Here is a 50,348-nt window from a genome sequence, read left to right on the forward strand (position 1 = left end):
CGGCCGAGGCGGGCCCGGCCAGGACGACCGCGGCCACCGTCGCGAGCAGCACCAGCAGGAGGAGCACGGCGGCGCGGCGACCCGTCCGCGGGCTCCCCCCACGCGGCAGTGCCCGCAGCGAGGCGGTCATGACCGGCGCACCGTCCGCTCGCGCAGCTCGTCCACGAGCGTGCCCCAGCCGTTCCGGTCCAGGACCGAACCGGCCAGCACACCCTCGGAGGAGCGGGCGACCTGGACCGGAGCTGCCTCGTCCTCGTCCTCGGCCGCTGCCAGGCGGGTCCGGGACGGACGGCGCTGGTCCAGTGCGGCGTCCACGGCCTCGCCGTCCACCTCGGCGAGCAGGGTGACCTGCTCCTCGGTGGCGCCGATGACGAGCACGACGTCGGCGATGCGGACGACGTTGACCGAGCTGGCCCGGCCCATGCGCTGGCGGGCGACGACCTCGATGAGGCCGTTGCCCTGCCCGAGCCCGCGCTTCTTGGCCAGCTTGGCGGCGAACCAGAGCACGCCGCCGATCAGGGCGAGGGAGAGGAAGAGCCGGATGATCATCCAGGTCATGACGCCTGCCCGAGCTCGGCGGCGTCGGTCACGATCTCGCTGATCCGCAGCCCGAAGTCCTCGTCGACGACGACGACCTCGCCGCGGGCGATGAGCGTGCCGTTGACCAGCAGGTCGGCCGGGGCGCTGGCGGCGCGGTCGAGCTCGACCACCTCGCCCGGGTGCAGGGAGAGCAGCTCCTGGACCGTCATCCGGGTGCGGCCGATCTCCACGGTGACCTCCATGGCCACGTGGCGGAGCAGCTCGAGGCTGCCGCGCTGCTCGCGGGCGGCCGGGAGGGTGACCTGCAGGGCGAAGGTGGCCTGGTGCTCGCCGTCGGCCATGAGCGGCACGGCGACGAACATGCCCTTGTCGCGCAGCCCGTCCAGCGCGGCGACCGGCTCCTCGGCGCGCTCGGAGGCGACCCGGACGCGGCCGAGGGTCGCGGCGGCGGCCTCGAGCGCCGGGCGCAGCGCGGCGGAGACGTCCATCTGGCCGACCGGGGAGTTCTCCAGGGCGTCGACGACCTCGCCGGAGATCACCAGCACCACGTCGCCGGAGACCTCGCCGGACAGGCCGGCGGTGACCGCGACGGCCGCGGCCGGGGGCAGCGGGACCGAGTCGGGGTCGTTGACCGGTGCTCCGGGGACGAGCCCGGAGGTCGAGGGGACGAGGGCGGCCGCTGCCTGGGCAGCGGCGGCGACCACCGCCGTGACGGTCTGGGAGTCCTGCGAGTCGGAGCGGGGCGCGGTCATGCGGAGTCCTTCACGGCGTGCGGAGCGTGCGGGGTGGGGACGATCGAGGCGGCCAGACGGCGCCGGTGGTTGCTGGCGATCGCGTAGGCGAACGTCACGTCGTTGGTGGTGACCTCCAGCGGGCTGTCCCGCGGGTGGCGGAGCAGCAGCACGTCGTCGACGGCGAGCGAGAGCAGGTCGGAGGAGGAGACCGTCAGCGGGGCGAACCGGACGCTGACGTCGACCGGGACGAGGTTCAGCCGGTCGGTCAGGGCCTCACGGGCGCGCTGGCGCTTGAGCAGCGCCTGCTCCGACAGCTGCGGCGAGGCCGCGTTGTTGAGGGCCTGGGCGAACGAGGAGAACGGCAGCACCACGGTCGCCTCGCCCTCGCGCGGGCCCACGGCCATGTCGAAGGTGGCCACCATGACCGTGTCGGAACCGGCGGCCGCCTGCGCCAGCTGCGGGTTGTACTCGCGGCCGACCAGGACCGGCTGGATCTCGGTGATGGGCTCCAGGGAGCGGGCGAACTCGTCGAGCAACCGCTCCAGCAGGTGGTTGGTGATGCTGGTCTCCATCGCGGTCATCGGCCGCTTCGGCTGCGCGGCGTTGCCGGAGCCGCCCAGCATGTGATCGACCATCGCCATCGCGATGTCCAGCGGGAAGGCGAGCAGGCCCTTGCCGGCGATCGGCTCCATCGTGAACGTGGAGATGAAGCTCGGGTCGGGCAGCGTCCCGATGTAGTCGTCGTAGCTGAACTGCTCGATGCCGAGGAGCTCGACGCGGGCGCCGGCGCGCAGGAACGTCGTCAGGATCGTCGTCGCCTGCCGGGCGAAGCCCTCCTGGGCGATCTGCATGACCCGGACGTGCTCGCGGGAGAGCTTCGTCGGACGGCGGAAGTCGTAGGTGCGGGGCGCCCCGCGCCGGCTGCGGCCGGTCGGTGACACGGTCGGCGGCGTGGGAGCGGGGGAGACGGTGGGGGCCTGCGCGTTCTCGGCCGCCGCGGCCGGCGCGGCCTCTGCGGGCGCGGCCGCCTCGGGAGCCGGTGCCGCGTCGGGCGCTGCCGCCTCGGGGGCTGCCGGCGGAGCGGCCTCGGGAGCCGCGTCCGGGGCCGGCGCGGCGTCCGGAGCCGGTCCGGTCTCGGGGGTGGTCACGCAAGACCTCATCGGCGGATCGCGGGACCACTCTGACCGGGCGGCTGCGCCCGCCGGGAGTGGTGTGACCGATGGGGTCCCTGGTGCGCCGCAGGGGTCGGACCCAGGGTTACTGGGTCACGTACTCCGTGTAGTAGATCGCCATGATCGCCTTCACCCCGTCGTGGTCGGTGTAGGCCTCGATGATCTTCTTCTCCAGCGCCTCCTTGAGCGCTTCGCGGGCGCCCACGACGTCGGCCGGCTGGGCCTGCGAGAAGGTGGAGATGACCAGGTCGGTGGCCTTGGAGCCGTCCACACCGCCACCGCCGTGCCCGCCGCTGGCGGCCGCGCCCTCCTCGGTGATCTCCAGGGAGACACCGACCTTGAGGTAGCCCCCGCCGGCGAGGTTCACCGCCACCGGCTCCAGCGCGAGGAAGGTGCCGCTGGACACCGGCTCGGCCTCGGTGGCCTCGGCCTCCCCGGAACTGCTGAAGAGGAAGAAGTAGGCCGCGCCGGCCCCGGCCAGCAGCACGACGGCGAGGATGATGAAGAGCTTCTTCTTGCCGCCCTTCGACTCGGTCTCCTCGCCCTCGGCCGGGGCGTTCTTGTCCTTCTTGCTCATGGGTTCCCTCCCTGGTGGGCGGCGTCGAGGCCCGGCAGCAGCGCGTTGGCCTCTGCCGAGGCGTTGGACAGGACGACGACGTCGACCCGTCGGTTGACGGTGAGTGCGGTGGGGTCGGACTCGGGCACCAGTGGCCGGGTCGAGGAGTAGCCGACGGCGGACAGCCGCTTCTCCGGGACGCCCTGACCGGCGAGGTAGCGCACCACCGTGGTGGCGCGGGTCGCCGAGAGCTCCCAGTTCGACGGCCACGGGCCGCCGCGGGTGACGGGCAGGTGGTTCGCGTGCCCCTCGACGCCGAGGTCGTTGGGCAGCCCGGTGAGGGTGGGCGCGACCGCGGCGAGGATCTCCCGACCCTCGGGCCGCAGCACGGCGGCCTCGGCGTCGAAGAGCACCTGGTCGGCCACGATGTGCACCACCAGGCCGCGCTCGTTGATCTCGAAGCGCGCGGCGCCGGTGTAGCCGGCATCCTCCAGGGCGGCCTCGATCTTCTCGCGGGCCGCGGCCAGGTCGTCGTAGGCCTGCTTGGCCTCGGCGGCGATGTTCTCCGCGCGCTGGGCCGCCGCGGCGGCCGCAGCCTTGTCGATCTGCGCCTGCTGGACCGACGGGTCCGGGGGGATCGCCGAGGCGATGTCGATCGCGCCGGGCAGCCCGTCGAGGACCGAGCCCTCCGGCGTCGCGCCGGGCTGGACGGTGATGGGGCCGCCGAAGGCGGAGGCCATGCCCTTGGCCAGGGCGGCGAACTTCTGCTCGTCGACCTTGCTCATCGCGAACAGCACCACGAACAGCACGAACAGCAGCGTCATCATGTCGAAGGCCGACACCAGCCACCGTTCGTGGTTCTCGTGCTCCTCGTGCTCCTCGTGCTTCTTCCGGCGGCGACCGTGCCCGGTGCTCACGAAGCGCCCCGGGCGGTCGCGGGCCTGATCACGCCGCCTCCTTGGCGACGGCGCCCGGCGGCACGAGCGAGGTCAGCTTCAGGCGGACCGCACGCGGGCTGGTGCCGGCCTGGATCTCGGTGATGCCCTCGACGAGCAGCTCCATCTGGGCGGCCTGCAGCTCGCTGACCCGGAGGATCTTGGCGCCCATCGGCAGGAACCAGAAGTTGGCCGCCATGACGCCCCAGAGCGTGGCGATGAACGCCGCGGAGACCATCGGGCCGAGCGTCTCGGGCTTGTCCAGGTTGGCCATCACGTTCATCAGGCCGACGATGCAGCCCAGGATGCCGATGGTCGGCGCGTAGCCGCCCATGCTGTTCATGAACTTGGCGGCGACCTTGTCCTCGGCCTTCTTCGCCGAGATCTCGCTCTCCAGCACCGCCCGCAGCTCCTCGGGGTCGGTGCCGTCGATGCCCATCTGCAGTCCCTTGCGCAGGAACTCGTCCTCGATCTGCTTGACCTGGGCCTCGAGCGCGAGCAGACCCTCCTTGCGGGCCTTCTCGGCGAGGCTGACCAGGGTCTGGATCTGCTCGGTGGGCGGCGGCACCTTCGCCGGGAGGACGGCCATCTTGAACCAGCCGCCGACCTTCTTCAGGTCGTCCATCGTCTGGCTGGCCGCCGCCGCGCCGAACGTGGCGATGATGACCAGGACGATCGCCGGCAGGAAGATCAGCGCCGTCGGGGCCACGCCCTCGAGGGTCATGAAGACGAACAGGGCGACGATGGAGACGCCGAATCCGATCAGGGTGGCGGGATCCATGGGTCAGCGCTCCTCACGGATCGGGAAGGGCACGACCGAGGAGTCGGCCGCCGCGGGCTCGGCGAGGGTGGACCGGTACGTGCCACGGTCCATCTCGTAGGAGATGGCGAGGATGCCGGCGCGGTACTCGCGGATCTCCTGGAGGACCTCGTCCACGCTCTCCTTGACGACGTACTTCGTGCCGTCCACGAGGAAGGCGACCGTGTCCGGGTGCCCCTCGACCTTCTCGATGAGGTCGGGGTTCAGCGCGAACTGGTCGCCGTTCAGGCGCGTCACTCGGATCACGGGGCGGTCCTCTTGCTCGGTGGGGCCCGGGATCGGGCGGGAACGGCACTGGTGTTTTCGGCCTCGCGGGCGGCTTCCTTGAGCCGAACGCGCTGGCCGGGGACCTGTGAGGGCCCTGTGACGGACGGCCCGGTCACCCCCGCGCGGGAGTGACCGGGCCGTCCGTGGAACGTGCTGGAACGGCCCCGGAGGAGGGCCTTCCGCTAGCGCTTGAGGTTGACCAGGTCCTGGAGGATCTCGTCGGAGGCGGTGATCACGCGGCTGTTGGCCTGGAACCCGCGCTGGGCGACGATGAGGCCGGTGAACTCCTCGCTGAGGTCCACGTTGGACATCTCCAGCGCGCCGGCGTTCAGCACGCCGCGGCCGCCCTGGCCGGCCAGGCCGATCGTGGCCGTGCCCGAGTTGTCGCCGACCCGGAACGTCGAGTTGCCGGCCTTGGCCAGGCCGCTCGGGTTGTTGAACGACGCGAGGGCGAGCTGGCCCAGCGGCTGCCGCAGACCGTTGGAGTAGACGCCCATGATCGTGCCGTCGTTGCCGAGGGTGAACGACTGCAGGGCGCCCAGGGCGTAACCGTCGGGACGCGGGGCCGCGAGGGTGTTCGACCCACCGAACTGGGTCAGCCCCTGCAGGCTCATCGTGACCGTGTTGGTCCAGCTCGGGTAGCCGGCCGGCGTGAAGGGGGCCAGCTCGAAGTCCGGCCCGGCGGGGGTGGTCAGGTTGCCGGCCGTGTCGAACACCAGGCCGGTCGGCGCCATCAGCTCGGTGCCGTCGGAGTGCACGACGCTGACGTCCCAGGTGTTGGCCCCGGTCTTGACGAAGTTGTAGGCGACCTTCTGCAGCACGCCCTGGCTGTCGTACATGTCGGCACCGAGCTGGAAGGAGGTGCCGTCGACGACGTCGGAGGGCAGGTTGCCCTTGATCGAGCCCGCCGTCGTGGGGGTCGGGTTGACCATCTGGCCGTAGGGCACCGACAGGTTCCCCACCGGGCCGTTGGCGTTGACGACACCCTGTCCGTCGGCCATCCAGCCCTGGAGGATCGACCCGTCCGGGGTGACCAGGTTGCCGTTGGCGTCGAAGTCGAACGAGCCGGCGCGGGTGAACAGCTGCTCGCCGCCGGCCCCCTGGACGACGAAGAAGCCGTCGCCCTCGATCATGAAGTCCGTCGACCGGCCGGTGGACTGGGTGGCGCCCTGGGTCCAGTTGGTCGTGATGCCGGCGAGCTTGACGCCGAGGCCGACCTGGGCCGGGTTCGTGCCGCCACGGTCCGCGGCCGGCTGGCCACCGCTGCGCAGCACCTGCGACAGCGTGTCCTGGAAGACGGTCTGGCTGCTCTTGAAGCCGACGGTGTTGACGTTGGCGATGTTGTTGCTGGTGACGTCCATCTTCGTCTGGTGGGCACGCAGGCCGGAGATGGCGGAGAACATCGAGCGGAGCATGGGGTTCCCTCCGGGTGGGAGTGGCGGGTCGGGGGCGCGGTCGGCGCGAGGTCAGCTGGTGGTCGTCGTCTTGCCGATGTCGGTGATCCGGCCGACGGGGACCTGCACACCGCCGACGGTGGCCACGGCGTCGACCTTGTCGGTGCCGAGGCGCACCGAGGAGACGACGCCGGTCCTGGTGGCACCGGTCTCGTCGGTGTAGGTGACGGTCTGGCCGACCATCGCCCCGGCGCTGCTCGAGCGCTGCAGCGCGAGCAGGGAGGCGTTCTGCTTGGCGATCTCCTCGAGCTTCTCCACCTGGGTGAAGGTCGCGGTCTGCGACATCATCTGGTTGGTGTCGGCCGGGTTCGAGGGGTCCTGGTACTTCATCTGCGCGACCAGCAGCTTGAGGAAGGTGTCCTTCCCCATCTGGTCACCGCGGTCGACGGTGTTGGTGGCGGAGTAGGTCGCCCCGGTCGGGACGGATCCGCTGACTGCGTCCGGCATCGTCGTCGGCCTCCTTGTCAGACGCGCACGTCCACGCCGGACGACGTGGATCGCTGGGACGGATGCGCTCGCCCTTCTCCGCTATCGGCAGGCCGACCCCACGACCGTGACCGTTCGCCGGCCTGGTTCTGCTGGGAGCCGCGGTCGGCGAAGCCCTGCTGGGCCTGCTGCTGGGCCTGCTGCTCGGCCGCGTGCCGGGAGAGCCATGACCCGCCGGCGTCGGCGTCGACCTCCACGCGCGAGGGGCTGAGGCCCGCCGCCTCGAGGTCGCGGCGCAGCTCGGGGAGCGCGTCGAGGAGGGCGGCGCGGCCGTGCTCGTGGGCGCCGCGCAGGTGCAGGTCGAGGTTGCCCTTGTGGACGGTCAGCTGGACCTCGACGGGGCCGAGGTTCTCGGGGGTCAGGACCAGCGTCATGGTGTGCGACCCGTCGCCGCCGGCGCTGAGCAGCGCCACCTGACGGCTCACCTGACCGCTGACCGGCAGGGAGGCCTGTGATCCGGTGGCCGACCCGGGGGCGCTGACGCTGCCGGCGGCGGTCGCCCCGGCCGGGGCCGGGGCGGGGCCGGCAGCGGGAGCGACCACGGGCTCGGGTGCGGTGTCGATGTCGGCCGGGGCGGCCTCGGCAGGAGCCGGGCGACCGGCGGCGGCCGGCTCCTGCCCGCCGCCGGCACCGGTACCGGCGTCGCCGGAGGCGGTCGGCAGCGTGGCGAGGGGAGCGCTGGTGGTCGGAGCGGGCGCGTCGGTCGCCAGGGGACCGGCGACCGGCGCGGGCGCGGGCGACGTCGGGGCTGCGGGGAGGGCGGTCGCGTCCGTCGGGGTCGCGGTCACCACCGCCAGCTCGACGGGAGCCGCCAGGAGGGGACCCGCCGGCGTGGCGGGAGCCGGAGCCGAGGCAGGGGCGGTGGCCGGCGGCTGCGCCCCCGCCGGCGCGGTGGCCGGGTCGACGGTCGCCGGCACGGCCCCGGCGACGGCCCCGGCCACCGCCGTCTCCGACGGGACGGTGACGGCCGGTGCGACGGTCGGCAGCGACGCGGTGATCGCGGCGGCGGCGGTCGGCGCGACGGTCGGCAGGGCGGCCGGGACGCCGTCGACCGCCTCGTCCACGGGCGCGACGACCTGCTGCGCGGTCACGGCCGCGGTGCCGCCGGCGAGGGTCAGCGCCCAGAGCGCGGCGGCGACGCCGGCCGAGGCGGTGTCGACCACCGGGGCGGCCGTGCCGTCGGCCTGCGGAGCCTCCTCGCCGGTCGCGGGGTCGCCGGGCCGGCGCTGGCCACCGCCGCAGGTGGCGTCCCGCAGCGGGCCCTGCCCGTCGGCCAGCGCGCCGTCGAGCGCCGAGGCGAACGGCGCCGCGCTGTCGGTGGTACCCCCGTCGGAGGAGGACGAGGAGGAGGAGGTGGCGCGCGCGGCCGGAGCGGCGACGGTCACGGGAGCGGTCATCGGTAGGCCTCTGCCTTGCTCATCACGGAGCGGACGTAGTTCTGGGTCTCGGAGTAGGGCGGGACGCCCCCGTAGCGGGAGACGGTCGCCGGCCCGGCGTTGTAGGCCGCCAGCGCCAGCTCGGTGGAGCCGAACTGCTTGGTCAGGCTGCTGAGGTACTTGGCGGCGCCGTCGATGGCGGAGGCAGGATCCATGGGGTTGACGCCCAGGCCCTTCGCCGTCGCCGGCATGAACTGCATGAGGCCCTGCGCTCCTGCCGGCGAGAGGGCCTGGGTGTCGAAGTTCGACTCCTGCTTCGCGACCGCGGCCAGCAGCGAGGCGTCCAGCCCGTACCTGCCCGCCGAGCGGGAGAACAGGTCCGCGTAGGGCACCCCGGCCAGCGAGCCGCTGCCGCTCGGCGCCGCGGTCGGCGCGGCGGCCGCCTCGGGCAGGACCCGGCGGATCACCGTGGGGTTGCCCACCGACTGCACCTTGACCGTCTCACCGGCCTGGGGCGCGGCGATCATCTGGCCGTTGCCGATGTAGATGCCGACGTGGTCGATCCCCGCGCGGGAGCTGGAGTAGTCGAAGAAGACGAGGTCGCCGGGACGGGCCTGGGCGATCGACGCCACCGGCTTGCCGGCGGTGGCCTGCTGGGACGACGTGCGTGGCAGGTCGATGCGGAGGTTGCCGAAGACCAGCTTCGTGAACCCGGAGCAGTCCAGACCCTTGCTCGGGTCGGTGCCGCCCCAGAGGTAGGGGACGCCCAGGTACTTCTGCGCCTCGCTGACCACGGCGGTCTCCGAGGCCGTGCCGGTGGCGCCCGTCGCGCTGCTCGTCGTCGACGTGCCGGTCAGCCCCGCCGCGCTGGCGGCCGAGGCCCAGCTCGCGGAGGAGCGGGTGGTCGCCGTGGGGGCGAAGCGTGCCTGGATCTCGCTGATGCGGGCCTGGACCGCGCTCAGTCCGTCCATGCCTGGTCCTCCCCGGTACGGGGCGCGCGGCCTGCGCGCCCGGTGACCAAGTCATCGGCAGCCCGCTCCTCCGCCATGTCCATGGCGTGCTGCTGGGCCAGCCGGTGGCGCTCGGCGAGGCGCTCGAGGGCCTTGGTCCGCTGGGCGGCCGCGGTCCACTCGGCCCGGACCGCCTCGGCCTGCTCGGCCTGGGCGAGAGCCGAGAGCCGTGCGTCGGCGGCGTCGGTGGCGGCGGTGCGCAGCAGCACCATGGCCGCGACGAACGAGCCACCCGGCAGGGAGCGGGGCAGGACGGCGTTGCCCAGGGCCGTCTCCTGCTCGGTGGCGCGGCGGTCGGCCTCGACGGCGGCGGACATGGCGGCGGCCGCCGCCGCCGCGGCCGCGCGTTCCTCGGTGCGCCGGAGCTCCAGGACCGGCTGCAGCCGGAACGTCGCCCGCTTGCTCACGCGCCTCTCACGATCCGCTGCAGCCACGCCCACGCCTCGTGGGCCTGCGTCGACTCACCCAGCGGTTGCTGCAGGAACGCGTCGATCTGCGGAGCGAGCTGCCGGGCGCGGTCGACCACCGGATCGCTGCCGGCCTGGTACGCGCCGATCTCGATCAGCTCCCGCACGTCGCGCAGCGCGCCCATCAGCCGGCGGATCTCCCGGGCGTCGGCCATCTGCGCCGGCGGGACGACCGCCCCGGCGACGCGCGAGATGGACTCCAGGACGTCGATCGCGGGGAAGTGACCGACCGTCGCCAGCTTGCGGGTCAGCACGATGTGGCCGTCGAGGATGGACCGCGCGGTGTCGGCGATCGGCTCGTTGTGGTCATCGCCCTCGACGAGCACGGTGTAGAGCCCGGTGATCGAGCCGACCGCGCCGGTCCCGGCCTTCTCCAGCAGCTGCGGCATCATCGCGAAGACGCTCGGCGGGTAGCCGCGGGTGGCCGGCGGCTCGCCCGCCGAGAGGCCGACCTCGCGCTGGGCCATGGCCGTGCGGGTGATGGAGTCCATCAGCAGCAGGACGTCGCGGCCCTCGTCCCGGAACGCCTCGGCGATCCGGGTGGCCACGAACGCCGCCTTGAGCCGGACCAGCGGTGGCTCGTCGGAGGTGGCGACGACGACGACGGTGCGCGCCATGCCCTCCTCGCCGAGGTTCTCCTCGATGAACTCCCGGACCTCGCGACCGCGCTCGCCGATCAGGCCGATGACGCGCACGTCGGCGTCGGTACCACGGGTGATCTGCGCCATGAGGCTGGACTTGCCGACGCCGGAGCCGGCGAAGATGCCGAGGCGCTGGCCCTTGCCGCACGGCACCAGGGTGTCCAGGGCGCGGACGCCGAAGGTGAGCGGCTCCTCGACGCGGGTGCGGGACAGAGCGTGCGGGGTCTCGGTCTCCAGGTCGACCCAGGAGACGCGACTGCCCAGCGGCGGCCCACCGTCCACGGGCCGGCCGAGTCCGTCCAGCACGCGGCCGAGCAGCGCCTCGCCGACCGGCACCTGGAGCGGGCGGCCGGTGGCGCGGACCGGGGCGCCGGCGTGCACGCCGGACAGTCCGCCCAGCGGCATGCAGGTCAGCCGCTCCTTGCCGACCGCGACGACCTCGGCGAGCAGCGGCCGGTCGGTCGGGTTGACCTCGACGAGGTCGCCCACCGCGGCGCTGACGCCGTCGACGCTGAGGGTGAGGCCCATGGCGCCGGTCACCGAGCCGGTGACCTGCGGGCGGGCGGCGGCACGGGCCCGGTCGAGCATCACGGGGGAGACGGTCACGAGTTCAGCACTGCCTGGACGCGCTCCAGCGCCGTCCCGAGCTGGGCGTCGATCCGGCGGGGGCCGGACTCCGCCACGGCGCCGGCCCGCTCGATCGACGGGTCGGGGAGGACGCGGATGCTGTCCGGCAGCTCGGCCAGCGCCTCGGCGGGAACCTCCGCCAGGTCGTCGGGGTGCAGCCGGACGACGGCCGGTGCGTCGGCGGGGCAGAAGGCGAGTGCGCGGCGGACGGCGTCCATCACGGGGTCGGCGGCCAGCGCCAGCTCGCGGCCGAGGATGTCCTCGACCAGCGTGAGCACCGTGCCGAGGATCGACTCGCGGATGTCCTCGGCCACGGGCAGAGCGGCCTGCTCGAGCTCGCGGGCGGCGGCGCCCAGCGCGGCGGTCGCCGAGACCAGGCGGCGCTCCCACCGGGCCTGCACCTCGGCCAGCCGCTCCTGGGCGGCACGCTCGACCTCCGCGACGACGGACTCGGCCGCCACGAGGCCGTCGGCGTGACCGGCCGCGAACCCCTCGGCCCGCGCCTGGGCGCGCAACCGGTCGAGCTCCTCGGCGTACACGTCACCGAGCCGGAAGGAGGGCTTCCCGCCGGCGACCGGCTGGTCCTCGGCGCGGCGCACGGTGGTGCGCCGCTCCACGGGGAACGACTGCGGGTCGGCCGCGGCCGGCGCGTGCGTGGCGGGGGCGACCAGCTCGTCCGCGGCGGGACGGGCCGCCGGGACGACCGCAGGGACGGCGGCGGTCAGGCCGCGCTCGGCCATGACCTCCCGGTACGGCCGGGCCTGCGCGGCGGAACCGCCGCGCAGGACCGCGCCCTCACGCAACGAACTCATCGTCGCCGCCGCGCGAGATCGTCAGCACACCCTGCTCCTCGAGCGTGCGGATGACACCGACGACCTTGGCCTGGGCCTCCTCGACCGTCCGGGTGCGGACCGGGCCGAGCAGCTCGATCTCCTCGGCGAGGTTCTCGGCCGCGCGCTCGGAGAGGTTGCGCTGCACCTTGTCGCGGACGTCGGGCCGCACACCCTTGAGGGCGGTGGCCAGGTCGTTGGCCTCGACCTCGCGCAGGACCAGCTGCAGGGAGCGGTCGTCGATGGTGACGATGTCCTCGAAGACGAACATCTGCGCGCGGACCTGCTCGGCGAGCTCCGGGTCGCTGTTGTCCAGCCACTCGAGGATGGAGCGCTCGGTGGGCCGCGGCGAGCGGTTGATGATCTCGACGAGGGTCTCCACACCGCCCACGGTGGTCATGTCCTGGTGCGCCAGGATCGAGCCCATCCGCCGGCCGAGCTCCTCCTCGACCAGACGGACCATCTCCGGGGAGGTGCGGTCCATCGTGGCGATGCGGTGGGCGACCTCGGCCTGCTGCTCCGGCACGAAGCCGGAGAGGACCTCGGCGGACTGGGCCGCGGTGAGGTGGGCGAGCACGAGGGCGATCACCTGCGGGTGCTCGTCCTTGAGGAAGGTGACCAGCTGACGGACGTCGGCCTGGCGCAGCGAGGCGAACGGCACCTCGGTGTAGACCACGTTCAGCCGGGAGAGGATGCCCTCGGCCTTGTCCTGACCCAGACCGGCGGCGAGGATCTCGCGGGCGAACTCGACGCCGCCGCGGCCCACGAACTGCTGCGCGGTCATGAGCCCGTGGAACTCGCGCATGACGCCGTCGACGTCCTCGAGCTCGACCGACCCGAGCTTCATCAGCTCACGGGTGAGGGCCTCGACCTCGCGGGGGCGGAGCTGGGCCAGCAGCACGCCGGCCTCCTCCTTGGTCATCTGGGCGAGGAAGACGGCGGCCTTGCGCAGGCCGGGCATCTCCGGGCGCGGGGGAGTGGCCAGGGCGCCCGGCGTGCCGGTGGGGATGCTGGCGAGGGTCATGACTTGTTCTCGCTCAGCCAGCCGCGCAGCATGGCTGCGACCTCGTCCGGACGCTCGCTGACCATCGTCGAGATCTCCCCCCGCACCTTGGCGCGCTCGGCGGCCTCCAGCTCGAGCTGGGCGTCGGTGAGCTCGACCTCCTCACGGGTGCTGGACACCCGGAGACGGTCCAGCTCGGCGAGCATGTCGTCGTCGAGCTCGAGCGGCTCGTAGTCCTCCTCGACCTCCTCGCGGCCCCGGCGGGAGCGGAGCCAGACGATGAGGACGACCAGGGCGATGCCGGCCGCGATGCCGCCGGTGCGGATCATCGACCACATCTGCTCGCTGGCCTCGGCCTCGCGCGCGGCCTCCATCGCCTGGGCGGCGTTCTTGGCGGCGGTGTCGTCGAAGGGCATGGAGGCGACCGTGATGTCGTCACCGCGGGCCGGGTCCAGGCCGACGGCGGTGGTCATCAGGTTGGTCATCTGCTGCTGGTTGAGGTTGCCGGCGACGGCGTCGTTCATGACCACGGAGACGGTCAGCCGGCGGAGGTCGCCCGGGGCGTCCTCGGTGACCTCGGTGGTCTTCCCGACGGCGTTGTTGGCCGTCGTGGACTCCTTCTGGTAGTTCGAGGCGCCGCCACCGGCGTTGTTCGCCGCGTCGGGCATGTTCTCCGGGCCCAGGACGCCGCCGACGGGAACGCCGGAGCCGGTGTAGTTCTCGGTGGTCTTCTGCTCCGACACCGGCGGCGTGCCGTTGTCGTAGTTGTAGGTCTCCGAGGTGGTGTTGCGCTTGGAGAGGTCGACGTCGGCGCGGACGGAGACCACGGAGTTGTTCGGGCCGACGACCGAGTCGAGGATCTTCTGGGCGCTCGCGGCGAGCCGGTTCTCGTACTCCTGCTCGACCTGGGAACGGGCGTCGCCCGCGGCGGCGGTGATGCCGGTGCCCGGGGCGGAGAGGACCCGGCCGCTGGCGTCGGCGACCGTCACCTGCTCGGGGTCCATGTCCTGGACGCTGGAGGAGACCAGGTTCGTCACGGCCTGGATCTGCTCGCCGGAGAGCTGCGTGCCGGGGGCGAGGTCGAGGAGGACGGAGGCGGTCGGCTCGGCCTTGTCGGTCACGAAGACCTCGTCCTCGGGCAGCGCGACGTGCACGACCGCGGAGTTGACGCCGGCCAGCGCCTCGAGGGTGTTGGAGAGCTCGCCCTCGAGCGCCCGCTGGTAGGTGACCTGCTGCTGGAACTCGCTGGTGGTGATGCCCTGCTCGTCGAGCAGCGCGTAGCCGGTGTCCTGGCCGGCGGGCAGACCCTTGCCGCTCATGGTCAGGCGGAGGTCGTAGACCTTGTCCTTCGCGACCATGATCGTGGTGCCGCCGTCGGCGAGCTCGTAGGCCACGCCCTCGGCGTTGAGCTCCTCGACGATCGCCGAGGCGTCGCTGGCCGCGAGGTTGGAGAACAGCGGGGCCTGCGTGGGAGCGGTGATCCAGCTGTAGAAGAAGAACCCGCCGAGGAGCAGCCCGATGAGCAGCAGGCCGATGACGACCTTCTGCCCCAGGCTGATCGAGGCGAACGTGGAGCGGGCACGCTCCAGCGTCCCGGCGAGTGCCGACGGCATCAGATCTGCATCCTCATGATCTCGTTGAAGGCCGCGACGGCCTGGTTCTTGATGGTCACGACCATCTCGGTCGCCAGACCGGACTCAGCGCTGGCGATCATGTAGTCGTGCACGTCCTTCAGGTCGCCGGTGGCGGCCTGCAGGGCGAGGTTCTCGGTGGTGGACTGCGTGGCCTGGAGCTTGTCGAAGGCCCCGGCGAGGACGGCGGCGAAGCCGTCGGCGCCCTCGGTGGCCGTCGTGCCGCGGGTGCTGCCGGCGACCCCGGAGGTCGCACCGACACCGACGAGCGGGATGCCCCCGAGCGGGACGGTCATCAGCGGCGTCCGAGCTGCAGCGCGGCCTGGTAGGCGCTGGTCGCCCGCTCGACGACGGCGAGGTTGGCCTGGTAGCCGCGCTGCGCCATCATCATGTGGGTCATCTGGTCACCCAGGTCGATGTCGGGGTACTTGACGTAGCCCTCGGCGTCGGCGAGCGGGTGGTCGGGCTCGTAGACCATGCGGCCCTCGGCGCTGCCGAACTCGGCCCGGGCGACGCGCACGCCACCCTCGCCGGTCCCGTAGTCGACCGCGCGGGCGACGACGAGCCGCTCCTGGAAGGCGTCCTCGTTCGTCCGGGTGACGGTGTTGATGTTCGCGATGTTGTCGGAGACGGCGTCGAGCCACTTCCGGTGCGTCATCAGCCCGGACTGAGAGATGCTCAGTGCCTGGAACGTGCTCATGTCAGTTCGTCCTCAGCGCCGTGCGCATCGACGTGTACTTGCCGTCGAGCGCGTTGAGAGCCAGCTGGTAGCGCAGGCCCGTCTCGGTGGCGATGACGGTCTCGGCGTCCAGGTTGACGTTGTTGCCGTTGGTGTTGGTCGGCTCGAGCGAACGCGTGGTCGTACCGCCGGAGATGGTCGGCAGCTGGCCGCTGGAGACGGCTCCGCGCAACGACGTCTCGAAGTCGGTCCGCCCGGCCAGGAAGCCGGGGGTGTTGACGTTCGCGATGTTGTCGGCGGTGACCCGCTGACGCTGCGCGAGGCCGGCGAGGGCCGCGTGCAGCGCCGTCGAGGTGGTGTCGCCCCCGATCATGGGGCGGCGGGGCAGCGCGTGGAGCGGGACACGATCGACCTCCGGGTAGGCGGAAGGCACTCGCGAGCGAGTGGGGGGCCGCCGATCCATGGCGAAGGTGTTGCTCTCCGTGCAGCTGCTACATCGGCACGGCCCGGAAGCGGGTTGACCTCCGGTACGTCACTCGGGTGACGCGAGGAGCCCGCTGAGCAGGCCGGTGCGTGATCGCACCCGTGTGACTCGTGGTGCTCCGCCGGTCCCGGGGGTACGGCTGGGGCGGCTGCGCCGGGCGCCGGGTCCGGCTGGCGCCCGCAGCGGCGGGTGCTCCACCGGGCGGGTGGGGAGCTGGGGTAGAGACGGGTCCGATGAGCATCAAGCTGATGAAGCGCGCCACCTTCCTGTGCCCCACGGTCACCACCGGAGGGCCCGAGGCGATCCACCAGGTGGCCCAGGTCCTGAACGAGGAGGGGCTCCCCACCGACATCGCCTACTACGGCGACGGCGGCCGGCTGCGTCTCGACGGTGCCCGGCTGGTCGTGGAGCAGCCCGCCGAGAACCCGTGCCTGGAGGCGTACGCCCGCTACCGGCCGGTCGTGAGCCCCGGGGCCCTGCTGCGTCGCCACCACCTGCTGGTGCTGCCCGAGGTGCTGGCGGGGTCCGCGCCGGTCTTCCGCGGCGCATCGGTGGCCGTCTGGTGGCTCTCGATCGACAACGCGCCGATCGTCGCCGACCCCGCGGCGCTGCGGCTGCTGCTGGCCGACCGGGAGGTGCGGCACTTCACCCAGAGCGCCTACGCCGAGGACTTCCTGCGACGCACCGGTGGGCGGGGCTCCGACCCGCTGGGCGACTACACCGACCCGCGGTTCGCCGCCCTCCGACCGCAGGCGCCCAACGTGGTGCCGGGCGTCGCCTACAACCCGGCCAAGGGTGCCGAGCTGGCGGACGCCTTCTTCGCCGCCAACCCCGGGCTGCGGGGTGTGCCGATCCGCGGCATGACCAAGGACGAGGTGGCCGACCTGCTCTGCTCGACGCAGGTCTACGTGGACTTCGGGCACTTCCCCGGCAAGGACCGGCTGCCGCGGGAGGCCGCGGCCGGAGGTGCCGTGGTGTTCCTGCGGCGCCGGGGCGCCGGTGCCTACGCCGAGGACTTCCCGGTGCCGGACTTCTTCCGTTTCGACGAGGAGGACCTCGCGTCGGGGGAGCTGGCGCGGCGCATCGCCGCCGTGCAGTCCGAGCCGGCGTCGTTCTTCGCGCAGCAGGAGCCGCTGCGCACCGCGGTGCAGGGCGAGCAGGAGACCCTGCGGGCGCAGGTCCGCGCCCTGCTGGGCAGCCGGCCGGCCGCCTGACGCCCCCGGACGCGTCAGCGCCCCCGCCCCTCCGGAAGGAGGAGCGGGGGCGCTGTGCCGAGGTTCAGAGACCGCGGTCGACGAACGCGGCGGTCGGCCGGCTGGGTGCGTAGGACATGCGGGCGGCGAGGTCGCGCTGGCGCTGCGACTGCATGATCCGCTCGACCAGCTCCTCGGCCACGGCGAGCTGGTGCTGCAGCAGCTTGGCGGCCCGGTCACGGAGGTCGTCGGGCAGCGAACCCAGGCTCGACGGCGGGACCCAGTCCTCGGCGCGGCGGCCCCAGGACTCGATCTCCTCGACGCGCCCCTGGGCCATCGTCTGCTCGGCGGCGACGACCTCGCCCTCGAGGTGCGTGAGGACCGACGTCCAGTCCACCGGCCCCGGCGTGCCCTCGTCCGGAGCGGCCGGCTGCCCGGTCACGAGGCGGAGCCGGCCAGGGACGAGGCAGCCTGGCGCCACGCGTCGCGGAGCGGCTCGACGACCTGACGGCACGAGGCGATCCGGTTGGTGTCGAGCTTGATGTTGGCCTGCTGCAGCTCGCTGATCAGCCAGTTGTAGAGAGCGGCCAGGCGGGGGCCGCCGTCCCAGACGTCGACGCGGAGGCTGGACAGCAGCTCGTAGACGATCGCCTGCGCGTGCTGCAGCTGCTCGCTGGCCTCCGAGCGGTCACCCGCCGCGACGGCGAGCTGCGCGCGCTCCAGGTCGAGGGCGAGCCGGTCGTACAGCATCACCAGCACCTGCTGCGGCGAGGCGGTCGCGACCGAGTCGCCGAGGTAGCGGGCGCGGAGGGAGGCGGCACTCATCGTGGGATCTCCTGGAACGAGGGGGTGGTGCGTGCTGAGGGGTCAGCCGACGGATCAGCCGAGGGCACTGAGCTGGCTGCCCAGCCAGGTGGACTGGTTCTTCATCGCGCTCAACGCCGTCTCCATGGCGGTGAACTGGCGGGTGAGGGTCTCGCGGCGCTTCTCCAGCCGGAGGTCCCAGGAGTCGATCCGCTCCTGGATGTCCTTGACGGCGGCGTCCTTGCCGTTGGCCATGGAGACCAGCGTGCCCGTCGTGCTGTCCGAGGCGGTCTTCGCCACCTCCAGCAGCCGGGCGGCCACGCCCTTCACCGCCGGGACGGCGGTCCCGTCCGCCGCCGTGGTGGCGGACGTGCCGAGCACCAGGGCCTGCGCCATCTCGGGCTTGTCCTTGAGCGCGGTCAGGAAGGCGTTCTTGTCGAACGTGACGCGCCCGTCCTTGGTGAGCTGGAACCCGGCCTGGGCCGGCGACCCGTAGGTGCCCACCGCGGAGGACACGGCGTCGAGCAGCTGACCGGCCAGCGAGGCGATCGAGTAGTCGCCCCGCAGCGCGGCTTTGCTGTCCTTGCCGTTGTTCGTGTAGGTCTTCACCGTGTCGATCGCCGCGTTGACGGCGTCGACGAGCTTCTGCACGTTGCTGGCCACGGCGTCGTTGTTGCTGCCCACCGTGACGGTGACCTGGGCGTCGGGGTCGGCCTTCGACACCGTCACCGAGAGCCCGGTGAGCAGCTCGGGGAAGGTGTTCGTCGCGGACTTGGCGACGACACCGCCGCCGAGGTCCAGGGTCGCGTCGCGGGCCGGAGCAGTCGTGACGAAACCCGACCCCATCGTGGTCATGTCCTCGTCGGCGCTCTTGACGGTGAAGCCGCCCGCCTCGCCGGCGGTGGTGCTGGTGAACTGCAGCGTGTAGCGGTTCTCGCCGAGCTTCACGACGGACGCGGTGACGCCGTACCCGGCGTCGTTGACGGCCTTGGCGGCGTCGGTGAGCGTGGCGCCGGCCGGGATGTCGATGCTGCCGACCTTGGTGTCGTTCTCGTCGTAGATCTCGACGGGCCAGGCCGGACCGGCACCGCGGGCGTCAGCGGTCGGGGAGGTCCAGACGGCCTTGCTCAGGCTCACCTGGGTGCTGGCCAGGGACTGCACGGTGAAGGTGACCGACGCGCCGGGGACGGCGCTGGCGGTGGCGACCGGGGTGACGGCGGAGCTGGAGCTCGACGCGGTCCGCGCGCTGGTCAGTGCGGTGGGGGTGAGCTTCTCGGCGGCGGCCGACACGGCGAGGAAGGTCGTGTTGACCGTGCGGTAGGCGGAGGCGGCCTGCTGGGTGGCCGTGAGGCGCGTCTTCAGCGCCTTCTGGGAAGCACCCTCGGCGTTGATGAGCTGGTTGATGAGGTTCGTGGTGTCCAGTCCGGAGACCAGACCGTCGACGCTCATGCCCGCCATGCGCTTCCTCCTGGTCCGGGGCTGGGGGAGTGTGAGTGAGGGGGGAGGCCACGCAGGCCTCCCCCCTCACCCGGGTTGGTGCTGAGGTGTTGCGCCCTCAGCTACTCAGCTGGGATCAGCGGAGCAGCGAGAGGACACCCTGCGAGGCCTGGTTGGCCTGCGCGAGCATCGAGGTACCGGCCTGGGTCAGGATCTGGTTCCGGGTGTACTGGACCATCTCCTGCGCCATGTCGGCGTCACGGATGCGGCTCTCCGACGCGGTCAGGTTCTCGACCGAGACGTTGAGGTTGTTGATCGTGTGGTCGAACCGGTTCTGCAGAGCACCCAGGTCGGCACGGATCGTCGACACCGTCTTGATGGCGTTGTCGATGTTCTTCAGACCCTCGGTGGCACCGGAGGACTGGGTGAACGTGAGCTGCGACTTCGCCAGGGCGTCGGCGGTGGCGTTGGTCCCCGGGTTCGCACCCGTGATGACCAGGTTGCCGCCGGTGATGGCGGCCTGGATGTTGCTGGCACCGAACGCGTTGTCGAGCGCGGTGTTCAGCGTGGCCAGGCGGGTCGCGGCGTTGTCCGTGTCGCCGTAGACCACCGACGAGAGGTCGAGGGTCTTGCCGTCCATCGTCAGGGCACCGTTGAGCTTGGAGAAGTCCTCCGCCAGGGCCGGGTTGGCCGTGCCGGAAGCGATGGTGACGGTGGCGGCCGAGCTGGACGCCGAACCCGACGTCGCAGCCACGGTGGTGGCGGTGATGCCGGCGGCGGACGAGGTGACGTCCACGCCGTTGACGCCCAGGCCGGAAGCGCCCATGGCGGTGCCGACCTTGACCTTGATGGTCTCGCCCGCGTTGGCGCCCACCTGGAACGTGCCCTGGTAGTTGCCGTCGAGCAGCTTGGTGCCGTTGAAGGTCGTCGTGTCGGAGATGCGGGTCAGCTCGTTCTTGAGCTGGCTGATCTCGGACTGGATGTTCTTCTTGGCGTCGGCGTTGAGACCACCGTCGTTGCTGGCCTGGACGGTCAGGTCGCGCATGCGCTGCAGGATCGAGTGCGTCTCGGTGAGCGCACCTTCAGCGGTCTGCACGACCGAGATGCCGTCCTGGGTGTTGCGGACGGCGACCTTCAGGCCACCGATCTGCGAACGCAGGCCCTCCGAGATGGCGAGCCCGGCCGCGTCGTCGGCAGCGCGGTTGATGCGGAAGCCGGAGGAGAGCTTCTCCAGCGACTTGCTCATCTGGCCGTCGGTGACGGACAGGTTGCGGTACGCGTTGAGCGCCGCGATGTTGTTGTTGACGCGCAGACCCATGGTGTTCCTCCTTGGACGGGGTCGTACTGGGGGTTCCCGCTGCATCCGTGCTGCGGGCCGTGCAGGTACAACTACGGCTCGAAGGCCGTCGGACTTGAGGCGAACGGGTCACGAATTGACCACGTCCCCCGATCGGGCGTCCTCGCGCAGGTCAGGCGTACTTGCGGCGCGCGCGGGCCCGGTGGTCCAGGGCCTGGCGCCACGCGGCGACCCAGCGCTCGGCGCGGTGCTCGGTGAGGTGGCCGGCGAGCACCGCCTCCCGCGCGCTGACCGCCTGCTCGGTCCGGCGCTCGCGGTCGGAGATCGTGCTGGTGAGGGCCTTGGTCCAGTCCTTGGGCGACTTGGCTCGCCAGCCCAGACCGAGCCGCTCGTACTCGGCGCTGGGGGAGCGGACGAAGGGCACGCCGCGGGCGGAGTACTCCAGCGCCTTGAGCCAGCTCTTGCAGGTGTTGAACCGGTCGATGCGCAGCGGCGCGATGCCGACGTCGAAGTGCTCACCGACCGCATGGGTGTAGGTGTCGACGTCGGTCATCCACGGCAGCTCCTCCGGCTCCTCGCCGAGGCCGAGCAGCTGGCAGGCGTTCAGCTTCTGCCCGATGACCATGAAACGGCTGCGCCCGCGGGTCGCGTCGAGGGCCTGCTGCAGGCCCGACCGCATCTCCTGCAGGTCGTAGGGGTGGGTGATCACGCTGCCGGTCCAGCCGACCGTCACGACCTCGGGGTCGCGGTCGTAGGCCGGCGGGAGCTCGGCGATGCGGCGGGGGATCGCGTTCTCGATGACGTGACCGCGGCCGTGCGGGGCGTACTCCTCGAGCAGCGCCGGCGTCGTCGTCGTCACCAGGTCGGCGGCCCGTGCGCACTCGGAGGCGCGGCGCCCCATGCCCTTGCGCACCAGCGCGTCGTGCGCCAGGTGGCCGTAGGGGACCGCGGAGAGCAGGTCGTCCATCTCCACGACGACGGCCACGCCGTCGTCCTGGAGCACGCGGATGGTCTGCAGCATCGCGACCGTCTTCGGCAGCTGGAGGACGACGACGTCGGCACCGCGCGCGTCGGCGGCGACCACGTCGCCCTCACCGCCCGTCGCCGACGGGCGGACGGTGGTGGCGATGCCGCGGACCGTCTCGATCTCGACGTCGAACCCGCCCTCGCGGATCGCGCGGATCGGTTCGCGGACGCGGTAGTAGTCCTGGGCGTCCTGCCCGGCGTGCATGACGAGCACCTTCATGGAACGGGACCTCTCTGGTTCCGGCGCGCTGACCCGTGCGCCGGTGCGGGGATCGGGGGTCAGGCGGGGCGCCGCGAGACGCCGGCGTCGGGGGTGACCCACCGGGGGCGGGGGTGCGGCACGACCGGCGCCACCGGGGTCGGTGCCGCGGCGGCCGACGGGCGGCCGGTGAGGCGCTCCAGGTAGGTGCGCTGCTGGTTGCGCGCGCGGACCCCTCCGGTGGCCGGGACCGGCGTGCCGTCCCAGATCTCGCCCATGGCGGCGTGCAGGAGGGTGAGGGCGCGTGCGCGCATCTGCGAGACCCGGGAAAGGGTGACCCCGAGGTCTTCCGCGATGTCGGTCAGGGATTCATCACCGAAGAAATTGCGCTCGATGACCTCGTCCAGCCGGTCGGGGAGTGCGCGGATCGCCTCGTGCAGGTGGCGGGCGCGCTCGCCGCGCATCACCGCCCGCTCCGGCGACTCGCCCGTGTCGGGCAGGTCCAGCGTCGTGCCGTCCGGACCCGACTCGGCGTCGATGCTGACCATGACCGCGCGGTGCACGTCGACCTGCAGGTGGTCCAGCTCGCTGCGGGCCATGCCGAGGCTCTGCGCCAGCTCCTCGCGCGTCGGCGGGCGGCCGAGGCTGATGGTCAGTGCGTCGGCCGCGGCGTCGGTCCGGCGGGCGGCCGCGCGCACCGACCGGCTGGCCCAGTCGCCGGAGCGCAGCTCGTCGAGGACCGCGCCCTGGAGGCGGGCCAGGGCGTACGTGGCGAAGGAGGCGCCGGCGCTCGGGTCGAACCGCTTGGCCACCTCGACCAGCGCGACGTGGGCGCAGGAGAGGAGGTCCTCACGGCTGACGTGGCTCGGCAGCGAGATGCGGGAGGCGACCGCGTTGACGGCGAAGGCGGCGAGCGGCAGGTGCTCGGTCACCAGCGCGTCCACCTCCTTCGGGGACCGTCCCTTGACCGGGTTCGGCACCCGGCCGTTCGAGGCGCGCTCGCGCGAGGGCCGATCGTGTGCGGAGCGATCGCGCGGGGACCGCTCGGAGACGAGGGCACGGACTGGGGTCACGTCCCTCTTCTCGGCGGACCGGGAGGCGGTCGGCACCACCCCTCGGCACAAATCCCGGCGAACTTGAGCGCCACTTGGGCGCTTCGGCTTGACCTCCTCCGAACGGGTGCCGATGCCTGCCCTGACAGCGGTTGCGCCCTGGCCCCCGGGCCCGGCCCACCGCGTGCGATGAACCTGTGCGATGACGAGCGGGACGACGGAAGGCGGTGGACACGTGGACTACCAGCACCTGTCGACGTTGCTGTGGAGGGAGCAGGAGCTCCTCGACCTGCTGCTGTTCAAGGCGGAGGAGAAGCAGTACCTGATCCTCACGGGCAAGACCCGTTGGCTGCAGCGGATCGCGCACGAGATCGAGGTCGTCCTCGACCAGCTGCGCACCCTCGAGGTGGAGCGCGCGGCCGCCACGGAGATGGTGGCCCAGCACCTGGGGATCGGCACGAACCCCTCGCTCCGCCAGGTCGCGGAGGTGGCCCCGGCCCCCTGGAACGACCTCTACGCCAAGCACCACGAGGCACTGCTGGTCCTGGTGACCGAGCTGCGCAGCCTCTCCGACGCCAACCGCGAGCTGATCGAGGGTGGCCTGTCGGCCATCGGTGACGCCCTGCTGCAGGTGCGCACCCCCTCGGCCGGCACCTACGGCGCGAGCGGCCGCCACTCCGACGGCAGCCACCGCGCGGTCACCCTGGACGGAGCCCTGTGAGCACCTTCTCCGGTCTGAACGCCGCCACCACCGCCCTGTGGGCCAACCGGCGCGGCCTCGACGTCACCGGTCAGAACATCGCCAACGTCAACACCGACGGCTACTCGCGGCAGCGGGTCGACATGACCGCCATCGGCGGCAGCACGACCCCGGCGTTCTTCTCGACGACCTCCGGCATCGGCCAGGGCGTCAACGCCGACGACGTGATGCGCATCCGCGACGCCTTCCTCGAGGGCCGCGGGCACACCGAGCACGCCAACAGCGCCCAGCTCACCGCCGAGACCGACGCCTACGAACTGGTCGAGCAGGCCTTCCGCGAGCCGGGGAGCACCGGCATCCAGAAGATGCTGTCGGAGATGTGGAGCGGCTGGCAGGACGTCGCGAACAACCCCTCCGAGCCGGCCGCTCGCGGCCAGGTCCTCAAGCGCCTGGAGACGCTCGTCGGTGGCATGCACTTCGCCCAGGAGCAGTTGACCGGGCAGTGGGACCAGACCCGGGAGAACCTCTCGGTCCTGGTGGACGACGTCAACGCCGCCGCGGCGAACATCGCCGACCTGAACACCGCCATCCAGCGGGCCACGCAGAGCGGCCTGCCCTCCAACGACCTCGCCGACCAGCGCGACACGCTGATCATGAAGCTCGCCGACCAGATGGGTGCGACGGTCCGGCACGGCAAGGACGGCGTCCTCGACGTCGTCGTCGGCGGCATGAGCCTGGTCTCCGGCGGCTCCGCGACGAAGTTCGCCCTGGCCGGCACCAACGACCCGGGCGCGACGGCGGGCGACCCGCTGCGCATCATCACCGCGGTCGGCGACTTCAGCGTGCGCGTCGGTGGCACGGCGGCCGGGCAGCTGAACACGCTCAACGGCATCCTGCCGAGCTACCGCGGGCAGCTCGACTCGATGGCCGCGAACCTGGCGGACACCCTGAACGACGCCCACGCGCAGGGCTACGACCTCACCGGCACCGCCGGTGGACCGCTGCTCGGCACCGCCGACGGCAGCCCGGTCACCGCGAGCAACATCGCGGTCATGATCACCGACGTGAACCGGCTCGCCGCCTCCGGTGTCGGGCCCGGCACGCCGAACCTGGACCGCAAGAACGCCGACCGGATCGCCCAGCTGGCCAACGCGCCCACGGGGATCGACACCGGCTACCGCAAGATGATCATCGAGCTCGGTGTCCAGTCCGCGGTGTCCCAGCGCAACCTCGACATCCAGACCAGCATCACCACCACGGTCGACGCCGCCCGCGAGTCCGTCGCCGGCGTCAACCTCGACGAGGAGCTCACCAACATGCTCTCGTACCAGCAGGCCTATGCGGCCGCGGGCCGCATGGTCACCGCGCTCGACGAGGCGCTCGACGTGCTGATCAACCGCACCGGCCTGGTGGGGCGCTGATCTGAATGAGGATCACCCAGCGCGCCGTCGCGCAGACCAGCCTGCAGGGGCTCAACCGCAACCTGACCTCCCTGGGCAACCTCCAGGAGCAGCTCACCTCCGGGCGCATGCTCAACGCGCCGTCGGACTCGCCGACCGGCACCAACCGCGCCATGCAGACGCGGGCGGACCAGGACGCGACCGCGCAGTACGCCCGCAACATCTCCGACGGGCAGAGCTGGCTCAACCAGACCGACTCCACCCTGCGGCAGATGCTCGACGTGACCCGCAAGGTCCGCGACCTCACCGTGCAGGGTTCCAACAGCGGGGCGATGTCGGACTCCAGCCGGCAGGCCCTGGCGACGGAGACGGCGAGCCTGCGCGAGAGCCTGCTCGGGCTGGCCAACACCACGATCGCCGGCCGCCCGATGTTCGGCGGCATCAGCATGGGCCAGACCGCCTACGACCCCGACACGGGTGCCTTCATCGGTGTCGCGGGCACGGAGGTGTCGCGGCGGGTGTCCAGCACGGAGGAGATCCGCGTCGACATCAGCGGTCCGGAGGCGTTCGGCTCCGGCGGTACCGACCTGTTCGCCATCGTGGACCGCATCGCCGGGAACCTGACGGCGGACCCGGCCGCGCTCGAGCAGGACCTCGCCGATCTCGACGGCATCATGAAGACGATGCAGGCGTCGGTCGCCGACGTCGGTGCGCGCTCGGCCCGCATGGACCGCGAGGCGCAGATCAACACCGACCTGGGCATCTCCCTGGACTCGCGCCTGGCCGACGTCGAGAACATCGACCTGCCGAACACGATCATGAAGCTCCAGATGCAGCAGACCGCCTACGAGGCGGCCCTGTCCGCGACCGCGAAGGCGATCACGCCCACGCTGCTGGACTACCTGCGCTGATGACCACCAGAACCCCGGTCCGCTCCTCCGGACCGCTCTCGTGACCCCGCGCGCTGCGGCGGTGGTCGGCGCGCCCGCCCCCACGCGCGCGCCGGCCACCGCTGCAGGTCCCGGCCCGGCGCCGGCGACCGCACCCACTCCGCCCCCGGTGCAGGTGCTGTCGTTCGCCGAGCCGATGCCGGGCTTCCCCGCGTACCGGGACTACGTCCTGATCGCCGGGGACACGGCCGGCCTGCTGTTCTGGCTGCAGTCGGTCGCCCCGGACGGCCCGCGGTTCCTCGCGGTACCCGCCCGGGAGTTCTTCCCGGACTACGCACCGGCGATCCCGGTCGCGGTCCGGGACGAGCTGGGCCTGGCCGATCCGGCCGAGGCCCGCGTGTTCTGCCTGGTCAGCGTGCCCGACGGGGTCCCCGCCGAGGCCACGGCCAACCTGCGCGCTCCCGTCGTCGTCGCCCCCTCGACGCACCGGGCGCGCCAGGTGGTCCTGACCGACGGATCGCTTCCCCTTCGGCGGCGCCTCCGCCGATAACCTCTGAGGGGTTCGCGCGACGCGCGCATCCCTGCCCGCCCGGCGGGCCACGCCACGGACGGCCACCACATCACCCATGGAGGGGTACCCATGCTCACTCTCACCCGCAGCGTCGGCGAGACCATCCGCATCGGCGACGACATCGAGGTCCACGTCGTCGAGGTCCGCGGCGGCACCGTGCGGCTCGGCTTCAAGGCTCCTCGCGAGGTCGCGATCCACCGCGAGGAGGTCTACCGGCAGATCGCCGAGGCCAACCTGCTGGCCGCGCAGGTCACGGCGGACACGCTGGGTGCCCTCGCCGCGTTCGCGCCGGTGACGTCCGGCGAGGGGTCCGACGAGGGCGTCGACACCGCCCCGGCGGCCGCCGACGACACCCCCGGGACGGAGCCGGCCCGCGTCGACTGACAGAACTGCACGTCAACCGGGGGTCACCCCTGGTCAAGCCGTGCCAAGTTGACGTGCTCGGGCGCCGACAGGGGCGCGACACGGGCAACTATTGCCGAAGCTTCGGCCTGACAACTGCGTTGGACACAGCGAGTTGTGTGCCGTGTTCGGTGCGTTCATGCGGCAGATTTCTCCCCAAGCAAGTGACAGGGGGCGATCAAGATGGCACGCAACGCATTTACTACGTCGGTGGCCGGCGAGCAGACCGGCGACTCGGAGTCCGTGGTGGTCCACGTGCAGCTGCGGCCGCGCCGCGGCGCCACCCGCAAGTGCCTGGCGGCGCTGGCGACGCTGGCCGCTGAGCACGAGGACGTCGTCGTCACCGTCACCGGCCTGAGCAAGGACGACCGCGTCGTCCGCGTGACCGTCGGCATCGACCTCGGCCCGCGCACCGCGATCGCGAAGTTCTCGCCCCAGGCGCAGGCGGCGTACGCCCTCGTGTCGGCGATCTTCACCTCGCTCTACGACCACATGCCGGTCTACACCGCCGAGCCCAGCGCCGCCGAGCGCGCCGCGGCCACGGCCCTCTTCGACCGCCTCGCCGACGGCACCGCCCGCGTGGGCGACCGTGCCGCCGACCTGGCCGCCGACCTGGGCGACACCCACCCGGTGTCCTCCCCGGTCCCCGCGCCCCGGCTCCCCGGACCCGGCGAGCGCATCCCGGCCTGACGGCCTCCTCCGCAGTACCGGGCCGCCGGTCCACCGGCGACCCCTTCTTCCCCGTAGTGCCCAGGAGTACCGATGTCCGAGCGCAACCCGTCGATGACCCCGACGACCGACGACCGCAGCCGCCTCCGCCAGCCCCTGGTGTTCGGCGGCATCCCCGAGGCCGAGGGGTGGGCGCTGGCGCCCATCACCCCCCGGGACCGGGTGCACTTCCGCACCGACCAGGAGCTGCCCCTGGAGGAGTTCCGCAGCGAGCTCCCCGCCGGCGTGACCGTCAGCTACGACCAGGGCGACGGTCTCTACCGGGTCGACGGCAGCTGCGGCAGCGCCGCGATGCTCGCCGACTGGGTGAAGGCCTGGTGCGCGGGCGCCGGCGTCACCACCATCGGGCTGCGCGCGGAGACCGACGTCCGGCGCCGTGCGCCCCGTGACCTCCCTCCGGCGTTCCTCGCCGACCTGTGCCGGCACTACGGCCCGGTCAGCCTCAAGCGCCTGCAGCGCAACATGAGCACGATCCGGCTGCACCTGCCCGACCCCGACGACCTGGGGCAGCAGGTGTACGAGTGGGTCCTCAAGGCCGTCGCGCAGTACGACGAGACGAAGTCGGTGCCCTTCGGCGCCTTCCTCGCGACCCAGCTCTCCAAGTGGGTGCACGACCTCGGCCGCAACGCCCACGGTCGCACCGCGGCCGACACCGAGCACAAGCAGCAGAAGGCGATCGCCTCCTTCATGGCCGAGCACCAGCGCCGGCCCACCGAGAAGGAACTGGCCGCCTACATGGGTCAGAGCGTCGCCACGCTGCGCCGCAACTCCCAGACCGTCGCCACCCTCAACGGGCTGCGCAACCTCCAGTCGCTGGACGGCGCGCCCGACGCGACCGAGATCCTGCTGCCGGACTCCTCCGAGGCACCCGACGAGATCATGGGCGAGGCGGAGCAGACCCTGCTCTCGCACGCGCTCACCGCGGCCTGCGCTCCCGACCCGGAGGCGCGGCGGGACCAGCGCGCCGGCCAGCCCAACGTCCTGGGCTGGGCGACCTGGTACCTCACCACCTGGGGCGGGCAGACCAAGACCCAGCTCTCGCAGGACCTCAACACCTCGGTGCGGAACATGAACGTCTACGCCGACCGCGTGGAGAAGGCCCTCAAGCACCGCCTGGCCGAACTCGCCGACTGACCGCTTCGTGATGATGATCAGGTCACCTGGTCATCACGGGTCCTCCCGCGTGGTCGACCGCGAGGGAGGACCCGGAACGGTGAGGTAGGACGCCGGTTGTCCACAGCCGGCGCCGACTCGGCACGGCGTCGGCCCCGTCGTCGCCAGACTGCCCACGTGCATCCGCAGCTCAGCTCCCACGCCGCACGACGCCTCGGGGTCTTCACCAGCCAGGAGGCGCTGGCGGCCGGCTACCTGGTCGAGGACATCCGCACCGAGCTGCGCACGCGCCGGTGGTCGCGGCTGCGCAAGGGTGTCTACATCGCGACGGGCGAGCCCGCGACGGCGGACGACCGCGAGCGGCACCTCATCGATTGCGTCGCCGTGCTGCTGAGCCTCGGCCGTGGGCCGGTGCTGAGCCATGCCTCCGCCGCGCGGATGCACGAGCTGGTGCTCCCGTGGCGCCACTCGTCGGAGGTCCGCCTCACCGCGCAGGACCAGTGGCGGCGCGGGCGCGGGTACCGCGTCGCACAGGCGAGGATGCCGGACGAGGACGTCGTGCCGTGGCTGGCGTTCGCCGCGACGGCGGTGCCGCGAACCCTGGTGGACTGCGCCCGCGAGTGGGCCGTGACCGACAGCGTCATCGCCATGGACGCGGCGTTGCACGGGGGGAAGGTCGACCGCGGGGAGTTGGTCCGGGCCGTGCTCGAGGGGAGCCACCGGGTCGGCATCGGCCACGCCGCTCGGGCTCTGGGCCTGGCCGACGGGCGGGCGGAGTCACCGCTGGAGACGCGAGGGCGGCTCGCCCTCCTCGCGTCCGGCCTGCCGAGACCGGAGCTGCAGGTCGAGATCCACGACGACATGGGGTTCATCGGCCGGGTCGATGCCTGGTACGACGAGGCGGCTGTCGCCATCGAGTTCGACGGCGAGGTGAAGTACACCGATCCTCGGCACGCGTCCACACCCGGTGAGGTGCTCTGGCAGGAGAAGCGGCGCGAGGACCGGCTCCGAGCTGTCGGCCCGCGAGTCGTCCGCATCACGAACCCGGATCTCGGAGCGCCATGGCCGGCGACGGCAGCCCGCATCCGCCAGTTGGTGGCGGCTCCGTTCGTGGGCCCGCGCCGCTTCCGCATCGTCAGGACCGACGAGCCGGGTGGGGCTTCGGCAGCAGCGTGAACCCGACGAGTGGCGCCGTCCTCCCTCACGGTTCGGGGTCCTCCCTCGTGGTCGACCGTGAGGGAGGACCCCGAACGATCAGGTCACCTGATCATCATCACCGCCGGGGCGTCAGTGCCAGGTGCGGAAGATCCGCTCGGCGACGACGCCGGCGCGCACGCGCTGCGGGTGGTCCCCGACCGGGATCCGGGCGATCTCCCGGGCCGTGGCGTAGTCGATGACGACCACCTCGTCCTGGCCGCTCACCGACACCCAGCACTCGTCGCCGAACACGCCGTTCGTCGACCAGTACGGCTTGTCGCCCACCTCGACCAGGTCGAACTCCTCGGTCTCGCGGTCGATCACCGCGGCGTACCCGTCCATCGTCCCGGCGGCACAGAGCGTCGTCCCCGCGGGGTTGATGGCCAGCCCGTGGTGAGCCGAGTCCAGGACGTACCGCTCCCGCGGTTCCGTCGTCCGCTTCGGCAGCTCCACGACGCGCGTCACCTTGCCGACGGTCGGCTCGCCCTCGTAGGTGACCGCGGGGTCGGCGGCCTGGGTGTCGAACTCGATCCAGCCGTGGAAGAAGGACACCTGCAGGTAGACGAAGCGCTCGTCGGGCGCGACCGCCATGGGGCGGACCGCCGACGCCATGCCCGGGTAGCCGGCCTCCTCGAGCTCCTTGCCCATGTCCCACCGCGACTCGATGCTCATGTCGTCGGTGCGCACGATCTGGAACACCCGCTCGCCCTTGAGGGTGTCGTAGGGCTGCCGGAGGACCGGGCGGTCCGTGGGTGTGTAGACGCGGCCGATGCTCGCGTGGAAGACCCGCTCGCCGTCGGCGGTGTAGTTGTTCTCGTGCGGGGTGTCCCCGCTGGCGAACTCGCCGGTCTTCCTGCCAGTGCGGATGTCGAGCTCGTGCACCTTGTTGGCGGTGGAGTCGCTGACCAGCAGGCGCGAGCCGTCGGGGGAGACCCCCATGTGGTCGGAGCGGTAGCCCTCCATCGGGAACCGCCAGCGGATCTTCCCGGTGGCCAGGTCGATGCCGACGACGTCGGCGAAGCTGGGCCGGCTCACCGCGAGCAGCCGGCCGTCGTGCGTGGTGAACATGTCGTCGGTGTACTGCGCGCGTCCCTCGCCGATCGCCGCCTGGATGGCGAGGTAGAAGGCCAGCTTGTCCGGCCGGCCGACGATCTCGGCCATCCGCTGCGCGCGGTCGGGGATCGTGTCGATGGTGCGGACGGTGCGGTGCGTCCGGGCGTCGACCACCGTCGCCGTGCCGTCCCAGTTGTTGCCCACGAACATGACGTCGCGTGCGGCAGGCGGTCGGTCGACCGCTCCTGGACCGGCGACGGCCGTGCCGCCGGTGACGAGCACTGCGATCAGGGCGAGGGTGACAGCGAGCGGTGCGGAGGTGCGGCGCACGGTGGCCTCCCGGTCGAGGGTCTCGTGAGGAGAACGCACCGGTCCGCCGCGGGTTACGCCACCGGCGCGTCCGGGTGCGCCCGTCCCCGGACACGCCCGGCCGGGAGGCGGCTCCGGAAAAGCTCGCGTCGAGGGGTCCACGGAGGGCGTTGCCTGCCGATATCCCTTGCGTGATGCCCCGTCCGAGCACCCGCCGCCCCGCACCGCAGGCGGCGTCGGCGACCGGACCGTGGTACCGGGGCGGGGCCCGATGAGGCCGCCCCCGGCGAAGGACCCCGCCGCCCAGACGTTGGTCCCGCACTGGCTGGACCCCGACGCCCGCCGAGTGCTCGCCGACGCGGTCCAGGCCGCGCTCGCCGACCCGCAGGTGCATCCGGTCAGCGCGATCCACCTCCAGGACGTGCTCACCGAGCTGCACGTCGCCGCTGCCCGCGAGGCGGTCTGGCCCTCCTCGGCGGCCCGCGTACGCCTGGCCACCGGCTGGGACGCCGACGTCCTCCCGGTCCGGCTCAGCCGGGCCGAGCTGGCCAGCGTCCTCGAGCTCGAGGAGCTGCCGGACGCGGTGCGCGAGGTCCTGCGGACCCGGGTGGGCCGCCCGTGACGGCATCGAGCATCTTCGGGACGTCGTCCGGCCTCCTGCACCGGTTCCGGGCCGTCCCGGTCGACGTCAGCGATCTGCACGACGTCGCCTCCGAGTTGCTGCCCCGCCTCGCGACGCCGCGGCTGCACCTGGCGCTGGTGCGCCGCCCCGGTGCCGGCACGGTGCTGCGGGTCGAGGAGGACGAGCGCAGCCAGCAGGTACCGCTGGTCGATCTCGCCGACGACATGAGCCGCGCCGGAGTCCCGGGCACCGCGACCGGCATCGCCACGGCCCTCAGGACCTGGGTCGCACGCCGGCCGGTCACCGACGACGCCGCGGCGCGGCGGGGCATCGCCGTGCTCGACTGGGCCGACGACACCGAGACCGAGGTCGGCTGGACCGTGGTCGTCGTCCGCGGTGACCTCGCCCTGCCCTGGGCGCCGTCGCCGGCCGCCCGGACCGTGGAGCTGCACCGCACCCGGTCGGCCGCGACCGGCCGTGCGCACGACGTCTCGCTCGACGTGCGGGTCGAGGGCCCGCTGGCCCTGTGGTCGCACCGCACCGTCCCGGTGCTGGCGACCTCGGCGCTGGTGGCGCCGGAGCTGATGCTGCACCGGATCGTCACCGCCGGTCTGACGACGCCGGACATGCACGTCGTCGTGACCCCGCAGCGGCCGGTGGTCTGCGCCGCGCCGGGGGTGGCCCGTCGGCTGGCCGGTCAGGCCAGTGAGGCCAGCGTGACGATGGCGTGGCGCGAGGTCGTCGACCTGCCCTGGCTCTGAGGGCCTAGGAGATCCGGCCGTACTCCCAGTGCCAGGGCTCGGGCTTCTCGCCGCCGGGCGCGGCCCAGTCCGGCTGCACGAAGCCGAAGCGCGAGGCGTTCGCCGTCATCCAGTTCCACTGCGGGGTTCCCGCCACGTTGACGCCGTCGCACAGGTCGACGGCCAGTGCCCAGCCGTGGTTCGAGGTGCCGGGGACGGCGGCCAGCGTCGGCTTCCGGTAGTAGGCGGCGACCTGCGCACCGAAGGACCGGTAGGAGTCGGTGATGCACATCGGCGTGCCGAACTCGGCGGTGTAGGCCGCGGCCAGCTGACCGTAGGCCGCCGCGGCGTCGCAGCGCAGGGCGTGCCCGTCGACCCCGAGCCGGCAGAGGGCCACGACCGGGATGCGCCCGTTGGACCAGCCACCCCAGGCCGGGCTCACCGGGCCGGGGGCGGGCAGGGGCGCGCCGCAGGCGCCGGTCCGGTCGGCCAGGGCGGGCAGCGGGGCGTTCGGCTGGGCCGGGGCCGCGACGGTGACGCGCACCGCCGAGGAGCCGGGGTCCAGAGGGCGCACGCCGACCTGGAAGGTCGCCGCGGAGGCACCGACGACGTCGCCGTCGCCGAGGTACACGCCGACGTCGGTGCCGCCGGGGGAGAAGACGAGGTCACCGACCTGCACGTCGCGGAGCGGGACGGCGGCGCCCGCTGCCCACTGGCCCTGCGGGTCGCGTCCGAGCGCGTAGCCGCCCATCAGCCAGGAGGCGGCGGTGAAGCCGGCGCAGTCGTAGGTGTCCGGCCCGCTGCTCCCCGGCACGAAGGGCTTGCCGAGCTGGGAGAGGGCGTTGCTCACCGCGGCGACCGTCTCCGCGGGCAGCACGGTCACCGGCTCGCTGCCGATGACCGCCCAGACGACGCCCGGGACCGGCCGACCATCGGCGTCGAGAGCGGGGGAGAAGCCGCTCGGCAGGGCGGCGGGGTCGGCGACGGACGCCGCCGACGGCGGCTCGATGCCGGCCCCGGCCAGCCGGCCGAGGTAGTCCTGCCAGCGCCGCATGACGGCGTCGTTCCGGGCCTGCTGCGGCCCGGCCACCGGGATCGAGCCGATGCCGGCGAGGACGCCGGAGACGGCGGGGGAGAGGTCGTCGACCTGGTCGCGGACGGTCGACAGCACCTCGGCGGCGCGGGACTCGGCGACCGCGAGCTCGTCGCGGGCCGCGGCGACCCGCGCCTCGGCGGCCTCGAGCGTGGCTGCGGCGCGCTCGGCGCGGACGACGGTCGCCTCGAGGTCGAGTCCGGCCCGGTCGGCGACGGCCTGCTGGTACAGCACGGCGGAGGTGGCCTCGGCCCGGTCGGCGTCCAGGGCGAACACGGGCAGGCGGTCGACCGGCTCGGAGCGGTAGAGCGCGGCGGCGCTGGAGCCCACGGTCGACCGCTGGGCGGCGACCTGCTCGCGGGCAGCCTGCTCGGCCACCCGCGCCTGCTGCAGCCGGGCGCGACGCTGATCGGCGGTCTGCTCCAGCCGGCGGTAGTGGTCGGCCTGCTCGAGCAGCGAGCTGCGGGCGGTCAGCGCCAGGGTCGTGGTGTCGGTGCCGGCGCCGGGCTGGTCGGGCGCGGGCAACCCGAGCGCGAGGGCCGCGGGGAGCAGGACGGCGCTGGTGGCGACGACGCCGATGCGGGTGGACCAGCGCGAACCGGTCCGCTCGGTCGGGGTGGTGGTCTGTCGACCGCGGGCGGGTGCGCGGCGCACCGCCGTGCGTCCGGCGGTCGGGCGTCGCGCGCCACGCGTGGCGGGACGCTTCGCCGTGGGACGGCGGGCGGCGACGGCGGCACGAGCGGCCGCCAGCTGTTCGGGGGTCACGCCGGGGCGAGCGGCGGCGGCCTGGCGCAGCACCATGGCCTCGCGGCGGGCCTCCAGCTCGCGCCGGGCCTGGGCCTCGCGCAGCGCGAGGGCCTCACGAAGAGCGGCGGCCTCCGCCGGGGTCAGGGGCGGGCGGCCGTCGCGGCGGGGGGCACCGGAGGTGCGGGTGCGCGGCGAGGTGGACGTGCGGGTCGTGGACCGGGTCCGGCCCGACGTGGCCGAGCGAGGGGTCGACGCGCGAGCAGGCGTACGCGGTGCAGGCACTGCGGCGTCTCCCGGGCGTCGTCGGTACGGATGTGGCTCCTGAGGTCAGGAGCTCCTGCACATCCATCGACACGCCGCGCGAGGTGCTTGAAGAATTCGCCGGAAGGGGGGAGGGCCTCGTCCGGGTGAACCGCTGCCGCAGCAGTCGGCTCAGGGCGCCCACCAGGCGCCGTGCCGGTGGACCAGGGGGATCCGCAGCTCGCCGCCGTCCTCGGTGGAGATCACGAACTCGAGCTTGGTGATGCGCACGGGAGGGCCGTCGTCCTCGGGCTCGAGCAGCCGGCCGGTGGCCAGGGGCATGGGCGGCAGGACGAGGACGTCCTCGTCGGGGAGCTCGGCCATGCGTGGGTCCTCTCGCGTGCGGTGGCGCACCCACCGTAGGGACCCCGGCCGGAGACGCAACGGGCCGGGTGACCCCGCAGGGTCACCCGGCCCGTGTGCCGGTGTCGGTTACCGGCTGCCGATCGGCACGTAGGCGCGCTCGGTCTCGCCGGTGTAGATCTGCCGGGGCCGGCCGATCTTCGTCGTCGGGTCGGCGATCATCTCGCGCCACTGGGCGATCCAGCCGGGCAGCCGGCCGAGGGCGAACAGCACGGTGAACATGCGGGTCGGGAAACCCATCGCCCGGTAGATCAGCCCGGTGTAGAAGTCGACGTTCGGATAGAGCTTGCGCTCCACGAAGTAGTCGTCCTCCAGGGCGACCTCCTCGAGCTGACGGGCGAGGTCGAGGAGCTCGTTGTTCCCGCCCAGCTTGTTCAGCACCGTGTCGGCGGTCTTCTTCACGATCGCCGCGCGCGGGTCGTAGTTCTTGTAGACCCGGTGCCCGAAGCCCATCAGCTTGACGCCGGGCTCCTTGTTCTTCACCCGGTTCACGAACGACGGGATGTCCCCGCCCTCGCGCTGGATCGACTCGAGCATCTCCAGCACCGACTGGTTGGCCCCACCGTGCAGCGGGCCGAACAGGGCGTTGATGCCGGCGGAGACGGAGGCGAAGAGGTTGGCGTGGGACGAGCCGACCAGGCGCACGGTCGACGTCGAGCAGTTCTGCTCGTGGTCGGCGTGCAGGACGAACAGCATGTCCAGCGCCTTGACCAGGTCCGGGTCCAGGTCGTACGGCTCGGCGGGGAAGCCGAAGGTCATGCGGAGGAAGTTCTCCACCAGGCCGTAGGAGTTGTCCGGGTAGAGGAAGGGCTGGCCGACGGACTTCTTGTAGGCGTAGGCCGCGATGGTGGGGACCTTCGCCAGCAGCCGCAGGGTGGACATCTCCACCTGCGCCTCGTCGAAGGGGTCCAGCGAGTCCTGGTAGAAGGTCGACAGGGCGCTGACCGCCGAGGACAGCACCGGCATCGGGTGCGCGTCCCGGGGGAACCCGTTGAAGAACTGCTTGAGGTCCTCGTGCAGGAGCGTGTGCCGGCGGACCTTGCCGTCGAAGTCGGCGAGCTCGTCGGCGGTGGGCAGCTCGCCGTGGATCAGGAGGTAGGTGACCTCCAGGAAGCTCGACTTCTCGGCCAGCTGGTCGATCGGGTAGCCGCGGTAGCGCAGGATGCCGGCGTCACCGTCGATGTAGGTGATCGCCGAGGTGCACGAGGCGGTGTTGACGAAGCCGATGTCCAGGGCGACCTTGCCGGTCGTGGCCAGCAGCTTGCTGGTGTCGAGCCCGTCGGATCCCTCCGTCCCGGGCTTAAGGGGAAGGGGCAGTTCTCCACCGGGGTAGCGCAGGGCCACGTCGGCGGAGCCGACGGCGGCGGCGCGGTCTGTCTCGCTCATCGCCCCCGACGCTAGACCCCTTCGGGCCCGTCCGCGGCTCCAGCGCGCCCGGGGCAGGCGGGAGGAGACCGATTCGTGTCCCCTCCCGCCGGCGGGTCAGGGGTGGGTCATGGAGAGGACGTCGAGCGCCTCGTCCAGCTGCTGCTCGGTGAGCTTGCCCTGCTCGACGTAGCCGCGCTCCACGACGACCTCGCGGATCGTCTTCTGCTCCTTGAGGGACTGCTTGGCCACGATCGCGGCCTCCTCGTAGCCGATGTACTTGTTCAGCGGCGTGACGATCGACGGCGAGGACTCGGCGTAGGTGCGGCACTGCTCGACGTTGGCCACGATGCCGTCGACGCAGCGGTCGGCCAGCAGCCGGCTGACGTTGGCCAGCAGGCGGATGGACTCCAGCACGTTGCGGGCCATCAGCGGCAGGGTCACGTTGAGCTCGAAGACGCCGGTCGTGCCGGCGTAGGTGACGGCGGCGTCGTTGCCGATCACCTGGGCGCCGACCTGGATCACGGCCTCGGGGATCACCGGGTTCACCTTGCCGGGCATGATCGAGCTGCCCGGCTGGAGGTCGGGCAGCTGGATCTCGCCGAGGCCGGTGCGCGGGCCGGAGCCCATCCACCGGAGGTCGTTGGCGATCTTGATCAGGCCGACGGCGATGGTCTTGAGCTGGCCGGAGCCCTCGACGAGCGCGTCGCGGGAGCTCTGCGCCTCGAAGTGGTCGCGCGCCTCGGTCAGCGGCAGGTCGAGGTCGGCGGCGAGCTTCTCGATGATGGCGGCGGCGAACCCGGGCGGGGTGTTGATGCCGGTGCCGACGGCGGTGCCGCCCAGCGGCAGCTCGCCGATGCGGGGGAGCGAGGCCTCCAGCCGCTCGACGCCGTAGCGGACGGCGGCGGCGTACCCACCGAACTCCTGGCCCAGGGTGACCGGGGTGGCGTCCATGAGGTGGGTGCGACCGCTCTTCACGACCTCGGCGTACTCGGTGGCCTTGCGCTGCAGCGAGGCCTCCAGGTGCCGCAGCGCCGGGACGAGGTCGCGCACGATCGCCCGGGTGGCTGCCACGTGGATCGCCGAGGGGAAGACGTCGTTGGACGACTGCGAGGCGTTCACGTGGTCGTTCGGGTGCACCGGCGAGCCCAGGGCCTCGGTGGCCAGGGTCGCGATGACCTCGTTGGTGTTCATGTTGCTCGACGTGCCCGAGCCGGTCTGGAAGACGTCGATCGGGAAGTGCTCGTCCCACTTCCCGTCGGTCACCTGCGCGGCGGCGGCGACGATCGCGTCGGCGGTCTCCTGCGGCAGCACGCCGAGGGAGGCGTTGACCGTGGCCGCGGCACCCTTGATGGAGGCGAGGGCGGCGATGAGCTCGCGCTCGATCGGGGTTCCGGAGATCGGGAAGTTTTCGACGGCGCGCTGGGTCTGCGCCCGCCACTTCGCCCAGGAGGGGACGCGGACCTCTCCCATGGAGTCGTGCTCGACGCGGTAGTCCGTCTCGGTGGCCACGGTGCGCTCCCGGTGGTGTGGATGGTGACAGTGCTCCGCACGGGACCCTAGATCCCCGTGGGAGCGCCGGTGGTCCCGCCCCGGGTGTGCGCCGCCGATCAGGGCGACGAGCGGCGTTCGGCCGACAGCACATGTGCCCTCCTCGGGGCACGAGCCCCGAGGAGGGCACATGTCCCAGCCGCCGCAGTCCCCGGACCCCGCGCCCGACGGTCCGACGACGTCCGACGTTCCGACGGCGCCCGACGGGCAGTCCGCCCCCGGCTGGCCCGCCCCCGGTGCGCCGTGGCCGGCCCCGGCCGCCCAGCCCGAGTGGCCGGCCCCGGCCCCCCAGCCCGACTGGGCCGCGACCACGCCCACCTGGCCGCAGCCCGCCCCGGGCGTCGTCCCGGTGTCCCCCGTGGCCGGCGGTGCTCCGGCCGCCGCATCCCCCGGCAGGTCGGCGGCCCGGGGACGCTGGGCGCTGGTCGGTGTCGGGCTGGCCGGTCTGGCGGCGGGTGCGGTCGGTGCCACGTTGCTCGTGACCGCCGTCTTCTCCGGTACCGCGGAGGACATCGGCCGCGGCATGGCCGAGGAGTTCGGCCCGGCCATCTCCGAGGGCGTCCGCGACGGCATGGTGGAGGCCGCCGAGGAGGAGATGGAGCTGTACGAGGACGGCATCACGTCCGAGGAGTACGGCTGGTACGCCGGCGCCCCCGGCGGCGACGTTGAGCAGTTCCCGCCCGTGGAGCCCGAGGACCTCGGCCCGGACGAGGTGCTCGACGAGTACGCCCAGAGCTGCTTCGAGGGCGAGTACCAGGCCTGCGACGACCTGCTGTACGAGTCGCCGCCGCTCTCGGCGTACGAGGAGTACGCGAGCACCTGCGGCGGCCGGGTCAAGGAGTACACGGTCCCCGCCTGCACCGAGCTGGAGTGACCGGGACCGTGCCCCGAGGCCGTTGGCGCCGGGGCGCGGTCTCGGTAGCGTCCGGGGCGTGAGCGACGACGTCCCTGCCGTCCGGGCCTCCGATGCCGAGCGCGACGCCCTCGTCGTCCGGCTGCAGGCCGCCGTCGGCGAGGGGCGGCTGGACCTCGACGAGTTCGCCGAGCGCGCCGAGGCCGCCTACGCGGCCGTCACGGTCGCCGACCTGGCCGCCCTGGTCGCCGATCTCCCGTCCGACCGGGCCGTCGGCGCGGCCACGACCGGCGAGATCGTCGGCAGGCGCACGCCGCAGGGGGTCACCAGCGTCTTCGGTGACGTCGTGCTGTCCGCCGGTCAGGGGCTGCCCCGCCGCGCCAGCACCGTGTTCGGCGACGTACGGATCGACCTGCGCGGGCTGCGCACCAGCGACGACCGGGTCGAGCTGCACCTGGGCACGGTCTTCGGGGACGTCGACGTGGTCGTGTCCGAGGGGGTGGACGCCGAGCTCGTCGGCCGCACGGTCTTCGGCGACCGGAAGGTCGAGCTGGCGCCCCTTCCCCGGCTGGCGGGCACGCCCTTGGTCGTGGTGCACGCCCGCACCGTGTTCGGCGACCTGCGGCTGCGCAGCCTGCCGCCGGGGGTGTCCGCGAGCCGCTGGCGTGCGCTGATGGACCGTCTCACGGCCCGCCAGCTGCCCTGAGGCCGACCGGACGGGGGCGCCGCGGCGCAGGACCCCCGTCCCCGTGGCTCAGTGCCGGTCGAAGGGCACGGCCGAGTAGGCGCGCAGCTTCTCCAGCGAGTGCAGGCTGTCGATCGAGCGGATCGTGCCCGAGCGCGACCGCATGACCAGTGACTGCGTCGTGCAGCCGCCCGCGCTGTAGCGGACCCCGCGCAGCAGCTCGCCGTCGGTGATCCCGGTGGCCACGAAGAACACGTCGCCGCGCACCAGGTCGTCGATGTGCAGCACGCGGTCCAGGTCGTGCCCGGCGTCGAGGGCCTTCTGCCGCTCCTCGTCGTCCTTGGGCCACAGCTTGCCCTGCAGCGCGCCGCCCATGCACTTGAGCGCGCAGGCCGCGATGATCCCCTCGGGGGTGCCGCCGATGCCCAGGAGCAGGTCGACGCCGGTGCCCTCGCGGGCCGCCGCGATCGCGCCGGCGACGTCGCCGTCGGTGATGAACTTGATACGGGCGCCGGCCTCGCGGACCTCGTGCACCAGCTGCTCGTGGCGCGGACGGTCGAGGATGCAGACGGTGACGTCGCCGACCGAGCCCTTCTTGGCCTTGGCGATGCGCTTGATGTTCTCGGCGACCGGGACGGTGATGTCCACGACGTCGGCGGCGGCCGGGCCGGTCGCCAGCTTCTCCATGTAGAAGACGGCCGACGGGTCGTACATCGCCCCGCGCTCGGCCACCGCCATGACCGCGATCGCGTTGGGCATGCCCTTGGCCATCAGCGTGGTGCCGTCGATCGGGTCGACGGCGACGTCGCACTCCGGACCGTTCCCGTCACCGACCTGCTCGCCGTTGTAGAGCATGGGCGCCTCGTCCTTCTCGCCCTCCCCGATGACGACGACGCCGTTCATGCTCACCGTGCCGATGAGCGCGCGCATGGCGTCCACGGCCGCACCGTCGCCGCCGTTCTTGTCCCCGCGCCCCACCCAGCGCCCGGCGGCCATCGCGGCGGCCTCGGTGACGCGGACGAGCTCCAGCGCCAGGTTGCGGTCCGGGGCGGGACGGTCGGTGCGGAAGCTCCGTCCGGTGGTCGACGAGGGGAGCGGGCCATCGGGAAGGGGCAGCGACACGGGACCTCCTGTTGGGACCACCGGGTGGTGGCGGCGGCCCGGGCGACCAGGCCGCTGCCGGCGCGACGGTGCCGGAAGGAGGCCGCACGGACGCTGGGCGGCGGGATGGGCGAGCTCTCCTGCGATCCTAGGGGCATGACCGGAATCGGCCCGACGAGCCAGCGCCCCCAGGGGTCCGACGACGGAGCAGGCGGCGAGCTCCCGCCCCCGCCCGCGTCCCCGGCGGAGCGCGCCAACCGGCTGAGCGCGGCGAACATGCTGCGCTCCCTGCTGCCCCTGGTCGTGATCTGCCTGCTCCTGGTCGGCTGGGCCGCGTTCCGGCAGAACGACGTCGACCCGGTGCGCGAGATCGACCCGACGAGCACCGTGCGGGCAGCCCAGGACCGAGCGGACTACCCGCTGCTGGTGCCGACCGGGCTGGACGACGGGTACCGCCCGACGAGCGCGCGGTCGCAGGCCGGCGAGGGCGACTCGCTGACCCTGCAGATCGGCTACGTGACCCCCTCGGGCCGGTTCGCCGGTTTCGTGGTGAGCGACTGGCCGCAGGCGGAGCCGGTCACCGACGTTCTCCGCGGCGCGACCGAGGAGGGCACCGTCGACGTCGGGGGCGAGCAGTGGACCCGGTCGACCACGGAGAAGGGTGAGACGGTGCTGTCCCGGGAGGCCGACGGGGTGACGGTGCTGGTCAGCGGGTCGGCCCCCGAGCGGGAGTTGGAGGCGGTGGCCGACGCGGTGCGGCCCTTCGCCGGCTGACCGCGGGCTCAGCCCTCGGTGCCGTCGGCCGGCGCTGCCGCCGCGAGGCGCTCGCGGGCGCGGTCCAGCCAGTGCTGGCACAGGGTGGCCAGCTCCTCGCCGCGCTCCCAGAGCGCGAGCGACTCCTCCAGCGTGAGGCCGCCGGCCTCGAGTCGGCGCACGACGTCGGCGAGCTCCTCCCGCGCCTGCTCGTAGGTCGTCGTCGGTTCGTCGGCGCGCTCGTCGGTGCTGCTCACGCTGGGGCCTCCTGATCGGTACTCGGGTCACTGGTGCGCTCGACGCGGACGGGGAGCCGCCCGCCGGCCACCCGGACGCGCAGCAGCTCGCCCTCGGCCACCTCGGCGGGGTCACGCACGAGGGAGCCGTCGGCCCGCTGGACCACGGCGTACCCGCGCTCCAGCGTCGCGGCGGGGGAGAGTGCGGCCACCCGGGCGCGGGAGTGCTCGAGGTCGCGCTCGGCGGACTCCACCCGGTGGACGAGAGTGCGTCGTGCGCGGGTGCGCAGCGCGGCGACGTCGTCCTCCCGCCCGTGCAGCAGCCGCTCGGGGGAGGCCAGCACCGGCCGGCTGCGCACCGACTCCAGCCAGCGCTCCTGCTGTTCCAGACGGGCGGACACCAGGTGCCGGGCTCGGGCCCGCAGCCCGTCGACCAGTCGACGCTGCTCGCCGATCTCCGGGACGATGCGGTGCGCGGCATCGGTGGGGGTGGCCGCACGGACGTCGGCGACGTGGTCGACCAGCGTCGTGTCGGTCTCGTGGCCCACCGCGGTGACCACCGGCGTGCGGCAGGCGGCGATGGCCCGGACCAGGCCCTCGTCGGAGAAGGGCAGCAGGTCCTCGACCGAGCCGCCACCGCGGGCGACCACGATGACCTCGACCGCGGGGTCGGCGTCCAGCCGGCGCAGCCCCTCGATGACGTTGCCGGCGGCCGACGGGCCCTGGACCACGCAGTGGTGGGTGGCGAACCGGACCGCCGGCCAGCGACGGCGGGCGGTGACCAGGACGTCACGCTCGGCGGCGCTGTCACGACCGGTGATCAGGCCGACGACGCCGGGGGCGAAGGGCAGCGGACGCTTGCGGGCGGGATCGAACAGGCCCTCGGCGGCCAGCAGCCGCTGGACCCGCTCGATCCGGGCCAGCAGCTCACCGAGGCCGACCGCCCGGATCTCGGTGGCGCGCAGCGAGAAGGAGCCGCGGGCGACGTAGTAGTCGGGGCGGGCACGCACGATGACGCGCGCGCCCTCGGTGAGCTCGAGCCCCGGCCGCTCGGCGACGTCGCGGTGGCACGTCACCGGGACCGACAGGTCGGCCGCCGGGTCGCGCAGGGTGAGGAAGACCGTCGCCGCGCCGGTGCGCCGGGAGAGCTGGGCCACCTGGCCCTCGACCCAGACCTCGCCCAGCCGGCCGATCCAGTCCGCCACCTTGCGCGCGACGGTGCGGACCGGCCACGGCGACTCGGGGGACGAGGGAGCCGTCATTCCGCTCGCCCGTCCTCGTCCACGCCCCCGAGCCTGCCACGACCTGCTGACGGGTCCGGCGACCCGGGCGGGCTACACCCCGCGCGGTGCCAGCGGGCTGTTCTCGACGGCCTGCTCCTCGAGCTTCTCCAGCCGGTTGCGCAGCATGCGGAGGTAGGGCTCGCGGGCGAGGTTGGCCTCCTCGTAGGCGAGGAGGTCGGCCACGGTGCTCAGCGCGTAGCCGCGCAGGCGACCGCGCAGCTGGGCGATGGAGAAGTCGTCGTAGCCGTCGATCGGCGCGGTGGCCGGAGCGCTCGGGGTCTCGGCGGCGCCGTCGTCGCCGGCCGGCGCGTCATCGGCCGGCGCGTCGTCCGTCGCCGCGGCGACCGGGCCACCGCTCTCGTCGACGGCCTCGACGGCCGGGGCCTCCTCGACCGTGGCGATGCCCTCGTCGGTGACGGCTGCCTCCACGGTGTCGATGCCGCCGTCGGCGGTCAGCACGTCGACCGTCGTGGAGTCGTCGGCGGCCGGCTCCGCGGCCGGCTCTGCGGCCGGGGACTCCTCGGGCGCGGACGTCGCGTCGTCGGACTCGAGCAGCGCGGACTCCAGCGCGTCGGCGTCCTCGGTGACCGCGGCGTCCTCGCCGTCGGTGGCGGGGGTCAGCGGGTCGGTGTCGGCGACCTCGGGGACGGCCTCGTCGATCGCCAGCTCGTCGAGCACCTCCTCGGTGCTCGGCGCCTCCTCGGCCGTCTCGATCGCGCGCTCGGCGGTCGCCACGCCCTCGGCCGAGTCGACGACCGCGTCGTCGACGGCCACGCCGGCGTCGTCCGCTGCCTCGAGCACCGGCGCGACGTCGTCGTCGGGGACGCGGTCGAAGGCGGAGTCGCGGAAACCGTTGGAGGGCTGGGTGACGGTGACCGGCTCGAGGTCCTCGTCGAAGGTGGCCAGGCCGGGTTCGCCCTCGCCGCGGATCCCGGTCAGGAGCTCGTCCCCTCGGGCCACCAGCCCGGCGTAGGTCTGCTGGACCTTCATGGCGTGCTGCATCGCCATACCGATGACGCGCACGGGCAGCCCCGGCAGCGTCTCGGGCAGCTTGCGCGCCTCGTCGAGCACGGTGGCCGCCAGACCGGCAGCAGCGCGGACAACCTCGGGGATCTCTCTGGCCATGGGCACAGCGTGCCCCAGAACTGCGGATGCGACACACCGACCTGCGCCGATACCCCGGGACGGACGACCCGCCGAGCGTGGAGGGTGGCCCGTACCACTCCCGCACGGGCCGGAAGGGGGCCGTCCGCACTTACCATGGGCGCATGGCTGATCAGCGCGGACGTGTCCTGCTGGCCGATCCCCGGGGCTACTGCGCCGGCGTGGACCGGGCGGTGGTTGCGGTGGAGCGCGCCCTGGAGATCCACGGCGCTCCCGTGTACGTCCGCAAGCAGATCGTCCACAACAAGCACGTCGTGGCCACCCTCGAGCGCCGCGGGGCCGTCTTCGTGGAGGAGACCGAGGAGGTACCCGAGGGCTCGGTCGTCGTCTTCAGCGCCCACGGGGTCTCCCCGGCCGTGCACCAGGAGGCGGCAGCCCGCTCGCTGCACACCATCGACGCGACCTGCCCCCTGGTGACCAAGGTGCACCAGGAGGCCAAGCGGTTCGCCCGCGACGACTACGACATCCTGCTGATCGGTCACCGCGGCCACGAGGAGGTGGAGGGCACCTCGGGTGAGGCGCCCTCGCACATCCAGCTGGTGGACGGTCCCGAGGACGTCGCCAACGTGCAGGTGCGGGACCCCGACAAGGTGGTGTGGCTGTCGCAGACCACGCTCTCGGTGGACGAGACCCTGGCGACCGTGGACCAGCTGAGGACCCGCTTCCCCGGACTGCAGTCCCCGCCCAGCGATGACATCTGCTACGCCACGCAGAACCGGCAGCAGGCCGTGAAGCAGATGGCCGCGGAGTGCGACCTGGTGCTGGTCGTGGGGTCGACGAACTCGTCCAACTCGGTGCGCCTCGTAGAGGTGGCGCTCGAGGCGGGTGCCCGGGCCTCGTACCTGGTCGACTACGCCGCGGAGATCGACCCTGCCTGGCTGGAGGGCGTCGGCACCGTCGGCGTCACCAGTGGTGCGTCGGTTCCGGAGATCCTGGTCAGCGAGGTCCTCGACTTCCTCGCCGGGCGCGGCTACCCCGACGTGGAGACGGTCAAGGCCGCCGAGGAGCGACTGGTCTTCGCGCTGCCGCACGAGCTGCGCCGGGCCGAGCGCCGCGCGGCCGCGGGCGACTGACACCCGCACGAACGACGAAGCCCCGGTCCGCGCTCGCGGACCGGGGCTTCGTCGTCGGGGGCCGGGTCAGCGGCGGCTGACCAGCCGGAAGAGGGCCAGCAGGACCGCCGCGACGGTGGCGGCGGCCATGGTCGGGAAGCCGCGCACCAGCAGCGTGGCGATCGTGGCGGCGTTGAGCGTCGCCGACGGCGCGACGGCAGCGTTGACGACCGCCACGAGCACGAAGACCAGCGGCGGCGCGACGACGACGGTGAGGAGGTCGCGGCGGCGGACGAGGAGCGCGGCCATCGAGGTGCTGGCGGCCAGCGCGACCAGGGTGATGAGCCCGAGGCCGGTGCCGACGAAGGAGTCGATGCCGCAACCGGCCAGGGTCAGCAGGAACATGCCGGCCACGGCGACGACGCCGCGCAGCTTGCTCTCGCGGGCGGCCGGAGCGGCGGTGCGGGGGCGGGCGCCGGCCTGGGCGCCGCGGGAACCGGGCCGCTCGGCACGTTCGGGCCGTTCGGGACGCTGCGGGCGGTCGGTCGGGCGCGGCCGGTCGGAGCCGCGGCGCGGCGCGGGGGCGGCCTCGAAGCGGTCGTGCCCGTACTCGCGCTCCGCCGCGCGCAGCCGGTCGCCGGCCCGCCCGGGAACCGGGGCGCTGGGACGGGAGCCGCGCGTCGGACGCTCGCTGCCGACGGAGGGGCGGGGGGCCCGGGCGGGGTAGGGCCGGTCCGGTCGTGCGCCGCTCTGCCAGGCGCCTGCCGTGCTCGCGGTGGCCATGGCGCACCTCCGTCCCGTTCGGCGACCGACCCGACTGGCCGACCGTCGCGGCAACGGTAACGAGGAAAGGGGCCGGTCGGCGGGAGGACCACACCGCGTCGCCACCTTCCTGTGGTGGATCAGCAACACAGGGTGATGGCTGTGACACGCGGTGCGTACGAGTCCGTCTCAACGGCCGTCGAACGGCGCCGGGTCAGCCGGCGGTGCCGTCGCGCTCGTGCCCGGCGGTGGTGTCGAACAGGGGAGCGGCGTCGAACCGGGAACCGCTGTCTCCCCGGCCGGGGAGCTCCGGGAGCTCGGTCGGGCGCAGCGCCCGGACCGTCGCCTCGACCGCCGGCGGCTCGGGGACGGGCGACTCGGCCACCCCGAGGTCGTCGAACCGGCGCGCAGCGGTGAGCACGGACCGCTCGTAGGAGCCGACCGTCTCGTTGTAGCGGGTGAGCGTCGTCGACAGCGCGGAGCCCAGGCGGGTGAGGTGCCCGGAGAGGGTGCTGAGCCGGGCGTGCAGCGTGCGGCCCACCTCGAGGACCTGGTCGGCATCGCGGGCCAGGCGCTCCTGCCGCCACGAGTAGGCGACGGTGCGCAGCAGGGCCAGGAGCGTGCTGGGGGTGGCGAGCACGACGTCGCGGGAGAAGCCGTGCTCCAGCAGCCCCGGCTCGGCCTCCAGCGCGGTGGTGAGGAAGCCGTCGGACGGGACGAAGAGCACCGTGAAGGGTGCCGCCGGGCGGAACGCCGTGGGGTAGCGACGGGCCGCGAGCTGGTCGATGTGGGCGCGCAGTTGGCGGGCGTGCATCGCCACGCGCTGTGCCCGCACGTCGCGGTCCTCGGCCTGGACCGCCTCGATGTAGCCGGTGAAGGGCACCTTGGCGTCGACCACGACCTGCCGGCCGTCGGCGAGGGTGACGACGAGGTCGGGGCGCACGCCCGCGCCCTCGTCGTTCGTGCCGGAGGGCTGCTCGACGAAGTCGCAGTGCTCCAGGAGGCCGGCGACCTCGACGACCCGCCGCAGCTGCACCTCGCCCCACCGACCGCGCACGTGCGGCGTGCGCAGCGCCGTGACCAGCGCGGCGGTCTCGTGCTTGAGCTGGGCGGAGGTCAGACCGACGGTGCCCATCTGCTCCCGGAGCTCGCCGTGCGCGGTGGCACGGGCCCGCTCCATACCGGCCAGCAGCCGGTGCAGGTGGTCCAGCGACTCGTGCACCGGCTCCAGCCCGTCGCCGGCGGGGCGGCGGCGAGCCAGCAGTGTGACCACGCCGAGGGTGACGGCGGTGGCCAGCAGCGCACCGAGGAGGAGCCCGAGGAGCAGGGAAGCGGCGTCCATGCCCGGGAGGCTGTCGGAGGGGTCCGACAGTTTCCGGAGCGCGGTGCGGCCGTCAGACCGGCAGCGGAGCGTGCGCGGCCTCGTGGTCGAGCAGCCAGCGCTTGACGGGCGTGCCCCACCGGAAGCCGCCGAGCCCGCCGTCGGAGCCCAGCACGCGGTGGCAGGGGACGAAGAGCGCGGCGGCGTTCCGGGCGCAGGCGTTGGCTGCCGCGCGGACGGCAGCCGGACGGCCGCAGCGCGCGGCGAAGGCCGCGTAGGTGTCCGGCCGGCCCGCAGGAACCGTGCGCAGCACCTGCCACGCCTCCTCGAGGAACGGGCCGGAGCGCTGGGCCACGGGTACGTCGTCGATGGCGTGCACGTCGCCGGCGACGAACGCCTCCACGGCGGACAGCACCGCCAGGCTCCGGTCCTCGTCCGCGCCGCCGGGGCGGAGGGAGCGGTGGACCACCGGCCAGAGGTCGCCGAGCTCCGCGGTCCAGCCGCTGGCGAGGACGACGTCGCGTCCCTCGCCGTCGGTGTCGACGACGACGGTGAACGGGCCGGGCGGCGTCGCGACCGTGGCGTAGCGGACGCGCGGGGCGCCGGGGTCGAGGAGGTCGATCATCAGGCACTCCTGGCGAGGTCGGTGGTGGACGGCGGGAGCGGGCGGGTGAAGAGGGCGGGGACGGCGAGGGCCCACAGGTGCAGCACGGCGTAGGAACTCCACGGGCGCCACCGCCGGGCGGCGTCGGAGTCGCTGGCGCCCAGCGCGGTGAGCGACTTCCGGAGCGCGAGGTCGCCGGGGAGCCAGACGTCGGGGTCGGCGAGACCGCGCAGCCCGACGAGCGCCGCCGTCCACGGGCCGATGCCGGGGAGTGCGCGCAGCGAGCGCTCCGCCTCCTCCCGCTCGGCGCCGGGCCCGAGCGCCACGGCGCCGTCGGCGAGCGCGGTGGCGAGCGCATGGACGGTCCGTCGGCGGGCGCCGGTGAGCCCGACGGCGGTCAGGTCGGCGTCGGCCAGCGCCTCCGCCCGCGGAAAGGTGTGGGTCAGGGTGCCGACAGGTTCCGGCAGGGGTGTGCCCGCCGCGGTCAGCAGCCGGGCCGTCAGGGTGCGGGCGCCGGCGACCGACACCTGCTGCCCGAGGACGGCGCGGACGGCGAGCTCGTCGGCGTCCGGCGAGGCGGGCACCCGGCGCCCGGGAGCGGCCGACACGAGGGGGCGGAGGGCGGGGTCGCTGCCCAGGACGTCGTCGACCGCCACCGGGTCGGCGTCGAGGTCGAGCATGCGCCGGCAGCGGGTGACCGCGGCGCCGAGGTCGCGCAGCTGGGTGAGCCGGATCCGCGCGGTGACACCGGAGCCGTCGACCGCGGGGGAGAGGTGGACGACGGCCGGCCCGTGCGGCAGGTCCAGCACGCGCGAGAACGTCGTCCCGTCCCACTCCTCGAGGCCGGGCACGGCGTGCGCACCGAGGAAGAGCAGCACCTCCTCGGCCGCGTACGGCGGCCGGGCGGCCAGCCGCAGGGTCAGCCAGCCGGGGGCGCTCTGCCCCGTGCCGCGCCGTCGGCTGCGCAGCTCCGATGGCGTCGCGGCGAACACCTCGCGCACCGTGTCGTTGAACTGCCGGATGCTGGCGAAGCCGGCGGCGAAGGCGACGTCGGCCACGGGCAGGTCGGTGGTCTCGAGGAGGACCCGGGCGGTCTGCGCGCGCTGGGCGCGGGCCAGTGCGAGGGGCCCGACGCCCAGCTCCCCGACGACGAGACGGTGGAGCTGCCGCTCGGAGTACCCGAGGCGGGCGGCCAGCCCGGGAACGCCGGAGCGCTCGACCTCCCCATCGGCGATCAGGCGCATGGCGCGGGCGACGACATCGGCGCGGACGTCCCACTCCGGCGACCCCGGTGCGGCGTCCGGACGGCAGCGGCGGCAGGCACGGAACCCCGCGGCCTGCGCCGCGGCCGCCGTGGAGAAGAAGGAGACGTGGCGGGCCAACGGGGTGCGGGCGGGACAGGACGGGCGGCAGTAGATGCCGGTCGTGCGGACGGCGGTGACGAACCAGCCGTCGAAGCGCGCGTCCCGTCCGGCCACCGCGCGGTAGCAGTGCTCGTGGTCCAGGAGGTCGCTCACGGAGGTGAGCATGCCAGCGGCGTCCGACGTCCTCTGGCGGTTTTCGGACGCCGCCGTGGCATTCCTCGTCGTGCGGGTCAGCTGGTCAGGCGGACCAGGACCTGCTCGTGCAACGCGTTGTAGGCCAGGTACTCGAAGTCGTGACCGGTGCGGTCGATGAACTCGATGAACGCCTTGTGCTCGTGGTGCTCCCAGCCTGGGAAGTTGAAGTACTCGTCGAACAGCAGGATGCTGCCCTCCACGAACCGGTCCTCGCCCTCGCGGAAGATCGTGACCGTGGAGCTGTAGAGGTCGGCGTCCAGGTGCGCGAAGGCGATCGGCCCCGGGTTCTCGGCGAAGAAGCCGGGAAGGGTGTCGTCGAACCAGCCGACGTGCAGCGTGGCGCCCGGGATGTCCGGCGGCGACATGGCGAAGGCGCCCTTGGCGAAGCCCGTGCGCCAGTCCTCCGGCAGCCCCTCGAAGGAGTCGAAGCCGTGGCTGGGCGAGCGCTTGGCGGTGATGCGGCGCAGGGTGTCGCCGGTGGCCACACCGAACTCGAGGACGAGCCCGTCGGCGGGGGCCAGGTCGACCGCGTGCTCGAGCAGGGCGATCTTCGCCTCGTAGGGCGTGGCGCCGCTGTAGGAGCGAGCGGTCGGCATGTGGGTCTCGACGAACTCCGCGGTCCGGCGGAGGGCGACGCGCTGCCGCTCGTCGTCGATGTTCAGCAGGGAGAGGCGGTGCAGGTTGTCCCCGTGCGCGGCGAGCCCGCGGACGAGATCCCCCAGATCTACGGTCATGCGCCCGAGGCTAGTGACGCCGTGCGCTGGTTCCCGGACCTCGCGAGCAGTGCGGGAGCGGTGGGACGCACGGGGCACATGGCTCGACCGAAGGCCGCCTCACGGTCGAGCAGGAGCGCGCGAGACGCCGGCACCAGCTCGTGTGTTCGCTCCTCGCCCGCCATTGCCGTCTGCATGGCCGTCCGGTGTCGTCAAGACCCCGAGTGCCTTCGTGGACAGGCTTATGACCTGCGGATTCGTGGTGCGGGTGTCGGTCGGATCGGCTAGGATTCGTACATGCGTTCGACTGGTTCGGTGGCTCTGGAGGCGGCTCTGGACGAGCTGTCGGCCGAGCGGCTGGACGGGTCGTTCGGGCCGGCGCTGCTGGAGCGGCAGG

Annotated in this window: 54 protein-coding genes and 1 pseudogene (1 of these 55 cut by a window edge); 15 read left to right on the top strand and 40 right to left on the bottom strand. The window is 73.2% G+C overall.

Translation table 11 applies throughout. The features are described 5' to 3' along the window. The 20 genes from fliP to DQ237_RS15945 form a co-directional block, all read right to left on the bottom strand. Positions 1–130, bottom strand: the 5' end (the start) of a protein-coding gene (fliP, locus tag DQ237_RS15850; RefSeq protein ID WP_205730245.1) for a flagellar type III secretion system pore protein FliP. The gene continues 713 nt to the left of window position 1, outside the view; the window shows 130 of its 843 coding nt (coding positions 1–130); its start codon is at positions 128–130; its stop codon lies beyond the left edge, outside the window. Continuing rightward, positions 127–558 (bottom strand): flagellar biosynthetic protein FliO, encoded by a 432-nt coding sequence (locus tag DQ237_RS15855; RefSeq protein WP_166509650.1) that lies wholly within the window; start codon positions 556–558, stop codon positions 127–129. Before DQ237_RS15855 ends, fliP begins: the two co-directional genes overlap by 4 nt. Beyond that, positions 555–1,292: a flagellar motor switch protein FliN gene (gene fliN / locus DQ237_RS15860; RefSeq protein WP_113801091.1), complete on the bottom strand. Its 738-nt coding sequence runs from the start codon at positions 1,290–1,292 to the stop codon at positions 555–557. Before fliN ends, DQ237_RS15855 begins: the two co-directional genes overlap by 4 nt. Further along, complete coding sequence (locus DQ237_RS15865; protein ID WP_240619677.1) at positions 1,289–2,422, bottom strand: flagellar motor switch protein FliM; 1,134 nt, start codon at positions 2,420–2,422, stop codon at positions 1,289–1,291. Before DQ237_RS15865 ends, fliN begins: the two co-directional genes overlap by 4 nt. 109 nt (positions 2,423–2,531) lie before the next feature. Beyond that, a complete protein-coding gene (gene fliL, locus DQ237_RS15870; protein ID WP_113801092.1) occupies positions 2,532–3,023 on the bottom strand; it encodes a flagellar basal body-associated protein FliL in 492 nt (163 codons plus the stop codon). After that, the gene (locus tag DQ237_RS15875) at positions 3,020–3,919 is read right to left on the bottom strand and encodes a flagellar motor protein MotB (protein ID WP_113801093.1); all 900 of its coding nucleotides are present in this window, start codon (positions 3,917–3,919) and stop codon (positions 3,020–3,022) included. Before DQ237_RS15875 ends, fliL begins: the two co-directional genes overlap by 4 nt. A 28-nt stretch (positions 3,920–3,947) precedes the next feature. Beyond that, positions 3,948–4,718, bottom strand: a complete 771-nt coding sequence (locus tag DQ237_RS15880) for a motility protein A (protein WP_113801094.1) — start codon at positions 4,716–4,718, stop codon at positions 3,948–3,950. Positions 4,719–4,721: 3 nt separating this feature from the next. Next, positions 4,722–5,003 (bottom strand): flagellar FlbD family protein, encoded by a 282-nt coding sequence (locus DQ237_RS15885; RefSeq protein ID WP_113801095.1) that lies wholly within the window; start codon positions 5,001–5,003, stop codon positions 4,722–4,724. Positions 5,004–5,206: 203 nt separating this feature from the next. Beyond that, complete coding sequence (locus DQ237_RS15890; protein WP_113801096.1) at positions 5,207–6,439, bottom strand: flagellar hook protein FlgE; 1,233 nt, start codon at positions 6,437–6,439, stop codon at positions 5,207–5,209. Between the two features lie 51 nt (positions 6,440–6,490). Next, on the bottom strand, positions 6,491–6,925 hold the full coding sequence (locus DQ237_RS15895) for a flagellar hook assembly protein FlgD (protein WP_113801097.1): 435 nt from the start codon (positions 6,923–6,925) through the stop codon (positions 6,491–6,493). Between the two features lie 17 nt (positions 6,926–6,942). Beyond that, positions 6,943–8,361, bottom strand: a complete 1,419-nt coding sequence (locus tag DQ237_RS20535) for a flagellar hook-length control protein FliK (RefSeq protein ID WP_113801098.1) — start codon at positions 8,359–8,361, stop codon at positions 6,943–6,945. Beyond that, positions 8,358–9,311 (bottom strand): NlpC/P60 family protein, encoded by a 954-nt coding sequence (locus DQ237_RS15905; protein ID WP_113801099.1) that lies wholly within the window; start codon positions 9,309–9,311, stop codon positions 8,358–8,360. Before DQ237_RS15905 ends, DQ237_RS20535 begins: the two co-directional genes overlap by 4 nt. Further along, positions 9,299–9,757 carry a flagellar export protein FliJ gene (locus DQ237_RS15910; RefSeq protein ID WP_113801100.1) on the bottom strand — a complete coding sequence of 153 codons (459 nt, stop codon included), beginning with the start codon at positions 9,755–9,757 and terminating at the stop codon, positions 9,299–9,301. Before DQ237_RS15910 ends, DQ237_RS15905 begins: the two co-directional genes overlap by 13 nt. Continuing rightward, complete coding sequence (locus DQ237_RS15915; RefSeq protein WP_240619678.1) at positions 9,754–11,064, bottom strand: FliI/YscN family ATPase; 1,311 nt, start codon at positions 11,062–11,064, stop codon at positions 9,754–9,756. Before DQ237_RS15915 ends, DQ237_RS15910 begins: the two co-directional genes overlap by 4 nt. Beyond that, the gene (locus tag DQ237_RS15920; RefSeq protein WP_240619679.1) at positions 11,061–11,897 is read right to left on the bottom strand and encodes a FliH/SctL family protein; all 837 of its coding nucleotides are present in this window, start codon (positions 11,895–11,897) and stop codon (positions 11,061–11,063) included. The genes DQ237_RS15915 and DQ237_RS15920 overlap by 4 nt, the downstream gene beginning before the upstream one ends. Continuing rightward, a complete protein-coding gene (gene fliG, locus DQ237_RS15925) occupies positions 11,881–12,939 on the bottom strand; it encodes a flagellar motor switch protein FliG (RefSeq protein WP_113801101.1) in 1,059 nt (352 codons plus the stop codon). Before fliG ends, DQ237_RS15920 begins: the two co-directional genes overlap by 17 nt. Next, complete coding sequence (gene fliF / locus DQ237_RS15930) at positions 12,936–14,531, bottom strand: flagellar basal-body MS-ring/collar protein FliF (RefSeq protein WP_113801102.1); 1,596 nt, start codon at positions 14,529–14,531, stop codon at positions 12,936–12,938. Before fliF ends, fliG begins: the two co-directional genes overlap by 4 nt. After that, on the bottom strand, positions 14,531–14,845 hold the full coding sequence (gene fliE / locus DQ237_RS15935) for a flagellar hook-basal body complex protein FliE (protein WP_113801103.1): 315 nt from the start codon (positions 14,843–14,845) through the stop codon (positions 14,531–14,533). The genes fliF and fliE overlap by 1 nt, the downstream gene beginning before the upstream one ends. Next, positions 14,845–15,249, bottom strand: a complete 405-nt coding sequence (gene flgC / locus DQ237_RS15940) for a flagellar basal body rod protein FlgC (RefSeq protein ID WP_113801104.1) — start codon at positions 15,247–15,249, stop codon at positions 14,845–14,847. Before flgC ends, fliE begins: the two co-directional genes overlap by 1 nt. 1 nt (position 15,250) lies before the next feature. Beyond that, complete coding sequence (locus DQ237_RS15945; RefSeq protein ID WP_113801105.1) at positions 15,251–15,601, bottom strand: flagellar basal body protein; 351 nt, start codon at positions 15,599–15,601, stop codon at positions 15,251–15,253. 344 nt (positions 15,602–15,945) lie between these two features. Here DQ237_RS15945 and DQ237_RS15950 point away from each other — a divergent pair, with 344 nt between their 5' ends. Then, positions 15,946–16,926 (top strand): hypothetical protein, encoded by a 981-nt coding sequence (locus tag DQ237_RS15950; RefSeq protein WP_113801106.1) that lies wholly within the window; start codon positions 15,946–15,948, stop codon positions 16,924–16,926. Positions 16,927–16,990: 64 nt separating this feature from the next. On the opposite strand, the gene DQ237_RS15955 is transcribed toward DQ237_RS15950, so the two are convergent. The 6 genes from DQ237_RS15955 to DQ237_RS15980 form a co-directional block, all read right to left on the bottom strand. Beyond that, a complete protein-coding gene (locus DQ237_RS15955) occupies positions 16,991–17,347 on the bottom strand; it encodes a hypothetical protein (protein WP_240619680.1) in 357 nt (118 codons plus the stop codon). Further along, positions 17,344–17,730: a flagellar export chaperone FliS gene (gene fliS, locus DQ237_RS15960; protein ID WP_113801107.1), complete on the bottom strand. Its 387-nt coding sequence runs from the start codon at positions 17,728–17,730 to the stop codon at positions 17,344–17,346. Before fliS ends, DQ237_RS15955 begins: the two co-directional genes overlap by 4 nt. A 54-nt stretch (positions 17,731–17,784) precedes the next feature. Next, complete coding sequence (gene fliD / locus DQ237_RS15965) at positions 17,785–19,167, bottom strand: flagellar filament capping protein FliD (RefSeq protein WP_113801108.1); 1,383 nt, start codon at positions 19,165–19,167, stop codon at positions 17,785–17,787. Positions 19,168–19,282: 115 nt separating this feature from the next. Next, entirely contained in the window at positions 19,283–20,464 is a 1,182-nt protein-coding gene (locus DQ237_RS15970; protein ID WP_113801109.1) for a flagellin, read from the bottom strand. Positions 20,465–20,615: 151 nt separating this feature from the next. Then, positions 20,616–21,689, bottom strand: coding sequence for a glycosyltransferase (locus DQ237_RS15975; RefSeq protein ID WP_113801110.1), 1,074 nt, complete (start codon positions 21,687–21,689; stop codon positions 20,616–20,618). A gap of 59 nt (positions 21,690–21,748) precedes the next feature. Further along, positions 21,749–22,612: a sigma-70 family RNA polymerase sigma factor gene (locus DQ237_RS15980; protein ID WP_240619681.1), complete on the bottom strand. Its 864-nt coding sequence runs from the start codon at positions 22,610–22,612 to the stop codon at positions 21,749–21,751. 343 nt (positions 22,613–22,955) lie between these two features. Here DQ237_RS15980 and DQ237_RS15985 point away from each other — a divergent pair, with 343 nt between their 5' ends. From DQ237_RS15985 to DQ237_RS16020, 8 genes and pseudogenes are all read left to right on the top strand, one after another. Beyond that, entirely contained in the window at positions 22,956–23,441 is a 486-nt protein-coding gene (locus tag DQ237_RS15985; protein ID WP_113801111.1) for a flagellar protein FlgN, read from the top strand. Next, on the top strand, positions 23,438–24,841 hold the full coding sequence (gene flgK, locus DQ237_RS15990) for a flagellar hook-associated protein FlgK (RefSeq protein WP_113801112.1): 1,404 nt from the start codon (positions 23,438–23,440) through the stop codon (positions 24,839–24,841). Before DQ237_RS15985 ends, flgK begins: the two co-directional genes overlap by 4 nt. Before the next feature lie 5 nt (positions 24,842–24,846). Then, positions 24,847–25,731 carry a flagellar hook-associated protein FlgL gene (gene flgL, locus DQ237_RS15995; RefSeq protein ID WP_113801113.1) on the top strand — a complete coding sequence of 295 codons (885 nt, stop codon included), beginning with the start codon at positions 24,847–24,849 and terminating at the stop codon, positions 25,729–25,731. Positions 25,732–25,771: 40 nt separating this feature from the next. Then, entirely contained in the window at positions 25,772–26,260 is a 489-nt protein-coding gene (gene fliW / locus DQ237_RS16000) for a flagellar assembly protein FliW (protein WP_240619682.1), read from the top strand. 90 nt (positions 26,261–26,350) lie between these two features. After that, positions 26,351–26,503, top strand: a pseudogene (gene csrA / locus DQ237_RS20640) (carbon storage regulator CsrA); the annotation flags it as partial. Positions 26,504–26,866: 363 nt separating this feature from the next. Then, positions 26,867–27,373 carry a hypothetical protein gene (locus tag DQ237_RS16010; protein ID WP_113801114.1) on the top strand — a complete coding sequence of 169 codons (507 nt, stop codon included), beginning with the start codon at positions 26,867–26,869 and terminating at the stop codon, positions 27,371–27,373. A 72-nt stretch (positions 27,374–27,445) separates the two neighbouring features. Beyond that, positions 27,446–28,546 carry a flagellar biosynthesis protein FliA gene (locus tag DQ237_RS16015; RefSeq protein ID WP_113801115.1) on the top strand — a complete coding sequence of 367 codons (1,101 nt, stop codon included), beginning with the start codon at positions 27,446–27,448 and terminating at the stop codon, positions 28,544–28,546. A gap of 156 nt (positions 28,547–28,702) precedes the next feature. After that, positions 28,703–29,701: a hypothetical protein gene (locus DQ237_RS16020; RefSeq protein ID WP_113801116.1), complete on the top strand. Its 999-nt coding sequence runs from the start codon at positions 28,703–28,705 to the stop codon at positions 29,699–29,701. 111 nt (positions 29,702–29,812) lie between these two features. On the opposite strand, the gene DQ237_RS16025 is transcribed toward DQ237_RS16020, so the two are convergent. Beyond that, a complete protein-coding gene (locus DQ237_RS16025; RefSeq protein WP_166509651.1) occupies positions 29,813–31,105 on the bottom strand; it encodes a YncE family protein in 1,293 nt (430 codons plus the stop codon). A gap of 250 nt (positions 31,106–31,355) precedes the next feature. Here DQ237_RS16025 and DQ237_RS16030 point away from each other — a divergent pair, with 250 nt between their 5' ends. Together DQ237_RS16030 and DQ237_RS16035 are read left to right on the top strand one after the other, a co-directional pair. Next, positions 31,356–31,706: a hypothetical protein gene (locus tag DQ237_RS16030; protein WP_113801117.1), complete on the top strand. Its 351-nt coding sequence runs from the start codon at positions 31,356–31,358 to the stop codon at positions 31,704–31,706. Next, complete coding sequence (locus tag DQ237_RS16035) at positions 31,703–32,467, top strand: hypothetical protein (RefSeq protein WP_113801118.1); 765 nt, start codon at positions 31,703–31,705, stop codon at positions 32,465–32,467. Before DQ237_RS16030 ends, DQ237_RS16035 begins: the two co-directional genes overlap by 4 nt. A 4-nt stretch (positions 32,468–32,471) precedes the next feature. Here DQ237_RS16035 and DQ237_RS16040 read toward each other — a convergent pair whose 3' ends face one another. The 4 genes from DQ237_RS16040 to DQ237_RS16055 all read right to left on the bottom strand — a co-directional run bounded on the left by DQ237_RS16040 (position 32,472) and on the right by DQ237_RS16055 (position 37,826). Then, positions 32,472–34,568 carry a D-alanyl-D-alanine carboxypeptidase family protein gene (locus tag DQ237_RS16040; RefSeq protein ID WP_240619683.1) on the bottom strand — a complete coding sequence of 699 codons (2,097 nt, stop codon included), beginning with the start codon at positions 34,566–34,568 and terminating at the stop codon, positions 32,472–32,474. A gap of 150 nt (positions 34,569–34,718) precedes the next feature. Further along, the gene (locus DQ237_RS16045; protein WP_113801119.1) at positions 34,719–34,910 is read right to left on the bottom strand and encodes a hypothetical protein; all 192 of its coding nucleotides are present in this window, start codon (positions 34,908–34,910) and stop codon (positions 34,719–34,721) included. Positions 34,911–35,018: 108 nt separating this feature from the next. Then, positions 35,019–36,335, bottom strand: coding sequence for a citrate synthase (locus DQ237_RS16050; protein ID WP_113801120.1), 1,317 nt, complete (start codon positions 36,333–36,335; stop codon positions 35,019–35,021). Between the two features lie 96 nt (positions 36,336–36,431). Beyond that, on the bottom strand, positions 36,432–37,826 hold the full coding sequence (locus DQ237_RS16055; RefSeq protein ID WP_113801121.1) for an aspartate ammonia-lyase: 1,395 nt from the start codon (positions 37,824–37,826) through the stop codon (positions 36,432–36,434). A gap of 169 nt (positions 37,827–37,995) precedes the next feature. Between DQ237_RS16055 and DQ237_RS19970 the strand changes: the two genes are divergently transcribed. Together DQ237_RS19970 and DQ237_RS16065 are read left to right on the top strand one after the other, a co-directional pair. Next, a complete protein-coding gene (locus tag DQ237_RS19970) occupies positions 37,996–38,739 on the top strand; it encodes a hypothetical protein (protein ID WP_205730246.1) in 744 nt (247 codons plus the stop codon). 58 nt (positions 38,740–38,797) lie between these two features. Then, a complete protein-coding gene (locus DQ237_RS16065) occupies positions 38,798–39,424 on the top strand; it encodes a DUF1707 domain-containing protein (protein ID WP_113801122.1) in 627 nt (208 codons plus the stop codon). A 48-nt stretch (positions 39,425–39,472) separates the two neighbouring features. On the opposite strand, the gene glpX is transcribed toward DQ237_RS16065, so the two are convergent. Continuing rightward, complete coding sequence (glpX, locus tag DQ237_RS16070) at positions 39,473–40,525, bottom strand: class II fructose-bisphosphatase (RefSeq protein WP_113801123.1); 1,053 nt, start codon at positions 40,523–40,525, stop codon at positions 39,473–39,475. 135 nt (positions 40,526–40,660) lie between these two features. Here glpX and DQ237_RS16075 point away from each other — a divergent pair, with 135 nt between their 5' ends. Further along, complete coding sequence (locus DQ237_RS16075; protein ID WP_113801124.1) at positions 40,661–41,278, top strand: DUF4245 domain-containing protein; 618 nt, start codon at positions 40,661–40,663, stop codon at positions 41,276–41,278. 8 nt (positions 41,279–41,286) lie between these two features. Here DQ237_RS16075 and DQ237_RS16080 read toward each other — a convergent pair whose 3' ends face one another. From DQ237_RS16080 to DQ237_RS16090, 3 genes are all read right to left on the bottom strand, one after another. Further along, positions 41,287–41,514 (bottom strand): exodeoxyribonuclease VII small subunit, encoded by a 228-nt coding sequence (locus tag DQ237_RS16080; protein ID WP_113801125.1) that lies wholly within the window; start codon positions 41,512–41,514, stop codon positions 41,287–41,289. Further along, the gene (xseA, locus tag DQ237_RS16085; protein WP_113801126.1) at positions 41,511–42,755 is read right to left on the bottom strand and encodes an exodeoxyribonuclease VII large subunit; all 1,245 of its coding nucleotides are present in this window, start codon (positions 42,753–42,755) and stop codon (positions 41,511–41,513) included. Before xseA ends, DQ237_RS16080 begins: the two co-directional genes overlap by 4 nt. A gap of 72 nt (positions 42,756–42,827) precedes the next feature. Next, positions 42,828–43,901 carry a lipid droplet-associated protein gene (locus tag DQ237_RS16090; protein ID WP_147251838.1) on the bottom strand — a complete coding sequence of 358 codons (1,074 nt, stop codon included), beginning with the start codon at positions 43,899–43,901 and terminating at the stop codon, positions 42,828–42,830. 143 nt (positions 43,902–44,044) lie between these two features. Between DQ237_RS16090 and DQ237_RS16095 the strand changes: the two genes are divergently transcribed. Further along, positions 44,045–45,013 carry a 4-hydroxy-3-methylbut-2-enyl diphosphate reductase gene (locus tag DQ237_RS16095; RefSeq protein ID WP_113801128.1) on the top strand — a complete coding sequence of 323 codons (969 nt, stop codon included), beginning with the start codon at positions 44,045–44,047 and terminating at the stop codon, positions 45,011–45,013. 66 nt (positions 45,014–45,079) lie between these two features. Here the strand turns inward: DQ237_RS16095 and DQ237_RS16100 are convergent, their stop codons facing one another. The 5 genes from DQ237_RS16100 to DQ237_RS16120 form a co-directional block, all read right to left on the bottom strand. Then, complete coding sequence (locus DQ237_RS16100) at positions 45,080–45,775, bottom strand: DUF6542 domain-containing protein (protein ID WP_113801129.1); 696 nt, start codon at positions 45,773–45,775, stop codon at positions 45,080–45,082. Positions 45,776–45,968: 193 nt separating this feature from the next. Continuing rightward, positions 45,969–47,096, bottom strand: a complete 1,128-nt coding sequence (locus tag DQ237_RS16105) for a DNA recombination protein RmuC (protein ID WP_113801130.1) — start codon at positions 47,094–47,096, stop codon at positions 45,969–45,971. A 52-nt stretch (positions 47,097–47,148) separates the two neighbouring features. Beyond that, on the bottom strand, positions 47,149–47,700 hold the full coding sequence (locus tag DQ237_RS16110) for a methylated-DNA--[protein]-cysteine S-methyltransferase (protein ID WP_113801131.1): 552 nt from the start codon (positions 47,698–47,700) through the stop codon (positions 47,149–47,151). After that, on the bottom strand, positions 47,700–49,196 hold the full coding sequence (locus tag DQ237_RS16115) for an AlkA N-terminal domain-containing protein (RefSeq protein ID WP_113801170.1): 1,497 nt from the start codon (positions 49,194–49,196) through the stop codon (positions 47,700–47,702). Before DQ237_RS16115 ends, DQ237_RS16110 begins: the two co-directional genes overlap by 1 nt. 77 nt (positions 49,197–49,273) lie before the next feature. Then, on the bottom strand, positions 49,274–49,972 hold the full coding sequence (locus tag DQ237_RS16120) for a class I SAM-dependent methyltransferase (protein ID WP_113801132.1): 699 nt from the start codon (positions 49,970–49,972) through the stop codon (positions 49,274–49,276). Positions 49,973–50,348: the final 376 nt, after the last annotated feature.

Origin of the sequence: Blastococcus sp. TF02-8 (genome assembly GCF_003319175.1) — a bacterium.
Taxonomy (GTDB): domain Bacteria; phylum Actinomycetota; class Actinomycetes; order Mycobacteriales; family Geodermatophilaceae; genus Blastococcus.

What these genes read in the sequence shown, in the direction of transcription:
- DQ237_RS15855 (WP_166509650.1), bottom strand. Translation starts at nt 558, where the DNA reads ATGACCTGGATGATCATCCGGCTCTTCCTCTCCCTCGCCCTGATCGGC.
- fliN (WP_113801091.1), bottom strand. Translation starts at nt 1,292, where the DNA reads ATGACCGCGCCCCGCTCCGACTCGCAGGACTCCCAGACCGTCACGGCG.
- fliL (WP_113801092.1), bottom strand. Translation starts at nt 3,023, where the DNA reads ATGAGCAAGAAGGACAAGAACGCCCCGGCCGAGGGCGAGGAGACCGAG.
- DQ237_RS15880 (WP_113801094.1), bottom strand. Translation starts at nt 4,718, where the DNA reads ATGGATCCCGCCACCCTGATCGGATTCGGCGTCTCCATCGTCGCCCTG.
- DQ237_RS15890 (WP_113801096.1), bottom strand. Translation starts at nt 6,439, where the DNA reads ATGCTCCGCTCGATGTTCTCCGCCATCTCCGGCCTGCGTGCCCACCAG.
- DQ237_RS15895 (WP_113801097.1), bottom strand. Translation starts at nt 6,925, where the DNA reads ATGCCGGACGCAGTCAGCGGATCCGTCCCGACCGGGGCGACCTACTCC.
- DQ237_RS20535 (WP_113801098.1), bottom strand. Translation starts at nt 8,361, where the DNA reads ATGACCGCTCCCGTGACCGTCGCCGCTCCGGCCGCGCGCGCCACCTCC.
- DQ237_RS15905 (WP_113801099.1), bottom strand. Translation starts at nt 9,311, where the DNA reads ATGGACGGACTGAGCGCGGTCCAGGCCCGCATCAGCGAGATCCAGGCA.
- DQ237_RS15920 (WP_240619679.1), bottom strand. Translation starts at nt 11,897, where the DNA reads ATGAGTTCGTTGCGTGAGGGCGCGGTCCTGCGCGGCGGTTCCGCCGCG.
- fliG (WP_113801101.1), bottom strand. Translation starts at nt 12,939, where the DNA reads ATGACCCTCGCCAGCATCCCCACCGGCACGCCGGGCGCCCTGGCCACT.
- fliF (WP_113801102.1), bottom strand. Translation starts at nt 14,531, where the DNA reads ATGCCGTCGGCACTCGCCGGGACGCTGGAGCGTGCCCGCTCCACGTTC.
- fliE (WP_113801103.1), bottom strand. Translation starts at nt 14,845, where the DNA reads ATGACCGTCCCGCTCGGGGGCATCCCGCTCGTCGGTGTCGGTGCGACC.
- flgC (WP_113801104.1), bottom strand. Translation starts at nt 15,249, where the DNA reads ATGAGCACGTTCCAGGCACTGAGCATCTCTCAGTCCGGGCTGATGACG.
- DQ237_RS15945 (WP_113801105.1), bottom strand. Translation starts at nt 15,601, where the DNA reads ATGATCGGGGGCGACACCACCTCGACGGCGCTGCACGCGGCCCTCGCC.
- DQ237_RS15950 (WP_113801106.1), top strand. Translation starts at nt 15,946, where the DNA reads ATGAGCATCAAGCTGATGAAGCGCGCCACCTTCCTGTGCCCCACGGTC.
- fliS (WP_113801107.1), bottom strand. Translation starts at nt 17,730, where the DNA reads ATGAGTGCCGCCTCCCTCCGCGCCCGCTACCTCGGCGACTCGGTCGCG.
- fliD (WP_113801108.1), bottom strand. Translation starts at nt 19,167, where the DNA reads ATGGCGGGCATGAGCGTCGACGGTCTGGTCTCCGGACTGGACACCACG.
- DQ237_RS15970 (WP_113801109.1), bottom strand. Translation starts at nt 20,464, where the DNA reads ATGGGTCTGCGCGTCAACAACAACATCGCGGCGCTCAACGCGTACCGC.
- DQ237_RS15975 (WP_113801110.1), bottom strand. Translation starts at nt 21,689, where the DNA reads ATGAAGGTGCTCGTCATGCACGCCGGGCAGGACGCCCAGGACTACTAC.
- flgL (WP_113801113.1), top strand. Translation starts at nt 24,847, where the DNA reads ATGAGGATCACCCAGCGCGCCGTCGCGCAGACCAGCCTGCAGGGGCTC.
- DQ237_RS16010 (WP_113801114.1), top strand. Translation starts at nt 26,867, where the DNA reads ATGGCACGCAACGCATTTACTACGTCGGTGGCCGGCGAGCAGACCGGC.
- DQ237_RS16015 (WP_113801115.1), top strand. Translation starts at nt 27,446, where the DNA reads ATGTCCGAGCGCAACCCGTCGATGACCCCGACGACCGACGACCGCAGC.
- DQ237_RS16030 (WP_113801117.1), top strand. Translation starts at nt 31,356, where the DNA reads ATGAGGCCGCCCCCGGCGAAGGACCCCGCCGCCCAGACGTTGGTCCCG.
- DQ237_RS16045 (WP_113801119.1), bottom strand. Translation starts at nt 34,910, where the DNA reads ATGGCCGAGCTCCCCGACGAGGACGTCCTCGTCCTGCCGCCCATGCCC.
- DQ237_RS16050 (WP_113801120.1), bottom strand. Translation starts at nt 36,335, where the DNA reads ATGAGCGAGACAGACCGCGCCGCCGCCGTCGGCTCCGCCGACGTGGCC.
- DQ237_RS19970 (WP_205730246.1), top strand. Translation starts at nt 37,996, where the DNA reads ATGTCCCAGCCGCCGCAGTCCCCGGACCCCGCGCCCGACGGTCCGACG.
- DQ237_RS16075 (WP_113801124.1), top strand. Translation starts at nt 40,661, where the DNA reads ATGACCGGAATCGGCCCGACGAGCCAGCGCCCCCAGGGGTCCGACGAC.
- xseA (WP_113801126.1), bottom strand. Translation starts at nt 42,755, where the DNA reads ATGACGGCTCCCTCGTCCCCCGAGTCGCCGTGGCCGGTCCGCACCGTC.
- DQ237_RS16090 (WP_147251838.1), bottom strand. Translation starts at nt 43,901, where the DNA reads ATGGCCAGAGAGATCCCCGAGGTTGTCCGCGCTGCTGCCGGTCTGGCG.
- DQ237_RS16095 (WP_113801128.1), top strand. Translation starts at nt 44,045, where the DNA reads ATGGCTGATCAGCGCGGACGTGTCCTGCTGGCCGATCCCCGGGGCTAC.
- DQ237_RS16100 (WP_113801129.1), bottom strand. Translation starts at nt 45,775, where the DNA reads ATGGCCACCGCGAGCACGGCAGGCGCCTGGCAGAGCGGCGCACGACCG.
- DQ237_RS16105 (WP_113801130.1), bottom strand. Translation starts at nt 47,096, where the DNA reads ATGGACGCCGCTTCCCTGCTCCTCGGGCTCCTCCTCGGTGCGCTGCTG.
- DQ237_RS16110 (WP_113801131.1), bottom strand. Translation starts at nt 47,700, where the DNA reads ATGATCGACCTCCTCGACCCCGGCGCCCCGCGCGTCCGCTACGCCACG.
- DQ237_RS16120 (WP_113801132.1), bottom strand. Translation starts at nt 49,972, where the DNA reads ATGACCGTAGATCTGGGGGATCTCGTCCGCGGGCTCGCCGCGCACGGG.